Origin of the sequence: Burkholderia sp. WSM2230 (genome assembly GCF_000472445.1) — a bacterium.
In the GTDB taxonomy this organism is placed as follows: Bacteria; Pseudomonadota; Gammaproteobacteria; order Burkholderiales; family Burkholderiaceae; genus Paraburkholderia.
In genome coordinates this window covers 113,539-170,855 of record NZ_AXAJ01000013.1, presented here as the reverse complement: position 1 = coordinate 170,855, position 57,317 = coordinate 113,539, and the positions used below count along the sequence as shown (strand labels likewise).

Sequence of the window (57,317 nt, the reverse complement as noted above, 5' to 3'; positions counted from 1 at the left end):
CTGCGCGAAATTCCCTATAACTACACGTCGTTTTCCGACCGCGAAATCGTCATTCGCCTGCTGGGCAATGCTGCCTGGGACGCATTGGCCGAACTGCGTGCCGAACGCCGCACCGGCCGCTCGGCGCGCATGCTGTACGAAGTGCTCGGCGACATCTGGGTGGTGCGCCGCAATCCGTACTTGCAGGACGATCTGCTCGACAACCCGAAGCGCCGCGCGATGCTGATCGAGGCGCTGCATCACCGTCTGTCGGAGATCGAGAAGCGCCGCCGCGCCGATCTCACCGAACATGGCGACGAAGCGGGTGTCGACCGCGCGGCGCGCGTCGAAACGCTGGTGCAGGCTGCGCGGCGCGCCGTCGACGAATTCGAAAGCGAGTTCCAGAAGACCTACGATCTGCGCCGCCGCGCAACCAAAGTGCTCGGCCGTGTCACGGAAAAGGACAACATCAAGTTCGACGGTTTGTCGCGCGTCTCGCACGTGACAGACGCGACCGACTGGCGCGTTGAGTATCCGTTCGTCGTGCTGACGCCGGATACCGAAGCCGAGATCGCCGGCATGATCAAGGCGTGTTTCGAGCTCGGGCTGACCGTGATTCCGCGTGGCGGCGGCACGGGCTACACGGGCGGCGCAGTGCCGCTTACGCCGTTCTCGGCCGTCATCAACACCGAGAAGCTTGAACAGCTCGGCGCGGTTGAAATGACCGAGCTGCCGGGCGTCGACCGCAAGGTCCCGACCATTTTCTCCGGCGCGGGCGTCGTCACGCGCCGGGTAACCGAGGCGGCCGAGCAGGCGGGCTTCGTGTTCGCCGTCGATCCGACTTCGCTCGACGCGTCCTGCGTGGGCGGCAACGTCGCGATGAACGCGGGCGGCAAGAAAGCGGTGCTGTGGGGCACGGCGCTCGACAACCTCGCCTGGTGGCGCATGGTCGATCCGGAAGGCAACTGGCTCGAAGTCACGCGTCTGGCTCACAACCTCGGCAAGATTCACGACGTGGAGGTCGCGCGGTTCGAGCTGAAATGGTTCGACGGCAACTATGCGCCGGGCGAGAAGCTGTTGCGCACGGAGTCGCTCGACATCAAGGGCCGCGTGTTCCGCAAGGAAGGCCTCGGCAAGGACGTCACCGATAAATTCCTCGCCGGTCTGCCGGGCGTGCAGAAGGAGGGCTGCGACGGCCTGATCACGTCGGCGCGCTGGGTGCTGCACAAGATGCCGGCGCATACGCGCACCGTCTGCCTCGAGTTCTTCGGCCAGGCGCGCGAGGCGATTCCGAGCATCGTCGAAATCAAGGATTACCTGTTCGAAACCTCGAAGCAGGGCGGCGCGATTCTCGCCGGCCTCGAACACCTCGATGAGCGCTATCTGCGCGCGGTCGGCTATGCGACCAAGAGCAAGCGCAACGCGTTTCCGAAGATGGTGCTGATCGGCGATATCGTCGGCAATGACGCGGACGCGGTCGCGCAAGCCACGTCGGAAGTCGTGCGAATGGCCAACGGCAAGAGCGGCGAGGGCTTCGTCGCAGTCAGCGCCGAGGCGCGCAAGCGCTTCTGGCTCGACCGCAGCCGCACCGCCGCGATCGCGAAGCACACCAACGCGTTCAAGATCAACGAAGACGTGGTGATTCCGCTCGACCGCATGGGCGAATACACGGACGGCATCGAGCGGATCAACATCGAGCTGTCCATCAAGAACAAGCTGCAACTGGTCGACGCGCTGGAAGCGTTCTTCAGGGGCGGCAAGCTGCCGCTCGGCAAGAGCGACGACGCCAACGAAATTCCGAGCGCCGAGCTGTTGGAAGACCGCGTGCAACAGGCGCTGGATCTGCTCAAGCGCGTGCGTACGCGCTGGGAATTCTTGCGCGACAAGCTGGATCTGTCGTTGCGCGAGGCTCAGCACTATCTGGTTGGTCTCGGCTATGAGGCGCTCGCAGAAAAATTCGCCGACCGCGCTGACGCGCAGCCCGACGCGACCGTGTTCCATGTCACGCAGGACCGCACGATCCGCGTCTCGTGGAAGCAGGAGATTCGCGCCGAACTGCGGCAGATCTTCAACGGCGGCGAGTTCAAGCCGATCCTCGACGAAGCGCAGGCCATCCACAAGCAGGTGTTGCGCGGCCGCGTGTTCGTCGCGCTGCACATGCACGCGGGCGACGGCAACGTCCACACAAACCTGCCGGTCAACTCGGACAACTACGAGATGCTGCAGGACGCCCACACGGCGGTCGCGCGCATCATGAAGCTCGCGCGTTCGCTCGACGGCGTGATTTCCGGCGAGCACGGCATCGGCATTACGAAGCTCGAGTTCCTGACCGACGACGAAATCGGCGAGTTCCGCAAGTACAAGCAGCGCGTCGATCCGCATGGCCGCTTCAACGCGGGCAAGCTGCTCGAAGGCGCCGATCTGCGCAACGCCTACACGCCGAGCTTCGGCCTGATGGGCTACGAATCGCTAATCATGCAGCAGAGCGACATCGGCGCAATTTCCGAGTCGATCAAAGACTGCCTGCGCTGCGGCAAGTGCAAGCCGGTGTGCGCGACCCATGTGCCGCGCGCGAACCTGCTGTACAGCCCGCGCAACAAGATTCTCGCGACTTCGCTGCTGGTCGAGGCGTTCCTGTACGAAGAGCAAACGCGCCGCGGCGTGTCCATCAAGCATTGGGACGAATTCGGCGACGTCGCCGATCACTGCACCGTCTGCCATAAATGCGTGACGCCGTGCCCGGTGAAGATCGACTTCGGCGACGTGACCATGAACATGCGCAACCTGCTGCGCAAGATGGGCAAGAAGAAGTTCAATCCGGGCAACGCGGCCGGCATGTTCTTCCTCAATGCGACGAATCCGCAGACGATCAACCTCGCGCGCACCGCGATGATGGGCATTGGCTACAAGGCGCAGCGCCTCGGCAACGAAGTGCTGAAGAAGTTCGCGAAGAAGCAGACGGCGCATCCGCCGGCAACCGTCGGCAAGCCGCCGGTCACCGAGCAGGTGATCCACTTCATGAACAAGAAGATGCCCGGCAATTTGCCGAAGAAAACCGCGCGCGCGCTGCTCGATATCGAGGACAACAAGATTGTCCCGATCATCCGCAATCCGAAGACGACCACCGCCGACACGGAAGCGGTGTTCTACTTCCCCGGCTGCGGCTCCGAGCGGCTCTTTTCGCAAGTGGGGCTTGCGACGCAGGCCATGCTGTGGGAAGCGGGCGTGCAAACGGTGCTGCCGCCGGGGTATCTCTGCTGCGGCTATCCGCAGCGCGGCTCTGGACAGTACGACAAAGCCGAGCAGATCGTCACGGACAACCGCGTGCTGTTTCACCGCGTCGCGAATACGCTCAACTATCTCGACATCAAGACGGTGGTGGTGTCGTGCGGCACGTGCTACGACCAGCTCGCCGGTTATGAATTCGACAAGATTTTCCCGGGCTGCCGGATCATCGACATTCACGAATTCCTGCTTGAAAAGGGCATGAAGCTCGACGGCGTGACGGGCACGCGGTACATGTACCACGACCCCTGCCACACGCCGATCAAGACGATGGACCCGGTCAAGCTCGTCAATTCGCTGATGGGCTCGGAGAAAGACGGCTACAGGATCGAGAAGAACGATCGCTGCTGCGGCGAGTCGGGCACGCTCGCGGTCACGCGTCCTGACATTTCGACGCAGGTGCGTTTCCGCAAGGAAGAGGAAATCCGCAAGGGCGCGGCGAAGCTGCGCGGGATTCCGCTCATCGCCGAGGCCGGCGCGAACGCCATCAATCCGGCCAATGCATCGGCCGGCACGGCGGGCGCGGCGAACGGCTCGGTGTTAAAGGCCGGCGACGGTCCGCAACCGAAGGGTGCCACCGACGTCAAGATCCTCACGAGCTGCCCGTCCTGCCTGCAAGGCCTGTCGCGCTACAACGAAGATGCGGGCATCGAGGCGGATTACATCGTCGTCGAAATGGCACGTCACGTGCTCGGAGAAGACTGGATGGTCGACTACGTGCAGCGGGCGAACAATGGCGGAATCGAGCGCGTGCTGGTTTAATGGCACGACTGACGATTTTTGCCCGAGGACGACGATGGATTGCGTTTTTTGCCGTGAAGATGGCGGCGATGTGCTGTGGCAGGACGACACGTTGCGTGTCGTCCTCGCCGACGAACACGATTACCCAGGTTTTTGCCGGGTGATCTGGAACGAGCACGTGGCGGAGTTTTCGGACCTCGATGCGGCGGGCCGCGATCGCGTGATGAAGGTCGTGTATGCCGTCGAGCGCGCGATGCGGCGCGTCCTCCAGCCGGCGAAGGTGAATCTAGCCAGCCTCGGCAATCAGGTGCCGCATGTGCACTGGCACGTCATTCCGCGTTTCTCGAACGACGCTCATTTTCCGCTGCCGATCTGGGCGCCGCGGCAACGCACGGTGTCCGAAGCGATGCTGTCCTCCCGCCGCGCGCAAGCCACGCTGCTGCGCGAGGCGGTGCGGCACGAAATCGGACAGGCGCTCGCCTGAGCGACACAACCCGCCGCTGCGCGCCATGTCCCTCGCGGGGCACATTGGGTGCGGCGGCGTTTTCATATTGAGGCCATCATGAGCGGACTGACTCCCGATACTCCGGTGCCGACCGGTGTGGTCGTGCATTCAAAGTCGCGCGTGCTCGAATTGCAGTACGCGAGCGGCGAATCGTACCGGCTGCCGTTCGAGTTGCTGCGCGTGTATTCGCCGTCGGCGGAAGTGCAGGGCCACGGCCCCGGCCAGGAAACGCTGCAAACCGGCAAGCGCGACGTCACTATCACGATGATCGAGGGCGTCGGCAACTACGCGATCCAGCCGACATTTTCCGACGGACACTCCACCGGCATCTATTCGTGGGATCTGCTCTACGACCTGGCGCGGCGCCAGGACGAACTCTGGCGCGCGTATCTCGACAAACTGGCTGCGGCCGGCGTCGACCGCGACACGCCGATGGCCGAGGCCGGCGCTGCGCACGGTCACCGTCACTGATACGATTCGCCAGACCTGCCGCACGCATGCGGCGCAACATTTCAGAATACGCGGAAAGGACAAGCGCGATGAGCAAAACCCACTTCGGCTTTCAATCGGTCGACGAACAGGAAAAGGCGCAGAAGGTGGCGGGCGTGTTTCACTCGGTTGCCGCCAACTACGACTTGATGAACGACCTGATGTCGGGCGGGTTGCACCGGGCGTGGAAGATGTTCACGATCGCCCAGGCCAATGTGCGGCCCGGCTACAAGGTGCTCGATATCGCGGGCGGCACGGGCGACCTGTCCAAGGCATTCGCGAAGCAGGCGGGCGAAACGGGCGAGGTCTGGCATACCGACATCAACGAGTCCATGCTGCGCGTGGGCCGCGACCGGCTGCTCGACAAAGGCGTGATCACGCCGGCGCTGCTCTGCGACGCCGAGAAAGTCCCTTTTCCGGACAATTATTTCGACGTCGTGACCGTGGCATTCGGCTTGCGCAACATGACGCATAAGGACGTCGCGCTGGCCGAAATGCGCCGCGTGCTTAAGCCGGCGGGGCGTCTGCTGGTTCTCGAGTTCTCAAAGGTCTGGGACCCGCTGAAAAAAGCCTACGACGTCTATTCGTTCAAGGTGCTGCCGTGGCTTGGCGAGCGCTTTGCGAAAGACGCCGACAGCTACCGCTACCTGGCGGAGTCCATCCGCATGCATCCGGATCAGGAAACCTTGAAAACAATGATGGAACAAGCGGGCCTGGATGGCGTCAAATATTACAATTTGTCAGCTGGCGTGGTAGCTTTACATGTGGGGACCAAATACTAGGGTTCCTAACCCGCCGATTTTTAAAGGAAAGCACCAAAATGTCCGATTCAGTGTCGTTATCTCCCCGTAAGGTAAAGCAGTCGCTGGCGAGAAGAATCGGACTGATCGCGATGGTCGGTCTGATCGCGGCCGGCTCGCTTGCCTCGCTCGACGCCGAAGCGCGCCGCATGGGCGGTGGCCGTAGCATCGGCCGTCAGTCGAACACCGTTCAGCAGCAGCATCAGGCGACGCCTTCGCAACCCTCGCCGACCAATCCGGCCATGCAGCAGCAGCGCGCGCAACCCGCGCCCGCTCCTGCACCGGCGCCCGCCCCGCAACCCAACCGCTCGCGCTGGCTCGGGCCGATCGCCGGTCTGGCCGCCGGTCTCGGCATTGCTGCGCTGCTGTCGCACTTTGGTCTGGGCGGCGCGTTCGCCGGCGCCATGGCCAACATCATCGTGATTGCATTGCTGGCGATGATCGGCATCTGGCTGATCCGCCGCTTCATGGGCCGCAAGCGCGATACGTCGCAGCCGGCTTATGCGGGCCAATCGCCGTCGCTGAATTCCGGCGCCACGGGCTACACGCAGGAGCCTCGCTATACGGCGCCGCCTACCGGCTCGTATCTGGAACCGCAAGGCAATCCGCTGACCACGCCGTCGGTGGGCGCCACGCCGAGCGTGCCGGCCGGCTTCGATTCTGAAGCGTTCCTGCGCAACGCGAAGGTCTATTTCGTGCGCCTGCAAGCCGCGTGGGACGTCGGCAATATCGAAGACATTCGCGAATTCACCACGCCGGAAATGTTCGCCGAGGTACGCGTCGATCTGGCTTCGCGCGGCGCCGGAACCAATCAGACGGATGTCGTGCAGTTGAACGCCGATCTGCTGGGCGTGGAAGAGCGCGCGAACGAGTACTTTGCGAGCGTGCGCTTCTCGGGCCTGATTCGCGAAGCGCCGGGCGCGCCCGCCGAGCCGTTCGTCGAGGTGTGGAATCTGTCGAAGGCGAATCGTGCTGGCGAAGGCTGGTTGCTGGCCGGCATCCAGCAGGTCGCGCAGCACTGAGGCAGAGCGGCGGCGCGGGGCGCTTGCCTTCAGCCTCCGCTTGAAACGTTCGCTCAAGGTTCGCCGTGGTCGGCTCGGCGTCGGATCAGTGTTGAGCCGTTGTTGAGCGACCGTGGTGCAACAATCCCGTCACGGCTGACTCACCGTAGAGCGCGGTTAGCCGTTCGGCCGGGCAGGCCGCGAAGCGAACGGACGTTACAATAGGAACCCGCGTGAGCAGTCGCTCGCGCGGGTTTTTTCTTGCCACCTTCAATGACCCTCGCCGCCAAGCCCTTCGTCGCCGCCGTCAATCATCTGCTCGCTCGCGAATCGTGGGCTCGCGAGCGCCTCGCTCCTTACGCGGGCAAGACCGCCAGACTGTCGTCGCCGCCGCTCGTGCTGACGCTGCTGGTGCAGCCGGACGGCTATCTGGGCACCGTCGGCGAAACCGACGCGCAGCAGTTCGACGTCACGCTTTCCGTGCCGGCCGACGCATTGCCCGCATTCGTGCAGGGCGGTCAGGCCGCCGTCATGAAGCACGTGAAGATCGAGGGCGACGCGGAGTTCGCCACGGTCATCGCCAAACTCGCGGAGCATCTGCGCTGGGAGCCGGAGGAAGATCTGGCGAAGCTGATCGGCGACGGCCCCGCATGGCGGGTTGCGTCGATCGTGCGCACGGTCGGCGAACATGTGCAGCGCACTGGCCGCAACCTGCTCGACACCGCCAGCGAATATCTGCTCGACGAGAATCCGCAACTCGTGCGCCGCGCCGCACTGGCCGACTTCAACGCCGAACTCGCGCAAGCGCGCGACGCCCTTGCGCGAGTCGAAAAACGGCTTCAGCGTCTTGAACAGAAGGTCGAAGCCCGCGGCGCCGCCGCGCCGGGCAGCGCCGCCACGTCGCGCGGCACGCGCTAGTCACCGGGCATAACTATGCGTTTTCTGCGTTTTCTCAAGATTTTCTTCACGGTTATCCGCTTCGGTCTCGACGAGATGATGCTCGGCCGGGTCAACGACCGGCGCGTTCGCATGCTGCTGCGTATCACCACGGTCGGCCGGAAGTTCGACGCGCCGCCGGGCGTGCGCTTGCGCCTCGCGCTGGAAAGCCTCGGGCCGATCTTCGTCAAGTTCGGGCAAGTGCTGTCCACACGGCGCGATCTGTTGCCGGTCGATATCGCCAACGAACTTGCGAAGCTTCAGGACCAGGTGCCGCCGTTCGATTCCGCTGTGGCGATCGCGCTCGTCGAGAAGTCGCTTGGCGCGCCGGTGGACGTGCTGTTCGACGATTTCGAGCGGGTCCCGGTGGCGAGCGCGTCGATCGCGCAAGTGCACTTCGCGACGGTCAAGGCCGGGCAGCACGCGGGCAAGGCCGTCGCCGTGAAGGTGCTGCGCCCGAATATGCTGCCGGTCATCGACTCGGACCTTGCGTTGCTGCGCGACATCGCCGTGTGGGCCGAGCGCCTTTGGGCCGACGGCAAACGCCTGAAGCCGCGCGAGGTGGTGGCCGAGTTCGACAAATATCTGCACGACGAGCTCGATCTGATGCGCGAGGCGGCCAACGGCAGCCAGCTGCGCCGCAATTTTGCCGGCCTCGATCTGCTGCTCGTGCCCGAAATGTACTGGGAGTTCTGCACGCCCACCGTGCTCGTGATGGAGCGCATGGTCGGCGTGCCGATCAGCCAGGTCGACACGCTGCGAGCGGCGGGCGTGGATATTCCGAAGCTAGCGCGCGAAGGCGTCGAGATTTTCTTTACTCAGGTGTTCCGCGACGGCTTTTTCCATGCGGACATGCACCCGGGCAACATTCAGGTGAGCCTCGATCCGGCGCACTTCGGCCGCTATATCGCTTTGGATTTCGGCATTATCGGGGCGCTGTCGGACTTTGACAAAAACTACCTCGCGCAGAATTTTCTCGCGTTTTTCAAGCGCGACTACCATCGCGTCGCGACGCTGCATCTCGAGTCGGGCTGGGTGCCGCCGACCACCCGCGTCGAGGAGCTGGAAAGCGCAATTCGCGCGGTGTGCGAGCCGTATTTCGACCGCGCGCTGAAGGACATTTCGCTCGGTCAGGTGCTGATGCGTCTTTTCTCGACGTCGCGCCGCTTCAACGTCGAAATCCAGCCGCAGCTCGTGCTGCTGCAAAAAACCATGCTCAACGTCGAAGGGCTCGGTCGTTCGCTCGATCCGGAACTCGATTTGTGGAAGACGGCGAAGCCCTATCTTGAGCGCTGGATGAACGAGCAGATCGGCGTGCGCGGCTGGTACGAGCGCTTGAAGATCGAGGCGCCGCAATGGAGCAAGACCCTGCCGCAATTGCCGCGGCTGATCCATCATGTGCTGGCTGAGCGCCACGATCACGCGCGCGCCGGGAACGACGACATGATCCAGCAGATCCTGCTCGAGCAAAAGCGTACTAATCGGCTGCTGCAGGGCTTGCTGTTGTTCGGCGTTGCGGTCGGTGTCGGCGCGGCGTTGGCACGCGTGTTCCTCGCGCTGGCGTACGGCGCCTGAGCGATCAATTCAGAGGCGAGCGATGAGCGATCCGACCCAATCCCCAATGCCCGAATTCGAGAGCCGCGATCCGAACTCGCCGGCCTTCTGGGACGAGCGTTTCGAGCGGCATTTCACGCCATGGGACCAGGCGGGCGTGCCGTCGGCGTTTGAGGTTTTCGCGAGGCGGCACGCTGGCGAGGCCGTGCTGATTCCGGGCTGCGGCAGCGCGTATGAAGCCGCGTGGCTGGCCGCGCACGGCAGTCCGGTCCGCGCGATCGACTTCTCGCACGCTGCCGTCGCGGCGGCGCGCGCGCAGTTGGGCGAACAGCGCGCGCAGCTCGTTGAACAAGCCGATTTCTTCGCCTACGAGCCGCCGTTCACGCCCGCGTGGATCTATGAGCGCGCGTTTCTTTGCGCGTTGCCGCCGGCGCGCCGCGGTGACTACGCGCGGCGCATGGCCGAGCTTTTGCCGGCGGGCGCGCTGCTCGCCGGGTTCTTTTTTCTCGGCGCAACGCCGAAAGGGCCGCCGTTCGGCATGGAGCGCTCCGAACTGGAGACACTGCTCGCGCCGCATTTCGAACTGGTCGAAGACGAGCCGGTAAGCGATTCGATTCCCGTGTTTGCAGGGCGCGAGCGCTGGCTGACGTGGCGCCGCCGCGCCTGAGCGTAAGCCGTCGCGACACGCTTGCAGGGTGAAGGAGGCAGCGCGCGAGCCTCGAGCGGCGGGCTCTTGATTTTTGCCCGGAGCGCCCCCATTTGGCGCAACGGCGGTCGCGTCGGGCGCTAATCCCAAAATGGCGGGGAGCGTTTCGGTTTGCGGCTATAATTCAAGGCTTTGCAAGCGTTTACAAGATTTCAGTAGGGAAACGGTCATGCCGATCTACGCTTATCGTTGCGAGTCATGCGGCTTCGGGAAGGACGTGCTTCAGAAGATGAGCGACCCCCAGTTGACGCAATGTCCCGAATGCGGGAAAGACACTTTTCGTAAACAGGTCACGGCCGCGGGCTTCCAGTTGAAGGGCTCGGGCTGGTACGTGACCGACTTCCGCGGCGGCAACGGCAGTGCGGGCGCGCCCGCGAACGGCGCCACGAATGGTGCGGATAACGGCGCTTCGAACGGCAACGGCGCGGCCAAATCCGACACGGCCACGGCAAGCAGCTCCGCCGCCACGCCGGCCGCGCCCACTGCGGCGCCGGCTGCCGCAGCGACAAGCGGCTCAGGCGGCGCCTAGTAGCACGGCCGCCCTCGCGGGCGGCGCACACCCCGCGCGTTGCTCAGGCGGCGCGGCATTCTGGCGGTACACATGACGACGAAAAAAACGACGCTCAAATCGGTGTTCCTGACTGGCCTCCTGGTGCTGGTGCCTTTGGCCATCACGCTGTGGGTGCTCGGTCTCATCATCGGTACGATGGACCAGACGCTGTTGCTGCTGCCGAGCGCATGGCAGCCCGAGCGCGCGTTCGGCTTCCGCCTGCCTGGCCTTGGCGCGGTGCTCACACTCGCGTTCATTTTTGTCGTCGGCCTGCTGACGCAGAACTTCGTTGGGCAAAAGCTGGTGAAGTGGTGGGAGGTCGTGGTTGCGCACATTCCGGTGGTCGGGCCGATCTACACGAGCGTCAAGCAGGTGTCCGATACGCTGCTGTCGAGCAGCGGCAACGCGTTTCGCAAGGCGCTGCTGATCGAATATCCGCGCCGCGGCTGCTATACGATTGCGTTTCTGACCGGCATTCCGGGCGGCGACGTGATCAATCACCTGAAAGAAGATCACGTCAGCGTATATGTGCCGACCACCCCGAACCCCACGTCCGGCTTCTTCCTGATGGTGCCCAAGAGCGAAGTGATCGAACTCGACATGACGGTCGACGCCGCGCTCAAGTACATCGTCTCGATGGGCGTCGTGGCGCCGTCCGCGCCGCCGGCGCCGGTGCGCCGCACGACCGTCGAGCCTCCGCTGTAATGCGGGCGCGCCGCGTTTCACCGCGGCGCGCCGTTTAACCAATGCAAAACGAAAGTCAAACATCATGTCGATGAGATCTGAATACTGCGGTCTGGTGACCGAAGAACTGCTGGGCCAAACCGTCTCGCTGTGCGGCTGGGTGAGCCGCCGCCGCGACCATGGCGGCGTTATCTTCATCGACCTGCGTGACCGCGAAGGCCTCGTTCAGGTCGTCTGCGACCCGGACCGTGCGGAGATGTTCAAGGCCGCCGAAGGCGTGCGCAACGAATTCTGTCTGCAGATCAAGGGCGTGGTGCGCAGCCGTCCGGAAGGCACGACGAACGCCGCGCTGAAAAGCGGCAAGATCGAAGTGCTGTGCCACGAGCTGATCGTGCTGAACGCGTCGATCACGCCGCCGTTCCAGCTCGACGACGACAACCTGTCGGAAACCACGCGTCTCACGCATCGTGTGCTCGACCTGCGCCGTCCGCAGATGCAGCACAACCTGCGTTTGCGCTACCGCGTCGCGATCGAAGTGCGCAAGTACCTCGACACGCTCGGCTTCATCGACATCGAAACGCCGATGCTGACCAAGAGCACGCCGGAAGGTGCGCGCGACTACCTCGTGCCGTCGCGTACCAACCCGGGCCAGTTCTTCGCGCTGCCGCAATCGCCGCAGCTCTTCAAGCAGTTGCTGATGGTCGCGAACTTCGACCGTTACTACCAGATCACAAAGTGCTTCCGCGACGAAGACCTGCGCGCCGACCGTCAGCCGGAATTCACGCAGATCGACTGCGAGACCTCGTTCCTCTCGGAGCAGGAAATCCGCGATCTGTTTGAAGCGATGATCCGTCACGTGTTCAAGGAAACGATCGGCGTCGAGCTCGACGCGAAGTTCCCGGTCATGGAGTATTCGGAAGCCATGCGCCGTTTCGGTTCGGACAAGCCGGACCTGCGCGTCAAGCTCGAATTCACCGACCTGACGGACGCGGTCAAGGACGTCGAATTCAAGGTGTTCAGCACGCCGGCCAACTCGAAGGACGGCCGCGTCGCGGCCATCCGCGTGCCGAAGGGTGGCGAGCTTTCGCGCGGCGACATCGACAGCTACACGGAATTCGTGCGCATCTACGGCGCGAAGGGCCTCGCGTGGATCAAGGTAAACGAAGTGGCGAAGGGCCGTGACGGTCTGCAAAGCCCGATCGTCAAGAACCTGCACGACGAAGCGGTCAAGGCGATCATCGAGCGCACGGGCGCGCAAGACGGCGACATCATTTTCTTCGCGGCAGATCGCGCGAAGGTGGTGAACGACAGCCTGGGCGCGCTGCGCCTGAAGATCGGCCATTCGGAATTCGGCAAGGCCAATGGTCTCGTCGAGTCCGGCTGGAAGCCGCTGTGGGTGGTTGACTTCCCGATGTTCGAATACGACGAGGAAGACAACCGCTACGTGGCCGCGCACCATCCGTTCACGAGCCCGAAGGACGAGCACCTCGAATACCTGGAATCGGACCCGGCGCGCTGCCTCGCCAAGGCCTATGACATGGTGCTGAACGGCTGGGAAATCGGCGGCGGCTCGGTGCGTATTCACCGCGAAGAAGTGCAGAGCAAGGTGTTCCGCGCGCTGAAGATCAACGCGGAAGAAGCGCAAGCCAAGTTCGGCTTCCTGCTCGACGCGCTGCAATATGGTGCGCCTCCGCACGGCGGCATCGCCTTCGGCCTCGACCGCATCGTCACGATGATGGCAGGCGCCGATTCGATCCGCGACGTCATCGCGTTCCCGAAGACGCAGCGCGCGCAGGACCTGCTCACGCAGGCGCCGAGCGAAGTGGACGAGCGTCAGTTGCGCGAGTTGCATATCCGTCTGCGCACGCCGGAACCGAAAGCGTAATGGCCTGAAGGCAATGGCTTCAGGCGACTGAGTGCTGTCTGAAAACGACAGCTGACGCAAAACAGAAAGGCGCGGGAGGAAACTCCGGCGCCTTTTTCGTTTTTTGCGTTACAGTCGATGCAACAAGGTTTGACCAATCCTCGACCACACTCCGACATGTATCGCGCAAGCATTGCGCCTGCTTTTCACGCCATGCCGAAACCGCCGAAGATCCCGCAGTCCGTACTCGTTGTGATTCATACGCCCTCGCTCGACGTGCTGTTGATCGAGCGCGCCGATATGCCGGGCTTCTGGCAATCCGTGACCGGCTCAAAAGACCGGATCGACGAACCGCTCGCAGAAACGGCAAGACGGGAAGTGGCCGAAGAGACGGGCATCGTGATCGGCAGCGCGCTGGTGCCGCAAAGCGCACTCTTCGACTGGCAATACTCGATCGAGTATGAGATTTATCCGCAGTTCCTGCATCGCTACGCCGAAGGCGTGATCCACAACACCGAGCACTGGTTCAGCGTCGAAGTGCCTGAGCGGCTTGAAGTCACGCTCGCGCCGCGCGAGCACACGGCGTTTCTCTGGCTGCCGTATGAAGAGGCGGCGTCGCGCTGTTTTTCTTCGTCGAATGCGGATGCGATCCTGCAATTGCCGAAGAGGTTGAGCGGGCGTTCGGAGTCTCGCCGATGAGCGTCGGCGGCGCACGCCGTTTCGCCCGTCTGCGGCAATCGCTGCTCGGCCGCCGCTATTGGCAGCGCTACCGCTTCACAAGCGGCAACGAAGTCAAGCTGCTGCGCTCCGGCGACGAGTTCTTCAGCGCGCTCGTGCAGCGCGTGGATGCCGCCGAGCGCGACGTCGTCCTCGAAACCTATATTTTTTGCTACGACGAAGCCGGGCAATTGGTGAACGCGGCGCTGCTGCGCGCGGCGGCGCGCGGCGTGCGTGTGCGCGTGATCACCGACGGCGTAGGCACCGCGCGCCTGCCGATGTTCGACGAGTGGGCCGGCACGGGCATCGAGCATCGCATCTACAACCCGCATATCTTTGGGCGCTTCGGTTTCTCGCGCACGCATCGCAAGCTGGCCGTGATCGACGATCAGTTTGCGTACTGCGGCGGCATCAATATCGTCGACGATTACGAGAACAACGGCGAGACCCTGCCTTTTCGGCGCTGGGATTTCGCGGTCGAATTGCAGGGGCCCGTGGTCAATGACGTGCGCCAGGCATTTGAAGTGCAATGGCGGCGGATTCGCGTCGGGCATCGGCCAATCCACCAACTCGAGCCGGATCTCACGCCGAAGACCAAGGCGTCGCTCGGCAGCCTGCGCCGTCGCCGCCGGCGCCGCAACGAGGAACTGTGGGCCGGGGGTGAGCCGTGCGTCGCTTTCGTCGCGCGCGACAACCTGATCAACCGCCGCGCAATCGAAAAGGCGTATCTGACTGCAATCGGCCAGGCTCGCAGCGAGGTGCTGCTCGCGAATCCGTACTTCATGCCCGGCCGGAAGCTGCGGCGCGCGCTCGTCTATGCGGCGCGGCGTGGCGTGGTGGTGAAGCTGATCATTGGGCGCAAGGAGTTCAAGGCGCTCGACTACGCCGTGCCCTTCCTCTATCGCGCGTTGCTTAGAGCCGGCGTGCAGATCGCCGAGTACGAGAAAACCCTGCTGCACGGCAAGGTCGCGGTGGTCGACTCCAACTGGGCGACCGTGGGCTCGTCCAATCTGGACGCGCTCAGCCTGATGCTGAACAACGAAGCGAACGTGGTGCTGGTGAACGACCGGTCCATCGAAGCGCTTCGGGAAGCCATCCTCGCTGCCTTCAAGGACGCGCGGCGCATCGACGAAGCGCATTACGACGCCCGCCCGGCCGGCGAGCGCCTGCTCAACTGGCTCGCCTACACCACGTATCGGCTCGCAATGAAGCTTCTGACGGTGGGCGGTTACGACTAGATTCGACGGGCGCGGGTTCTGGATGCGTCGGCAGAGCAAGCGAAGCTTTCGTCCGAGCAAGCGGCGACTCAAGGCGAACTCCTCTAAAAAATCCGATTCGTCTGATTGCCATATGCCCCAAAATTGAAACCAGGTTAGAAACCGGTTTCTAATAAAGTCCTTGTTTCGCGGACGGCCCCACTCAATAATAGTACGGCCGTTCGATTTTTGATTCGGTCACATTAGAACGGTAAAAGCTATGCGAAAAGGCGAACAAACGCGAGCCGCAATTCTCGATGCAGCACTTGATCTTGCAAGCCGCGACGGACTCGAGGGTCTGACGATCGGCCTCCTGGCCGAGCGGATGCAAATGAGTAAAAGCGGCGTGTTTGCGCACTTCGGGTCGCGCGAGGACTTGCAGGTGGAAGTCGTGCGCGAATACCACCGTCGTTTCGAAGACGAGGTGTTTTTCCCGAGCTTGCGCGAGCCGCGCGGATTGCCGCGCCTGCGCGCGATGCTTTCCCGCTGGATCGAAAAGCGCATTCAGGAAGTCACCACCGGGTGCATCTACATCAGCGGTGCCGTCGAGTACGACGACCGTGCGGACAACCCGGTGCGCGAGCAACTGGTGTCGAGTGTGACGATGTGGCGGGCGGCGCTCACTCGCGCAATTTCGCAGGCAATGGATGAAGGGCATCTGCGCGCGGACACCGACCCGCAGTTGATGCTGTTCGAACTGTATAGCTTCACGCTCGGTCTGCATCACGACGCGCGCTTTCTGCATCTGCCGGATGCGGTGCGTCTCACGTGGGCCGCGCTGGAAAAACTGATTGTTTCGTATCAAAGCGGGAGCCGTTAGCCGAAGCCGCCGGACCTGAAAAAAACGGCGGCATGAGCGGCAAAGCGCAAAAAGCGCTCAGGCGACAGACGAGATCCGCATCAGGCACTCGCGCTAACGGCCTCGCTTATTGTTCAAACTTTGGAGAGAGTCATGGGACAGTACGCCGCGCCGCTGCGCGACATGCAATTCGTGTTGCACGAGCTGCTCAACGTCGAAGCCGAGATCAAGCAGATGCCGAAGCACGCTGATCTCGACGCGGAGACGATCAACGCCGTGCTCGAAGAGGCCGGCAAGTTCTGCTCCGAAGTGTTGTTTCCGCTGAATCACAGCGGCGACCAGGAAGGCTGCACGTACGTCGGCGACGGCGTCGTGACCACACCGAAGGGTTTCAAGGAAGCCTATCAACAGTATGTGGAAGCCGGCTGGCCCGCGCTCGGTTGCGACCCGGAGTATGGTGGCCAGGGGCTGCCCGCCTTCGTCAACAACGCGCTGTATGAGATGCTGAATTCGGCGAATCAGGCGTGGACGATGTACCCGGGCCTCTCGCACGGCGCGTATGAATGCCTGCACGCGCACGGCACGCCGGAGTTGCAGCAGCGTTATCTGCCGAAGCTGGTCTCGGGCGTGTGGACCGGCACCATGTGTCTGACCGAGCCGCATTGCGGCACCGACCTCGGCATTCTGCGCACCAAGGCCGAGCCGAACAGCGACGGTTCATACGCGATCAGCGGTACGAAGATCTTTATCTCGAGCGGCGAGCATGATCTCGCGGAGAACATCGTGCACCTCGTGCTCGCGCGTTTGCCGGATGCGCCTAAGGGCACCAAGGGAATTTCGCTTTTCATCGTGCCGAAGTTCGTTCCGAACGATGCAGGCGAGGCGGGTGAACGCAACGGCGTGAAGTGCGGTTCCATCGAGCACAAGATGGGCATTCACGGCAACGCGACCTGCGTGATCAATCTCGACAACGCGAAAGGCTGGATGGTCGGCGAGCCGAACAAAGGCTTGAACGCGATGTTCGTGATGATGAACGCCGCGCGCCTCGGCGTCGGCATGCAAAGCCTCGGCCTCACCGAAGTGGCATATCAGAACTCGCTCACGTACGCGAAAGAGCGCTTGCAGATGCGCTCGCTGACGGGCCCGAAGGCGCCCGAGAAAGCCGCCGACCCGATCATCGTGCATCCGGACGTCCGCCGCATGCTGCTCACGCAAAAGGCCTATGCCGAAGGCGCGCGCGCGTTCTCGTACTGGTCCGCGCTGCATATCGACAAGGAGCTTTCCCACGCCGACGAATCCGTGCGCAAGGAAGCTGCCGACCTCGTCGCGCTGCTCACGCCGATCCTGAAAGCGTTCCTGTCGGACAACGCGTTCGAAGGCACCAATCACGCCATGCAGATTTACGGCGGCCACGGCTTTATCGCTGAGTGGGGCATGGAGCAGTACGTGCGCGACGCGCGCATCAACATGATCTACGAAGGCACCAACGCGATCCAGGCGCTCGACCTGCTCGGCCGCAAGATTCTCGGCGACATGGGCGCAAAGATGAAGAAGTTCGGCAAGCTCGTGAGCGACTTCGTGGAAGCCGAAGGCATCAAGCCGGAGATGCAGGAGTTCATCAACCCGCTCGCCGACATCGGCGAAAAGGTGCAGAAGCTCACGATGGAAATCGGCATGAAGGCGATGCAGAACCCGGACGAAGTCGGCGCCGCCGCCGTGCCGTATCTGCGCACCGTCGGCCATCTCGTGTTCTCGTACTTCTGGGCGCGCATGGCGCGCATCGCGCTCGACAAGGAAGCGTCGGGCGATCCGTTCTACAAGGCGAAGCTCGCCACGGCGCGCTTTTACTTCGCGAAGCTGCTGCCGGAAACGGCCATGACGATCCGTCAGGCGCGCGCGGGTTCGAAGCCGCTGATGGACGTCGAAGAAGCGCTGTTCTAAGTCATCTCATGAAAAGCGCCGCGCTTGATGCAACGTGGAGCAACAGTGCATTAACGATGCGGCGCTTCTGTAAGCCAAATTCATCGCGAGTCGGTTGGAAGATTCGCGACACTGCATAACTCCCCGGAGGAACGACGTGAGCAATCTGATCATTCGCAAGGTCGCCGTGCTCGGCGCCGGCGTGATGGGCGCGCAGATCGCCGCGCACCTGATCAACGCCAAGGTGCCCGTGCTGCTGTTCGACCTGCCCGCAAAGGAAGGTCCGAAGAACGCCATCGCGCTGAAGGCGATCGAGAATCTGAAGAAGCTGTCGCCGGCGCCGTTCGGCGTGAAGGACGACGCGCAATACATTCAGCCCGCGAATTATGACGACGACATCGAAAAGCTCGCCGAATGCGACCTGGTGATCGAAGCGATTGCCGAGCGCATGGACTGGAAGCACGACCTGTACAAGAAGGTCTCGCCTCATATCGCGCCGAACGCGATCTTCGCGACGAACACGTCGGGCCTGTCGATCACCGAACTGTCGCAAGGTTTCGCGGATGAGCTCAAGGCACGCTTTTGCGGCGTGCACTTCTTCAATCCGCCGCGCTACATGCATCTGGTCGAACTGATTCCGACCACGGCGACGCGTCCGGAAATTCTCGATCAACTCGAAACGTTCCTGACGAGCGTGGTCGGCAAGGGCGTCGTGCGCGCGAAGGACACGCCGAACTTCATCGCGAATCGCGTCGGCATTTTCTCGATTCTGGCTGTCATTACCGAAGCCGCAAAGTTCGGCCTGCGTTTCGACGAAGTCGACGACCTGACCGGCGCGCGTCTTGGTCGCGCGAAGTCGGCCACGTTCCGCACGGCGGACGTCGTGGGTCTCGACACGATGGCGCACGTCATCAAGACGATGCAGGACAACCTGAAGGACGATCCGTTCTTCCCCGTCTACGAAACGCCGGCCGTGCTGGCTGAACTCGTGAAGAAGGGCGCGCTCGGCCAGAAGACCGGTGGCGGCTTCTACAGGAAGGAAGGCAAGGCGATCAAGGTACTCGACCCGAAAACGGGCGAGTACGTGGACGGCGGCGCGAAGGCGGACGAACTGGTCGGCCGCATCCTGAAGCGTCCGCCCGCCGAGCGCCTGAAGCTGCTGCGCGAATCGGAGCATCCGCAGGCGCAATTCCTGTGGGCGATTTTCCGCGACGTGTTCCATTACATCGGCGTGCATCTGGAATCCATCGCGGATAACGCACGCGATGTCGATCTCGCTATCCGCTGGGGCTTCGGCTGGAACGAAGGTCCGTTCGAAGGCTGGCAGACGGCCGGCTGGAAGCAGGTCGCGGAGTGGGTGCAGCAAGACATCGCCGCGGGCAAGGCGCTCGCGAACGTGCCGCTGCCGTCGTGGGTGCTCGAAGGCCCGGTCGCTGAAAAAGGCGGTGTGCATACGAACGAAGGCTCGTGGTCGCCGGCTTCGAAGAGCTTCGTGCCGCGCTCGTCGCTCGGCGTGTACGAGCGGCAGGTGTTCCGCGCGCCGCTCGTCGGCGAAACGGCGGCGGACCCGAAGACCTACGGCAAGACGCTGTTCGAGACCGACGCCGTGCGCGCATGGGTCGACGACCGCGCCGGTCGAGGTTCGGATGAAAGCGACGTGCTGATCGTGTCGTTCAAGAGCAAGATGAACACGATCGGACCGTCGGTGATCGACGGTCTCACGCAGGCCATCGAACTCGCGGAGAAGGACTTCAAGGGTCTCGTCGTCTGGCAGCCGACGTCGCTGAAACTCGGCACGCCGGGCGGTCCGTTCTCGGCGGGCGCGAATCTCGAAGAAGCCATGCCCGCGTTCATGATGGGCGGCGCAAAGGGCATCGAGCCGTTCGTCAAGAAGTTCCAGCAGGGCATGCTGCGCGTCAAGTACGCGAGCGTGCCGGTGGTATCGGCGGTGTCTGGCATTGCACTCGGCGGCGGCTGCGAACTGCTGCTGCATAGCGCGAAGCGCGTCGCGCACATCGAAAGCTATATCGGTCTGGTTGAAGTGGGCGTTGGCCTCGTGCCCGCGGGCGGCGGTCTGAAGGAAGCCGCACTGCGCGCAGCCGAAGCCGCGACGCAAGTCGGCGCGACCAATGATCTGCTCAAGTTCGTGCAGAAGTCGTTTGAAAACGCGGCGATGGCCAAGGTGTCGGCGTCCGCGCTCGACGCCCGCGCCATGGGTTATCTGAAGTCCTCGGACACGATCGTCTTCAACGTCTTCGAACTGCTCGACGTCGCGAAGAAGGAAGCGCGCGCGCTGGCCGGCGCGGGTTACCGCCCGCCGCTGCGCGTGACGCAGGTGCCGGTTGCCGGCCGCTCGGCAATCTCGACGATCAAGGCTTCGCTCGTGAACATGCGCGACGGCCGTTTTATCAGCGAGCACGATTTCCTGATCGCGAGCCGTATCGCCGAAGCGGTGTGCGGCGGCGACGTGGAAGCGGGCAGTCTCGTCGACGAAGAATGGCTGCTGCAACTCGAGCGCCGCGCGTTCGTGGAACTGCTCGGTACGCAGAAGACGCAGGAACGGATCATGGGCATGCTGCAAACCGGCAAGCCGGTGCGGAACTAACAGCGACGTGCGGAAATTCTGGAGAAACAAATGAGCAAGCAATTGCAAGACGCCTACATCGTCGCCGCGAGCCGTACGCCTATCGGCAAGGCGCCGCGCGGCGTGTTCAAGAACACGCGTCCCGACGAACTGCTGGTCCATGCAATCCGGTCGGCTGTGGCGCAGGTGCCCGGCCTCGACACCAAGGTGATTGAAGACGCGATCGTCGGTTGCGCGATTCCGGAGGCGGAGCAGGGCCTGAACGTCGCGCGTATGGGCGCGCTGCTGGCCGGCCTGCCGCAATCGGTGGGCGGCGTCACGGTGAACCGTTTCTGCGCGTCGGGCCTGACCGCGCTCGCAATGGCCGCGGACCGCATCCGCGTCGGTGAATCGGACGCGCTGATCGCGGGCGGCTGCGAGTCCATGAGCATGGTGCCGATGATGGGCAACAAGCCGTCGCTGTCGCCGCATATCTTCGACCGCAATGAAGACATCGGCATTGCATACGGCATGGGTCTGACCGCCGAAAAAGTCGCGGAGCGCTGGAAGATCAGCCGCGAAGCGCAAGACGCGTTCTCGGTCGAGTCGCATCGCCGCGCCATCGCCGCACAGCAAGCGGGCGAGTTCAACGACGAAATCGCTGCATACACCGTCACCGAGCGTTTTCCGGATCTGGCCACTGGCGAAGTGCGCGTCAAAACGCGCGAAGTTTCGCTCGACGAAGGCCCGCGTGCTGACACGTCGCTCGAGGGTCTCGCGAAACTGCGCACGGTGTTCGCCAACAAAGGTTCGGTGACGGCCGGCAACAGCTCGCAGACGTCGGACGGCGCGGGCGCGCTGATCGTCGTGTCGGAAAAGATGCTGAAGCAGTTCAACCTGACCCCGCTCGCGCGCTTCGTGAGCTTCGCGGTGCGCGGCGTGCCGCCGGAAATCATGGGCATCGGGCCGAAGGAAGCGATTCCGGCCGCGCTGAAGGCCGCGGGCCTCAAGCAGGACGACATCGACTGGATCGAGTTGAACGAAGCGTTCGCCGCGCAATCGCTCGCGGTGATCCAGGATCTCGGCCTCGATCCGTCGAAGATCAACCCGCTCGGCGGCGCCATCGCGCTGGGTCACCCGCTTGGCGCGACGGGCGCGATTCGCGCGTCCACGGTCGTGCACGGCCTGCGCCGCCGCAACTACAAGTACGGCATGGTGACGATGTGCGTGGGCACCGGGATGGGCGCGGCGGGCATCATCGAGCGGCTGTGACACGGCTCGCTCCGGCGTTGGCGGCGCGCCGCGCGGCGTCAACAATATGATGCGCCAGGGACGGTTCGCAGGCTCGACGCTTGCGAACCGTTTTCGCATTTTGCAGCAGCAGTTTCGAGCAGCAATTCAAGGAGACGGAAATGACGACGGATATTCTGGTCGAGCGGGCGAACGGTGTGCTGACCCTTGCCTTTAACCGGCCGGACAAGAAAAACGCGATCACGGCCGCGATGTATCAGACCATGGCCGACACGCTGGTCGAGGCGCAAGGCGACGCGTCCGTGCGCGCGATTCTGATTCGCGGCAGCGCGAACATTTTCAGCGCCGGCAACGATCTTGAAGACTTCATGAAGACGCCGCCGATGGGCGAAAACGCGCCGGTATTCCAGTTCCTGCGCGCGCTCAGTTCGGCGGAAAAGCCGGTGGTGGCGTCGGTGGCGGGCCCGGCGGTCGGCATCGGCACGACGCTGCTGCTGCATTGCGATCTCGTCTATGCCGCCGATTCCGCGAGCTTCTCGCTGCCGTTCGCGCAACTCGGGCTGTGTCCGGAAGCGGCGTCGAGTCTGCTCTTGCAACGCGTCGCCGGCTATCAGGCCGCGGCCGAAAAGCTGCTGCTCGGCGAGGCGTTCGACGCCGCCGAAGCGCAACGCATGGGCTTCGTGAACCGCGTGCTGCCGGCTGCGGAAGTCGACGCGTTCGCGGCATCGCAAGCCGCGAAGCTCGCCGCACTGCCGGCGTCGTCATTACGCGTGACCAAGAGCCTGATGAAGCGCGCAAGCCATCAGGAACTGCAAACGCAGATGTCGGAGGAAGCGGTCCACTTCGGCAAGATGCTGGTTGCGCCTGAAGCGCGCGAGGCGTTCAAAGCGTTCTTCGAAAAGCGCAAGCCGGACTTCCGGCAATTCGACTGAGCGAAGCTGCGGCTCGTCGCAAAGCGGCCGGACTGTAGGCGCGGGCGCCGTTCAAGGCTGCGCGGTGTCGTAATCGACGTAGCTGGTTTCGCGGCAGAAGCTGACAAGCCGCACGCCGGCTTTGCGGGCAATGGCAATCGCCAGCGAAGACGGCGCCGAGATCGTCGCGACCATCGGCACGTCGACGCGCGCGGCTTTGCGCACCAGTTCGTAGCTCGCGCGGCTCGACAGGAACACGAAGCCTTCCTTGGTATCCACTCGATCGAGCACGAGCTGGCCGATCAGTTTGTCGAGCGCATTGTGGCGGCCGACGTCTTCGAACGCGTAGCGGATCGCGCCCGCCGCATCGCACCACGCGGCGGCGTGCAGGCCGCCTGTCAGGCGGGTCAAGGCCTGATGCGCGGGCAATTCGCGGGCCGCGCGCGCGATCGCGTCGGGCGCGAGCCGCTGCAAAAAGCCGGTGTCGGGCACGCGTTCGGGCTTCAGATCGAGCAGATCGATGCTTTCGATGCCGCACACGCCACAGCCGGTGCGGCCGGCCAGCGCGCGGCGCTTCTCCTTCAGCGCGACGAACGCCTGCTGCACGACCTGCAAGTGCACTTCGGCGTGCGGCAATTCGCCGTTGTCATGCAACTCGACCTCGATGTCCTGAATGTCGCTGCCGCGCTCCACGATCCCTTCCGAAATCGCGAAGCCCACCGCGAACGCTTCCAGATCGCACGGCGTACACATCATCACGGCATGCGAAATGCCGTTGAAAACGAGCGCGACCGGCCACTCCTGACCGATGTGGTCGGTGACCGTTTCCACCGCCGCACCGCGATGGCGGCGCACCTCGCGCTCCACCGCGCCGGGTTGGCCTGTTTGCAGTTCGTCCAAGCTGATTCACTCCATTGATGCCGCCCGCGTGCGGCTTGCCGCGCCGCCGACGCACGAATAAGCTTCTAAAATACCTCAAGCCGGGCTTGTGCGTTTGCCCATCATTCAAGAGGACACTGTCATGGGACTGAACGAAGCACCGCTGCTGTTTAACTTCGAGGTGGAGTCGTCGGAGAATTTCACCTATATCCCGATGTCGGTTCGCTTCAATCTGGATCGTTTCGGGCTGCGCATTTCGCTTGCGCAGTGGCAGATGCTGCCGCTCGAAGACCGCAAGCTCCTCGCGCGCTTTCCGGTTGACGAAGACGCGGAGATCGAGCCCAACTTCGATCACGCGCTGTTCGAGATGCTGCGCACTCACGCGAATGTCGAGCCGGAGTGGTTCACGCCGGACGAAGCGCCTGCGTGGCGCAACACGGACAGCGTGCCCGAGAGCGTCGGGCGTCAGGCCAAGGCGGCTGGCCTCGCGGCACCGAGCGCCGCGCGCTGGGCGGAGCTCGACCCGTTCCAGCGGTACGTGCTCACCAAGCTGTCGCGCAAGCAGGAGATCAACCACGACTTCATCCCCGCGATGAAGGAATTTGGCGCGGCCGGCTAGGCGCGGCCGGCTAGGTGCGGCCGGCCAGGTGCGGCTGGCTAGGCGCGGCCGGCCAGGAGCGGCCGGCTAAGTGCGGCCGGCAAACTGCGGCCGGCTAACTGCGGCCGGCTAGGCGCGGCCAGCCCGCCGCCCCAGCCAGGCAGACGAACGGCCTGCTTCGCCGGCGCACGCCCGGCCTCTCGCGCCCGCCCCACAATTTTTCCTCTCCCCACCCTAAACCCATCCCGAACGCTGCCGTTATCCATGGGTTGGCGCGTAAAAGACTTGCATCGATGCGGCCGGACGAATCGCATGCGGCCTCGCGCTCCCGCCCGAAGAACGATCGACGTTCGGAACCCATGACTCCTTTCATCTCGAAGCGGCTGCTGATCAACATAGCGGTCGTGGCTGTCGCGCTTGGCGCAAACGCGTTCGTTGCGTGCTTGCAGATCGCCGGCCAGCACGAGGCCGACGCGCGCATGCTGCATTCGACGCGCGTTCGCCAGAGCCTCGACGCCTATCAGTCGGCGCTGGACGGCGGCACCGCTGCGCTCGCCCGCTTCGAGGCTTCCGGCAAAGCGGCACCCATCGACGCCGCCACGACGATGAGCACGACGCTCGCCAGTCTGGAAAGCGTGTTGCGCGGCCAACTGGCCGCCGAGCCGGCCATGCTCGCCACGCTGGCGCAGGTCGCCGCTGACCGCGACGCTCTGCAACGCGACATCGACGATGCGCTGCTCGCGCGCGACGCACAGGACCCGGCTGCCTCGCGCGAGCGGGGTGCCGCGTCCTACATGCATGTGGGGCTCCGGTTGCAACGCGTCGAGGCGGGCCTCGACGCCCTCCGGGCCGCTGAGAACCGCGCGCTGGATCTGTCGCTTGCCGCGTCGTCGAAGGAGCGGCGGCGCGTGACCCTGCTGCTGATCTTGACCATGCTCGCTGGCAGCGCGCTTCTGATCTTCACCTTCGGGGCACGCGAGAGCAGCGCGCGCAAGAAGCTGCACAGCGTGCGTGCGCTGGGCCGTAATGACGAGCGCTTTCGCAGCCTGTTCGACGATCATCCCGTGCCGATGTATATCTTCGATCGCGAAACGCTGCGCTTTCTCGCCGTCAATTCGGCTGCGATCCAGCAGTACGGCTATTCGGAGAGCGAGTTTCTCGACATGACGATTCGCGACATCCGGCCAAACGACGAGATCGGGCGGCTCGAGTCGCATCTGCTGCGCACCGATAGCGGGCAGCGTGGCCGCACGATGGCGGGCATCTGGCATCACCGGCGCAAGGACGGCTCCGTGATCAGCGCGGACATTTCGTATCACGCGCTGAACTTCATGGGCCGCGCGGCGTTTTTTGTTCTCGCCGACGACGTCACCGAGCAGATCAATGCCGAAGCCGAGGCGCAGCGCTCCAATCAGATGCTCGAAGCGGTGATCGACAACATCCCGCAGCGTATTTTCTGGAAGGACCTGGAGTCGCGCTATCTCGGCTGCAACATGGCGTTCGCGCGCGACGCGGGGCTGTCGTATCCCGAGCAGGTGGTCGGCAAGAGCGACGCGGACATGCCGTGGCGCGCGTTCGCCGAGTTGCTCAACGCGCACGACAAGGAAGTGGTCGACACCGGCGTACCGAAGATGAATTTCGAAGTTGACGTGGTGATCGACGGCGTGCACCGCACGACGGTTACTAGCAAACTGCCGTTCACCGACGGCGACGGCCGCGTGATCGGCGTGCTCGGCTCTTACACCGACATCACTGAACGCAAGCGTGCGGATCTCGCGCTGCGCCTGCAAAGCCGCGCGCTCGATGCGAGCGTCAACGCGATTCTGATCACTGCGCCTTCGCCGGCGGGCAATCTGATCGAATATGTGAATCCGGCCTTCATGCGCATCACAGGCTACGATCCCGCCGAAGTGATCGGCCACGATTGCCGCGTGCTGCAACGCGACGATCGCGAGCAGGAAGGCGTCGCGCTGATTCGCGAGGCGCTCGCCGCCAATCGCGAAGTGAGCGCGGTGGTGCGCAACTATCGCAAGGACGGTGCGCTGTTCTGGAATCAGCTCTTCATTGCGCCGGTGCCGAATGCGGAGGGCGTGATCACGCATCACATCGGCGTGATCAACGACGTGACCGACCTGATGCGCTATCAGGAGCAGCTCGAATATCAGGCGAACTATGACAGCCTCACGCGCCTGCCCAACCGCAACCTGCTGCGCGACCGTCTGCAGCACGCGCTGATCGTCGCGCAGCGGCAGCACAAGGGGGTCGCCGTGGTGTTCATGGACCTCGACGGTTTCAAGAACGTGAACGACAGCTTGGGCCACAGCGTCGGCGACCGGTTGCTCGGTGTCGTGGCGGAGCGGCTCGCGCGCTGCACGCGAACCAGCGATACGGTCGCGCGCCACGGTGGCGACGAGTTTGTGATCGTGATGACCGATACGGTCGACGAACAATCGCTGATTGCGTGGATGGAGCGCGTGCGCACGTCGATTTCAGAGCCGGTGTGGCTCGACGGCACTGAGCTGTACGTCGGCTGCAGCATGGGCGCGAGCCTTTTCCCGCAAGACGGCGACGACGCAGAAACGCTGATGAAAAAGGCCGACCTCGCGATGTATCGCGCGAAGGACATGGGCCGCAACACGTTCCAGTTCTATCAGCCGGAGATGAACGCGAGCGCGGGCGCGCGACTGAATCTCGAGCGGCGTTTGCGGCGCGCGCTGCGCGACAATCAGTTCCTGCTGCACTATCAGCCGCAAGTGGATATTCACACGGGACAGATTGTCGGCACCGAGGCGCTGGTGCGCTGGCGCGATCCCGAAGTCGGGCTCGTGCCGCCGTCGTCGTTCATCCCGGTGGCCGAGGAGAGCGGGCTGATCGGTCCGCTGTCCGAATGGGTGCTGCGCGAAGCGTGTCGTCAGAACAAGGAGTGGCAAGACCTGGGCTTGCCGCCGGCGCGCGTCTCCGTGAATCTGTCGGCGCGCGTGTTCCAGCAGCGCGATATCGCCAAGCTCGTGATGCAGGTGCTCGACGAAACCGGGCTCGAGCCGCAGTACCTGGAACTGGAGCTGACCGAAAGCGCGATCATGCGCAACGCGGAAGAAGCCGTGTCCATGCTCAACGAACTGAGTGCGCTCGGCATCGGCCTTGCGATCGACGACTTCGGCACCGGCTATTCGAGCCTCAGCTATCTGAAACGTTTTCCGGTGGACCGGCTGAAGATCGACCGCTCGTTCGTGTCCGACATCGGCATTTCAGGCGACGACGAGACCATTACCTCGGCGATCATCGCGCTCGCGCATTCGCTGAAGCTGCAGGTGATTGCGGAAGGCGTGGAGACTTCGGCGCAGCTGGACTTTCTGAAGGAGCGCGCCTGTGACGAGATGCAAGGCTTCTACTTCGCGAAGCCTTTGTCGACGGACGCCATTTCTGAACTGATGAAGGGCGGCACGGCGCGCGAACCGGCGATGGTGTAAAGCCGCGGCAGACGGCGCGGCGATGACGAGGCCGCGCGTTGCTGGTGCGTGGCCGCGTGCCGCTGCGCTGCCTCACACCGCCGGCGTGCTCACGAAAACCGGCAACTGTTCCGCCGCCGCCGAAAACGCCTGCAAATGCGGATGCGCGTTCGCGCTGACAATCTGCGGCAGCATCATCTGCGTGAAATTCCAGGCGACCGCGAGCGTGACCTCGGCCGCGCCAAACTGCTCGATGCGGGTCGGCAACGGCGCCGCCGCCGCTTCCCGTTCGAGCTCGGCATACGCGGCGAGCACTTGCCCGCGCACACGGTCCATCCACGGTTCATGCTGCTTGTCGAGAGGCCGCAGATTGCGTTCGTAGACGATCTGCACGGTCTTGTCGCACGCGGCGAGCGCGAGCCCGGTCAGGCGGGCGGCGCGCAGGCAGTCGTCGGGACGCGATGGAAATAGCCGCTGCTCGGGGCCCGCAAGCGACGCGAGGTACTGCAATATCACCGTCGAGTCCATCACCGTCTTGCCATTGTCAGCGACGAGCGTCGGCGCCTTCACGACCGGGTTGATGGCCGCGAACTGGTCGTAGGTGCTGAACACCGAAATCGGCGCGTGTTCGAAGTCCAGATTGAGCATCTTCATGCAGATAGCCACCCGGCGCACGTAAGGCGAGTCGAGCATTCCGATCAGTTTCATGTCTTTTCCGTTAGAGGTTCTTTCATGATGCGCCGACACTTGCCGCCGCTTCTATGGCGTGTTGTCGATGCAATACGGTGAGGCGCAGCACACCTCAACGCAATAGATTAAGCGTCTCCGCGCGCCAGAAAAAGCGAAAATAATCGACGGTTTACGTCAGAATCTCTTACATGAAACCCATTCCGCCCGTGACCGCTCTGCGCTGCTTCGAGGCCGTCGCGCGCCTTGGCGGCGTGACGCAGGCCGCCCGCGAACTGCACGTCACCCATTCGGCGGTGAGCCAGCAGATCAGGGCGCTCGAAGAGGCGCTGGGCGTGGCGCTCTTCGTGCGCGAGGCGCGCGGTCTGCGTCCGACCGAAGAAGGACGCCTCTACGCGCTCGAGATTCGCACGGCGCTGCGCGACATCACGCAGGCCACGCGCCGCGTGCTCGCGCGTCCGCACGACAGCGAACTGGTGATCGCGACCTTGCCGTCGTTCGCGCAGCATTGGCTCGTGCCGCGTTTGCCGGGCTTTCGCGATGCGCATCCGTATTACCGGGTTCGTCTTGTCACGAGTTTGCAGCTCGAAGACTTGCGCCACGGCGCGAGCGATATCGGCATTCGCATGGGGCAGGGCCATTGGCCCGACGTCGCCCAGCAAAAACTATTCGACGATGAAATGATCGTGGTCGCCGCGCCGCATTTCGCGCTCGCGCCAAATGGCCGCTTTCCGGCGACGGCCGAAGAGGTGATTGCGTGTCCGCTGATTTCGAGTCCCGACGCGCCGTGGGCGGACTGGTGTGTCGCGGCTCGAGTGGCGCAACCGGCTGCCGCGCGCGTGGTGTTGTCCGCGAACGACTCTAACGTGGTGATCGGCGCGGTGTTGCTCGGCCAGGGCGTTGCGCTCGAGCGGCGCAGCCTGGTGGCGCATGCGCTCGCTCGCGGCGAACTGGTGCAGATCACGCCGGTTCGCGTGCCTTATCGCTATCCGTACTGGCTCGTGTGGCAGCAGCGCGAAACGCTCACCGCGCAGCAGGCGCATTTCGCGCAGTGGATCGAAGGGCAGGTCGACGCGTATTTGCGAGGTAACGCGGCGCCGGCGGATCAATAGTGCCGCGATGAGGCGCGCGGCGCAGTCGGCGTTGGCGGTCTGCGTTGCCCGTCGGCGCTACTCAATCTAGCGCGGGCAGCGCGCGCGGGCGGCGGTCGCTGTCGGTGGCGACGTAGGTCAGCGTGGCCTCGGTCACCTTCACGATGTCTTGCGCGAGGCTCATGCGTTGCGCGTAGACCTCGACGGAAACGGTGATGGACGTATTGCCCGTCTTCACGATGTCCGCATAAAAACTCAGCAGATCGCCGACGAATACCGGCTGCTTGAACAGGAACGAATTAACCGCGATGGTCGCGACTCGTCCATTCGCGCGGCGGCTTGCCGGAATCGAGCCGGCAATGTCCACTTGCGCCATGATCCAGCCGCCGAACACGTCGCCGTGAATATTGGCGTCCGCCGGTTGCGGCATGACGCGCAGCGCGCAAGGCTTTTGCGGGAGTTGGAGAAGGTCGGTCATCGGGGTACCCTGGAAATGCTGGATAGCTGGCGAAAGCGGCGCCAGCCGGCTTCTGCGACAATACAAAGATCAGGAATTGTACGGGAAAGCGCCCAGCGAGGTTGCGCGACCAGCCGTGTGCGGGCAAGTGCGCCCACGCGCGCGCTGCGCTCGGCGGCCGCTGCGAACTCCGGCATTTCCACCTCCTCCCCAGCCGAACCCATGCGCCGCTCGCTTCCGTCCGAACCTTCGCCAATTTCCACCCAGCCGCGCAACGACTGGCAGACGATCCTGTCGCTGCTGCCGTATCTCGCCACGTACAAATGGCGCGTCGTGTTCGCGTTGAGCTGCCTGATCGGCGCCAAGGTCGCCAACCTGGGCGTGCCGATCGTGATGAAGCGGATCGTCGACAGCCTCGCGTCTGTGCAGCATCTCACTGCGCTCGGCCGCGCGCACGATTCGCCCGGGATCGTTTTGCTCGGTGGCGTCGGGCTGCTGGTGGTCGCGTATGCGGTGGTGCGGCTCTCCACGTCGCTCTTCACCGAGTTGCGCGAGATGCTTTTTTCCAAAGTCACCGAGAGCGCCGTGCGCCAACTCGCGCTCAAGGTGTTCCGGCATCTGCATGGCCTGTCGTTGCGTTTTCATCTTGAGCGGCAAACGGGCGGCATGTCGCGCGACATCGAACGCGGCACGCGCGGCATCACCCAGCTCATTTCTTATTCGCTGTACAGCATTCTGCCGACGCTTGTGGAAGTCGGCCTCGTGCTGGGCTTTTTCGTCGTCAAATACGAGGCGTATTACGCGGTGGTCACGTTTGTGGCGCTGGCCGTGTACATCGTGTTCACGGTGAAGGTGACCGAGTGGCGCACGCATTTTCGCCGCACGATGAACGATCTCGACTCGAAGGCGAACTCACGCGCAATCGACTCGCTGCTCAACTACGAGACCGTCAAGTACTTCGGCAATGAGGAGTGGGAAGCGAGCCGCTACGACGAAAACCTGAAGCGCTATCGCACGGCGGCGATCAAGTCGCAGCGCTCTCTGTCGGCGCTGAACTTCGGGCAGCAGGCGATTATCGGCACGGGGCTCGTGTTCATTCTGTGGCGCGCAACCGAAGGCGTGATGGCCGGGCGCCTCACGCTCGGCGATCTCGTGCTGATCAACACATTCATGTTGCAGCTTTATATTCCGCTGAATTTCCTCGGCGTCGTGTATCGCGAGCTGAAGCAAAGCCTCACCGACATGGACCGCATGTTCACACTTCTCGGCGCCGCGCAGGAAGTGCCCGACGTGCCGGACGCGCCCGCGTTGCAGGTGAGCGGTGCGCAAGTTCGCTTCGAACACGTGAACTTCTCATATGAGCCGGCACGGCAGATTCTCCACGACGTGAGTTTTACCATTCCGGCCGGCACCACGACTGCGGTGGTCGGGCACAGCGGCTCGGGCAAGTCGACGCTCGCGCGGTTGATGTTCCGCTTCTACGATCTGGATCGCGCGACCGGCGGCGCGATTACCATCGACGGTCAGGATATTCGCAACGTCGCGCAGGCCTCGCTGCGCGCGTCGATTGGAATCGTGCCGCAGGACACGGTGCTGTTCAACGATTCGATCTACTACAACATCGCCTATGGAAGGCCTTCGGCGACGCGCGACGAAGTGATAGCGGCGGCGCGCGCCGCGCATATTCACGAGTTCATCGAAGGACTGCCGAAGGGCTACGACACGCCGGTCGGCGAGCGGGGCCTTAAGCTATCTGGCGGCGAAAAGCAGCGCGTCGCGATTGCGCGGACCATCCTGAAGAATCCGCCCATTCTGCTGTTCGACGAGGCCACCTCGGCGCTCGATTCGCGTTCGGAGCGCGCCATCCAGCACGAACTCGATCAGATCGCGCGCGAACGCACGACGCTTATCATCGCGCACCGGCTTTCCACTGTCGTGCACGCTCAGCAGATCATCGTGATGGACAAGGGGCGCATCGTGGAACGCGGCACGCACGCCGAGCTGTTGCGCGCGAATGGCCTGTTCGCGCAGATGTGGGCGCTGCAGCAGCAACGCGCGGCCGAGGCTTCAGAAGCTGCGGAGAATGCCGGCGCTGCAGCGGTGCCTGACAACGCGGACCTGTCGGCGCGCTGAACGCGCCGTATCGACAGATTGCGGCGCTCAGCGCGCGCGCAAACGCCGATCGAGTTGCTCGAGCTGCGCGGGCGTACCGACGTTTTCCCACAAGCCCTCGTATAGCTCGCCGGTCGCGAGGCCGCGTGCGATTGTTTCGCGGTAGTACGGCCTGAGCGCGCGCCGTGTGCCGCGCGGCAGGTCGCGGAACATGCGCGTGTCGTAGAGCCCGATATTGCCGAACGTGAAGCGCGGCCCGGCGTCGAGCGAGAGAACACTGTCCGTGAGCGCAAAGTCACCTTCCGGATGAAACGGCGGATTCGGCACCATCACGAGGTGCATGCCGGGTTCCGGCAAAGCCTTCAATGCGGCGGCGCGCGCGTTCAATGCGCTGTAATCGAAATCTGCGTACACGTCGCCGCTCACTGCGACGAACACCTCGCTCGCGCCGTGATCTTCCAGCAGCGGCAGCGCTTGCACGATGCCGCCCGCGGTTTCCAGCGCTTCATGCTCGGGCGAATAGCGCAACTCGACGTGCCAGCGCGAACCGTCGCCGAGCGCGGCTTCGATCTGCTCGCCGAGCCATGCGTGATTGATCACGATGGTCCGAAAGCCAGCGCGCGCGAGCCGTTCGACCTGCCAGACGACGAGCGGCTTGCCGCCGACTTCGAGCAAGGGCTTCGGACACGTGTCGGTCAGCGGACGCATGCGCTCGCCGCGGCCCGCGGCGAAAATCATCGCTTTTTTCAGGGACATTGTGGTTATTCAGAACGTGTAGCCGACTTCGTTCGCACGGCCTTCCAGATCGTCGAGCAGCCTGGCGAACGGACGCAGCGGCGCATAGCGTTCGGCCACCTTGCGCGCATAGCCGATGAAGCGCGGCAAGTCGTTCATGTAATGCGGCTTGCTGTCGCGATAGTTGATGCGGCAGAAAAGACCGAGCACCTTGATGTGCCGCTGCAGACCCATCCATTCGATCTGACGGTAGAACTCGCCGAAGTCGGGGTCGACGGGCAGGCCGGCCTTTTTCGCGCGCTCCCAGTAGTACACGAAGCAGTCGAGCTCGAACTCCTCGTCCCAACTGAGGAAGGCGTCGCGCAGCAGCGACGCGACATCGTAAGTGATCGGGCCGTACACCGCGTCCTGGAAGTCGAGCACGCCCGGGTTGGCCTTGTGGCTTGCGTCGCTCGCCGCGTTCGGGTCGGCGCAGACCATCAGATTGCGCGGCATGAAATCGCGCAGCATGAACACTTGCGGCTGCGCCCGCGCGCTTGCAATCAGCAGCGCGAACGTGCGGTCGAGCACGCCGCGCGTGTTGTCGTCGACTTCGCGCCCAAGGTGCCTGCCGATAAACCACTCGGGCATCAACTCCATCTCGCGGCGCAGGAATGCTTCGTCAAACGGCGGCAGCACGTCTTCACGTGAGGCAAGCTGCCAGCGGAGCAGCGCGTCGAGCGCGTCGCGCATCAGCGTGCGCGCGCGGCGCGGGTCGTTGTCCTGTTGCGCGGCGCTCAGCGCGCCGAGGTACGACGCGGTGCCGAGGTCCGTGACGAGCATCAGGCCCGCGTCGACATCCACTTCCAGAATGCGCGGCACATGCACGCCGGCAGCGTCGAGTAACTGCGCGACCTGCGTGAACTCGCGGCATTTTTCGGGCGGCGGGGCGTCGACGGCGATCAGTGTGCCCGTGTTTTCGCCTTCCGCCGCCTTACCGGCGAGCCGGAAATAGCGGCGAAAGCTGGCGTCGGACGAAGCCGGCGCGAGTGTGCTGAGATCGAGCGCATAGTGGGCCGCATGGCCTTGCAGCCAGGCCTTGAGCAGTTCGAGGCGGCTGTCGCCGGAATGTTGTGTGAAGTCTTGGGAAGGGGGCAGCGTCATGAAAACCGGCGGCAAATTCAGAGGGGCAACGTCTTGCCATATAATACCCCACGACTTTTTTGACGCGACTCACGCCAGCTTTCGCGTATTCCGCTTTACCGCCCGCCTCACCGTTCGGAGATTGTAAATATTGATGTGCAGCCGACTGTCACGGTCGTGGTGTGCAGGCGGTGGATCGTGACTGCAGAAGCTGACGGACGGGCCGATTCGCCAAATGATACATGCCGCCTAGACAGCTTTCCCAAACGAATCCCTCTTGTGCCGCGATGCCGCGCAAAAGGCGGCTCGTCGCGGCGTTGATCGCCGTTCCGGGCCTCGTGCCCGCGCTCGCTCACGCCCAACTGGTCGGCGAGGCAGCACAGCCGCAGCCAATCGACCCACCGTGGGGCATGCGGCTCGCTCCGCAACTCGAAGACCATGTGCTGCAGGCCGGGCAGAAGCCGGCCACCTTCGTGCTCGGCGATTCAACCAACGGCACGACGGACCAGGACATGGCCGTCAAGGGCGCAGCGGAAGTGCGTCGCAGTACGGTCGTCATCAAGGCCGACGCGCTGCATTACGATCAGGACACGGACATGGCCGACGCATACGGCCAGGTCCGCCTGAACAACAACGGCACGACCTTCGCCGGACCGGAAGCGCATATGCGCGTGGATTCGAGCGAAGGCTTCATGACGGCGCCCAAGTATCACTTCAACGTGACGGGCGGCTCGGGCAGCGCGGAGCGCGTCGACCTGCTCGACAACGAGCGCTCGGTGTTCACGAAGGGCACATACACGGCCTGCGCGTGCGCGGACAATCCGGCGTGGTACATCAAAGGTAGCGAGTTCGATTTCGACACAGGCGCCGACGAAGGCGTGGCCTACAACAGCGTGCTGTTCTTCCAGGGCCTGCCGGTGTTCGCGTCGCCGTGGCTGTCGTTTCCGCTGTCGGGCGAGCGGCGCAGCGGTATTTTGCCGCCCACGTTCTCGCTCAGTTCGACGAACGGCTTCGAACTTTCGGTGCCGTATTACTTCAACATCGCGCCGAATCGCGATCTGACGCTCACGCCGCGTCTGATCTCCAAGCGTGGTGTGCAGTTGCAGACCGCGTTCCGCTATCTGTCGCCCACGTATTCCGGCTCGATTACCGGCGAATTCCTGCCGAACGACCGGCTGACGAAGACCAACCGCTACGCGCTGTATATCCAGCACAACCAGAACTTCGGCAACGGGTTCGGCGGCTACATCTACTACAACAAGGTTTCGGACAACACGTATCCGGAAGACCTGTCGTCGTCGGCCAATCAGTTCATGAACGGCACCCAGCTCCTGTATCAGCAGGAAGCGGGGTTGACCTACAACAACGGTCCGTGGTCGGTGCTCGCGCGCGAGCAGCACTGGCAGACGCTCACGCCGTCGGTCGCGCCGTATGGCCGCGAGCCGCAGTTGAACGTGAAGTACGCGAAGTACAACGTGGGCGGCTTCGACTTCGGCGCCGAAGCGGACTACACGAACTTCCGCATCACCACCGCGGACATGACCCAGGGTCAGCGGGTGATGTTCAACCCGTACATTTCGTACTCGGTGGTGGGGCCGGGCTATTTCGTCACGCCCAAGGTGCAGTGGCACTTCGCGTCGTATAACCTGAACAACATCAGCGGCGACGTGCCGGTCGGTACGCCGAAGAATTTCACGGAATCCATTCCGACGCTGACTTTCGACACCGGCCTGATTTTCGATCGCTCGGTCCGGCTCTTCGGCGAGGATTACATCCAGACGCTGGAACCGCGCCTGTACTACGTGTACACGCCGTATCGCAATCAGGCGTCGGCGCCGCTCTTCGATACGGCCGAATCCGATTTCGGGCTTGCGGAAATCTTCACGCCGAACACGTTCGTCGGCAACGACCGTATCGCGGACGCCAACCGGCTGACCGCAGCTATCACCACGCGCTTCATCAACCCGGCAACGGGCGACGAACGCGCGCGCTTCGTGATCGCGCAGCAGTACTACTTCCAGGATCAGCGCGTCACGCTGCTGCCGAATCAGACCAGCACGCAGGCCACGCATTCGGACCTGATCGTGGGCGCGTCGCTGAAGCTCGGGGCCGGTTTCGCGTCGGAAACTGCGTTCCAATATAATGCGGACAACAACCAGCTGGTCAAGACGAGCGTGGGTTTCGGGTTCAGCCCGGCAACCGGCAAGGTGCTCAATGTCGCGTATCGTTACACGCGCGCGAACACCACGCTCGACAACCAGCCTATCAACCAGGTGCTGGTTTCGGGGCAATGGCCGCTCACGCATCGGGTGTTCGGGGTTGGGCGGTTCAACTACGACCTCGGCGGGCATCGGATCGTCGACGGACTCGTCGGTCTGCAGTACGACGCCGACTGCTGGACGCTCGGCGCCGGCATTCAGCGCTACGCAAACGGGCTGAATACGTCGGGTCAGCATCAGTCGAGCACGCGCTTTCTCGCGCAGTTGACGTTCAAGGGTCTGTCGAGCGTCGACAACGGGCTGATTGCCGCGTTCCGCAGCAGCGTGGCGGGCTATACGCCGCTGCCGCCACCGCCGCCGCCGGAATCGCGGTTCATCAATTACGAATGACGCTCGCCCGGTCGTTCATCGAATGCGAAAAGACGGGCCAGGCGTGCCCGACATCATTGGAGTATCTGTGGCAATCATGAAAAAGCTTCGCTTGGCAACGCTCGCGGCAGGTCTTGCCGCCGTGGCGTCTTTCGTGTCGGTTGCGCCGGTACAGGCGCAGGCGCTCGCCGGCAACCGCGGCCAGACGGTCGACACGATTGCCGCAGTGGTCAACAACGGTGTCATCACGCGGCGCGAGCTCGACGAGCGCGCGGGCCTGATCGCCCGGCGTCTGCAGCAGCAGAACGCGCCGGTTCCGCCGGCCGACCAGTTGCGTCAGCAGGTGCTCAACCAGATGGTGCTGGAGCGCATCCAGTTGCAGAAGGCGAAGGAAGTCGGCATCAATATCGACGACGCGGCGGTGCAGAAAACGCTCGAGCGCCTCGCTCAGGCGAACAATCTGACGCTCGACGTCTACCGCGCGCGTATCGAGGCGCAAGGCGTGCCCTGGACCACGTTCACGAGCGACGCGCGCACGGAGCTCACGCTTTCGCGTTTGCGTGAAAAGGAAGTGGACAGCAAGGTCACGGTGTCAGACGCGGAAGTCGCGAACTACATCGCGAGTCAGCGCGGTCCGAATGCCGGTGCGACGAGCGACCTGCACATGGAACATATTCTCCTGAAAGCGCCGCTGAACGCGCCGCAAACGGACATTGAAGCGGCTCAGAAGAAGGCCGAGGCACTGCTCGCCGAAGCCAAGGGCGGCGCCAACTTCGAAAAGCTCGCGAAGTCGAATTCGCAGGCGCCGGATGCGGGCAAGGGCGGCGACATGGGCTACGCGTCGCCGTCGAAGCTGCCGCCGGAGTTCGTCAAGGCCGCCTCGGCGCTGCGTCCGGGCCAGGTCAATCCGGAGCTCATCCGCACCAGCGACGGCTTTGAAATCGTGCGTCTCGTCGACCGCCGCACCGGTCAGGGCACGAGTTCGGACGCCCCCAAGCTCATGCAAACGCACGTGCGCCACATTCTGCTGCGCGTCGGCGACGGCATGTCCGAACCGCAAGCGCGTCAGAAGCTGCTCGAAATCAAGCGGGAAATCGCCGCGGGCGGCGACTTCGCGAAGTTCGCTCACACCTATTCGCAAGACGGTTCTTCGTCGCAGGGCGGCGACCTCGGCTGGATCAGCCCGGGCGAAACGGTGCCGGAATTCGAGCGCGCGATGAACACGCTGCAGGACGGCCAGATCAGCGACCCAGTGCGCAGCGAATACGGTTATCACCTGATTCAGGTGCTGGAGCGCCGCGAGGCGCAAGGCTCCATCGCCCAGCAAATGGACCTCGCGCGCCAGGCCATCGGTCAGCGCAAGGCGGAGCAGGCTTACGCAGACTGGCTGCGCGAACTGCGCGACACCGCTTATGTCGAAGTGAAACCTGATCTGTCGAGCATTCAGTAACCATCATGAGCACCGCCGCCCAGTCCGCCAGCTTGCCGTTGCAGATCGCGATCACCACCGGCGAGCCGGCCGGCGTCGGTCCCGAACTCACGGTTCAAGCGCTGGCCGGCGCGGCAACGCACTGGCCCGGCGCGCAGTTCACGGTGCTGGGCGATGCCGCGCTTCTCGCGGAACGCGCACGCGCAGTGGGCGTGGACTGGAGTGCGCTGCAGGCGGACGCCTCGCGCATCCGCATGCAGCATCGGCCGCTCGGCGTGCCGGCGGTCGCCGGCAAGCTGAGCGCGGGCAATGGGCGCTACGTGCTCGACCTTCTGGACAGCGCAATCGACGGCGCCATGGCCGGCACTTTCGACGCGATCGTCACCGCGCCGCTGCAAAAGAGCACCATCAACGACGCGGGCGTGCCTTTTACAGGCCACACCGAATATCTCGCGGAACGCACCCACACGCCGCGCGTGGTAATGATGCTGGCGGGCACCGGCAAGCGTCCGCTGCGCGTGGCGCTCGCCACCACGCATCTGCCGCTCAAGGACGTGTCGGCGGCGCTTTCAATCGAGGGTCTCGTCGAAACGCTGCGCATTGTCGATCACGACTTGCGGCATCACTTCGGCCTGCCCGCGCCGCGCATCCTCGTCACGGGGCTCAACCCGCACGCGGGCGAAAACGGCTATCTGGGCCGCGAGGAAATCGACGTCATTTCGCCGGCGCTCAAGCTCGCGAATAGTGAGGGCATCGACGCGCGCGGTCCCTATCCGGCCGACACGCTGTTTCAGCCGCGTTATCTGGACGAAGCCGACTGCGTGCTCGCCATGTTTCACGATCAGGGCTTGCCGGTGCTGAAGTACGCGACGTTCGGCGAAGGCATCAACGTGACGCTCGGCTTGCCGATCATCCGCACGTCGGTCGATCACGGAACCGCGCTCGATCTCGCCGGCACTGGCCGCGCCGACGCGGGCAGTTTGATCGCGGCGATCGACACCGCGGTTTCCATGGCGCAACATCGCCGCGCGGGCTGATTCAACGCTGCATATTTAGCGTGGCTCATTGAGCGTCGTATCCGCGGCTTCGCGCGTGGTCTTTTTTCAAGCAGTTCTCACTCTTTAGCGTTTCTTCGATGTCCACCAGCAGACAGCAGCAAGGCCGGCACCAAGGTCATATCGCGCGCAAGCGTTTCGGGCAGAATTTTCTGGTCGACATGGGCGTGATCGATTCGATCGTCGACGTGATCCGGCCACAGCGCGGCGAGCGCATGGTCGAAATCGGACCAGGGCTCGGCGCGCTGACCGAGCCGTTGATCGAGCGTCTTGCCACGCCCGAGGCGCCGCTGCACGCTGTCGAACTGGACCGCGATCTGATCGGGCGTCTGAAGAACAAGTTCGGCGATCTGCTCGAGCTGCATGCGGGCGACGCGCTCGCGTTCGACTTCGGCTCGCTGGCCGCGCCTGGCGATGCGCCGTCGCTGCGCATTGTCGGCAACCTGCCGTACAACATTTCGAGCCCGCTGCTGTTTCACCTGACGTCGTTCGCGCGTCGCGTGATCGATCAGCACTTCATGCTGCAGAACGAAGTGGTCGAGCGGATGGTGGCCGAGCCCGGCACGAAGGCGTTCAGCCGTCTTTCGGTGATGCTGCAGTACCGCTATGTGATCGACAAGCAGCTCGACGTGCCGCCCGAGGCATTCCAGCCGCCGCCAAAAGTGGATTCGGCAATCGTGCGCATGATCCCGTATGCGCCGCACGAGCTGACGCCGGTGGACGAGCGCGTGCTCGGCGAGGTGGTCACCGCCGCCTTCTCGCAGCGGCGCAAGATGCTGCGCAACACGCTGGCCGCATTGCGCGACACGGTGGATTTCGACGCCATCGGCTTCGACTTGCAGCGCCGCGCCGAAGACGTGCCGGTGGCCGAATACGTCCGCGTGGCGCAGCTCGTGGCGGCCAAGGCCTGAGGGCGAGCCGCGAGGCGTTACTGCGTTCGTGCTAGCTCGCCGCGCGCTTGGCCGGCGCATTGACCAGCGCGATGCCGGTCAGCACGAGTGCCGCTGCCATCAGAAAGCGCAGGCTGAACGACTCGCCGAGCAGCAACACACCGAAGGTCACGCCAAAGAGCGGCGTGAGAAACGAGAACACCGAGAGTCGCGACGCGACATAGCGCGTGAGCAGCCAGAACCACACCAGATAGCTGACGAACGCCACCACCACCGCCTGATACGCAAGGCTCGCGACGACGAGCGGCGTGAGCGTCTCGACGCGCGCCTCGCCGAGTGCGAGCGCCAGCGCGAGCAGAACCACGGCGGATACCGCGAGCTGATAGAAGAGCGTCTTGCTCGCGCTCGAGTGTGCAAGCCGCGTCGCGCGCACCACGACGGTCGTCGCGGCCCATGCGACGCCCGCCAGCACGCCGAGCGCGTCGCCCGCCACGCCGGCCAGTGACGAGCCGCTTGCCGCAGTGCCATGCAGGAAGCCGTCCGCGAAAGCCAGCGACATGCCGGCGAACGCCACGACAATGCCGAGCCATTGAAGCGGCCGCATCCGTTCGCCTTCGACGAACCAGTGCAGGCCAAGGGCCGTGAAGCACGGCGCGGTGTAGAGAAAGACCGCCATGCGCGACGCACTGGTCAACGTGAGTCCAAGGAAGATGCACACGAATTCAGCCGCGAACAGCATGCCCGCCAGCAGGCCGGCGGCGAGCGTGCCGTCGTCGCGGAACAGCGGCGTGCCGCGCGAGCGAGCCCAGCCCCACACGAGCAGCGCCGCGATGGTCGAGCGCAGGCCCGCCTGAAAGAGCGGCGGCAGCGCTGCATTGGTGGTCTTGATCGCCACTTGCTGGAATCCCCAGATCGCGCACAAGCCGACCATCAGCAGAACGGCGAAACCATCAGGGGCGCGACGCGTGGGCAGGGCAGTGGTGCTCATCGGGGCAGGTGTGTGTGGTTGAAGGCGAGACAGGTTGAACGGCGCAGCCCGTACGATAGCAAACCCGCCCTCCCGATCCAGCCGATGTCCCCTTCGCCTACGCGTGCTTCTTGCAAGTCGCAAGTGATTTGCGGATTTCGCGGATCCGGCGCAACGCTCGCGCAACACACTATTTCTTACCATCACGGTTTCGCGATAAGGTTCGACGAAACTTCTGTCGGTACATTCATGCGCGTGACGCCGACGGCTCCGAGCTTTCGTAGGAAGTCGAGCCGGTCGGCAATGCCCGCGTCAGCAGCCAGACTCGATCCGCGCGAGGCGGAACCGCTACGAGGAGACGACATGATGACCTTGAGCAGAAGCGCGGCCGCGGTGGCGTTGCTATCGCTCGGTTGTCCGGCCGCGCAGGCCCAGTCCAGCGTGACGCTGTACGGCGTGGTGGACGAGAGCGTGCGCTATCTGACCCACGCCAACAGGGCCGGCGATTCGTCGCTCGGGCTCGGCGCGGGCGGCATGACGCAAAGCCGCTGGGGCCTGAAAGGCGTCGAGGACCTGGGCGGCGGCTGGTCCACCTTCTTCAAGCTCGAGAATCGCATCTACATCAACAGTGGGCAGAGCGATCCGACCTTGCCGTTCTTCAACGAAGCGCAGATCGGTGTGCGGTCGAATTCCTACGGGCAGGTGATTCTCGGCCGTCAGTACAACGTGATGATCGAAGGGATCACGGTAGGCGGTTACGGCAGCAATCCGTGGATTCCGTACGACTTCAGCTTCCAACCCGAAGTGACGATGACAGGCGGCATCTGGACCAGCAACCAGGTGCAGTATCAGGCGAAGTACAACGGCTTTAGCTTCGCGGCCGGCTATGCGTTCGGCGGCAACGCGGGCAATTCATACGGCAGCCAGATCGGCGCGGCAGCGGCTTATGCGCCGGCCGGCGGACCGTTCACCATCGGCGGCGCCTATGAGGAGTCGAAGGATTCGGTCAACGGCGCGTCGGCAAAAGCGTGGACCTTCGGCGGCTCGTACACGTGGGACAAGACGCGCTTTTCGCTTGGCTATATCGTCAATCGCGCCGACGCCGGCTTCTCCAGTTTTGCCAACGGACCATTCACGGCACCCGCGCTGATCGCGCTGAAGTACACGGATTTCTCGCGGCGGCGCATGTTCATGGGCGGCATCACGCAGCAGGTCGGTAACGCGTGGCACTTCGCGGCGAACGTTTGGCGGACATTGCAGGACGGCAAGACCGCCGCGAAAGACGGCTCGGCATGGCAATATCAGCTTGTCGCGGACTATGCGCTGTCAAAGCGCACGGACGTCTACGTCGAAGGCGACTATTCGCTGTATCGCGGCGATCTGATCGGCGCGCAACTGCAGGGCGTGAATGGCGTCGGCCTCGCGCAGAAAGGCTCGCAAATCGGCTTGATGGCGGGCCTGCGGCATCAATTCTGAAGCGCGGCGGCGCGCGCTTCACGCGAGCGTCGCGAGCGCTCCGCTCACTGCAGCGGCGGTCGAATCCGGGTACATTTACGCTCTCGACATCAAGCAACAGGGAGTACACGATGCGCCTGCTTCACACCATGCTCCGGGTCGGCGACCTGGACCGTTCGATCGCGTTTTACACCGAACTGCTCGGCATGAAGTTACTGCGCCGCCAGGATTATCCGGAAGGGAAGTTCACGCTGGCGTTCGTCGGCTACACGGACGAGCGCGACGGCACCGTCATCGAATTGACGCATAACTGGGACACGCCGTCGTATGACCTCGGCAACGGCTTCGGACACCTGGCCGTCGAGGTGGAAGATGCGTATGCCGCCTGCGACAAGATCAAGGCGCAAGGCGGCACGGTCGTGCGCGAAGCCGGGCCCATGAAACACGGCACGACGGTGATCGCATTCGTCACCGATCCTGACGGCTACAAGATCGAGTTCATCCAGAAGAAAAAGTAACGCCGCGTGGGTGCGCCGAGCGCCGCGCCATGTAGATATCGCAGCATGGCGCGGCGGTGAAGCCGTCCGGCGGTCCACCAGCGGCTAAGCCGCTCACGGACGCTATAACGTCGGCAACAGCTCCGGCGGATGCGACTTCAGCGTCTGCCGCGCCTCGCGGAATTCCGGAAAGATCGACTCGACTGTTTGCCAGAACCGCGGGCTGTGGTTCATCTCGCGCAGATGCGCAAGCTCGTGCGCGACTACGTAGTCGATAATGGAAAGCGGAAAGTGAATCAGCCGCCAGTTGAGGCGAATTTTGCCGTCGCTCGAACAACTGCCCCAGCGCGTGGCCGCTGACGAAAGCGCATAGGCGCGATAGTTGACGCCCAGTTTCTCGGCGTAAATCGCCAGGCGCTCGCCGAACAGACGCTTAGCCTCGCCCTGCAACCAGCCTTGCACGCGGTCCTTGATCTGCTGCGGGTCCGCTTGTAAAGGCAGCGGCAGTTGCAGCGCGCTTTGTTCCGCGCTGAATGCGAGCGTGCCTTGCGGCGAGCCGAGCGTCACGCGCACCGGCTGGCCCAGATAGGGCACTTGTGCGCCGTCTTTCCAGTCCACCTTCGGCAACGCGCGCTGTTCGACGCGCGTTTGCCATTCGATCAGCTTCGTGAAAATCCAGCGCTGCTTTTCCGTGATTGCGGTTTCTATATCCGCGAGCGTGACCCAGCGCGGCGCGGTGATGGTGAGCCCGGTGCTGTCGATGGCAAAGCCAATCGAGCGACGCGCAGAACGCTTGAGCGCGTAATGCAGCGTGCGCGCGCCGATCGTCAGACTGCGCAGCTTGCTGCCGTCCGGTGCGAGCGGTACGGCGGGCTGCTGGCCATTAGTTGAGGCGCTCGGCGCAGAGGGGGAAGGGGACGACGAAGTCGACCCCGGCTCGGCAAAGAGCGGGAGATCGAGTTGCCGGTTATCGAGCGCCGCAGCGGGCTGCGGCGTAGGAGACTTCTGCATCGGATTCGGCTTCGCGCAAGTACGCCTTCGAGGGCGTGGGCGCGTCAGATTGGTGCGGCGGCGGAATCGCTTTCCGCCGCGCGATACGCAGTGGGATCGATGCGACGCATTTCAGCTTCGATCCACTGTTCGACGCGCGTGTTCACTTCATCGGGCGTGAGCCCCGTCGTCTCAATCGGCTTGCCGATCGACACTGTGACTATACCCGCATATTTGAGAAACGAGTTGCGAGGCCACACGCGTCCGGCGTTGTGCGCGATCGGCACGACCGGCGCGCCGGTAGCAATCGCAAAGCGCGCGCCGCCCGTTTTGTACTTGCCCTGCTTGCCGGTGGGCGTGCGCGTGCCTTCCGGAAACATGATCACCCAGGCGCCTTCGGCCATGCGCGCCTTGCCTTGCCTGATGACCGACTCGAACGCGTACTTGCCTTCCTTGCGGTCGATATGAACCATCTTCAGAAGTCCGAGCGCCCAGCCGAAAAACGGCACGTATAGTAGTTCGCGCTTGAACACATAGCACAGCGGCTTCGGCATCAATGCGGGAAACGCGAGCGTTTCCCATGCCGATTGGTGCTTCGACAACAGCACGGCCGGACCGTCGGGCAGATTCTCCATGCCTTGAATCGTATAGCGTATGCCGTTGAGCCAACGCGCCACTGTGACCGTGACGCGGCACCAGCCGGCCGCCATCCAGTAGCGTCTGTCGGCGCGCATGAATGGAAACGCGATGAAGCACGCAATCGCGTACGGCACCGTGAACAGCACGAAGTAAATCAGCAGCAGCAAGGAACGGATGAAGCGCATCGGCGTGGTCTGTATGGGTTAAGGACGCGCGCGGTGCGCGTCACTCCTGAGCGTCGGCGAGAAAGTCGAGCACGAACGCGCGCAGATCGTCATGCACGACCGTGCCTTCCGGCAGGCCGCCCGCCGCGAGCGTCTTGCGGCCTTTGCCGGTCAATACCAGATGAACCGGATGGCCGAGCGCCGCGCCCGCTTGCAGATCGCGCATTGCGTCGCCGACCACCGGCGTGTTTTCGGGGTCGACCTCGAAGCGCTCGTTGATCATCTTCAGCATGCCGGGTTTTGGCTTGCGGCATTCGCAATGATCTTCAGCCGTGTGCGGGCAAAAGAACACCGCGTCGATGCGTCCGCCGACGGCCGCTGCCATGCGATGCATCTTCAGATGCATTGCGTTTAGCGCATTCATGTCGAACAGACCCCGGCCGATGCCCGACTGATTTGTGGCGACCGCGACGCGATAGCCCGCCTGGCTCAGACGCGCGATTGCTTCGAGCGAGCCCGGCAACGCGACCCATTCGTCCGGCGACTTGATGAACGCGTCGGAGTCGACGTTGATCACGCCGTCGCGATCGAGGATCACTACTTTTTTCGTCGGCATGGCGTGCGGCTCAGGCGGCGAGTCGCGAAATGTCCGCGACGCAATTCATCTGCTGATGCAGCGCGCCGAGCAAGGCCAGACGGTTCGCGCGCAACGCCGGATCTTCCGCGTTGACCATCACGTCGTTGAAAAACGTGTCGACCGGTTCGCGCAGCGCAGCCAGCGCGGTCAGCGCGCCCGTGTAGTCGCGCGCGGCAAGCTGCGACTGTACGCGCGGCGCGACCTGTTCGAGCTGTGCATGCAAGGCCTTCTCCGCCGCTTCGACCAGCAGCGCGGGCTGCACGCCGCCGTTCCCGGCGACGCTTTCCGACTTCTTCAGAATGTTCGAGATGCGCTTGTTGGCTGCCGCGAGCGACGCCGCTTCCGGCAACGCTGCAAACTCGCGCACGGCATCGAGACGCGCGACGATGTCGTCAAGACGCGAGGGCTCGAGCGCCAGCACCGCGTCGATCTCGCCCAGTGCGTGACCGCGTTCGCGCAGCAGACCGCGCAGACGATCCATGCTGAATTCGTAGATGGCTTGTGTCGAATCGGCCACGTTCGGCAGCGCGGCGAATTGCGCGTGAGTCGTGCGCAACAGTTCGACGAAGTCCACCGCCAGTTGCTTCTCGACCAGAATGCGCAGCACGCCGAGCGCGTGACGGCGCAGCGCGAACGGGTCCTTCTCGCCGGTTGGCTGCAGACCGATGCCCCAGATGCCGACCAGCGTTTCGAGCTTGTCAGCGAGCGCGACGACCGTGCCGGTTGCGGTAGCCGGCAACGCGTCGCCGGAGAAGCGCGGCTGATAATGTTCCGAGCACGCGAGCGCGACTTCTTCCGGCTCGCCGTCGTGGCGCGCGTAGTACGTGCCCATGGTGCCTTGCAACTCGGGGAATTCGCCCACCATGTCGGTGATCAGATCGGCCTTGGCCAGACGCGCGGCGCGCTTTGCGAGCGCCACATCCGCGCCGATCAGAGCGGCGATCGCGCCCGCCAGCCCTTCGAGCCGCTCCACGCGTTGCAGCGCTGAGCCAAGCTTGTTGTGATACACGACGTTCGCGAGCAGCGGCACGCGCTCGGCGAGCGGCTTTTTCTTGTCCTGCTCGAAGAAGAACTTCGCGTCCGCCAGACGCGGGCGCACCACACGCTCATTGCCTTCGATAATGTCGCCGGGCGTCGACGTCTCGATATTCGACACGATCAGGAATCGCGAGCGCAGCTTGCCGTTGGCATCGGTCAGCGCGAAGTACTTCTGATTCGTCTGCATGGTAAGGATCAGACATTCCTGCGGCACTTGCAGGAATTCGTCCTCGAAGCGGCAGGAATAAACCACAGGCCATTCGACCAGCGACGTCACTTCGTCGAGCAGCGATTCCGGCATCACGACCTGGTCGCCGTCCGCGTGTGCGAGCAGATGTGTGCGGATGGTTTCCTTGCGATCCGCGAAGTTGGGCACGACGCGGCCTTTGTGCATCAGCGTGTCCACGTAGGCATCGGCGTGCTGGATCTGCACGAAGCCTTCGGACAGGAAGCGGTGACCGAGCGTGGTGTCATCGGCGTCGATGCCGAGCGCGCTGACAGGCACGACCTGCTCGCCGTGCAGCGCGGTCAGGCGATGCGCCGGGCGCACGAACTGCACGCTGGAGCCGTCCGGACGCTGATAGGTCATCACCTTCGGAATGGGCAGCTTCGCGAGCGTTTCGTCGAGCGCGGCTTGCAGGCCTTCCGCGAGCGTGGCGCCTGGCGCGGCATAGCGCAGGAAGAAGGCTTCGGCCTTGCCGTCCTGCGCGCGCTCCAGGTCACTCACCGAAAAATCGGGGAAGCCGAGCGCGGCGAGTTTCTTTGCGAGCGGCGCCGTGGGCTGACCGTCTTTATCCAGCGCGACGGAAACCGGCAGCACTTTTTCGCGCACCTGTTTTTCCGGCGCGACCGCGCGCACGTTCTTCACCATGACGGCGAGGCGGCGTGGCGTTGCATAACGCTCGAAGGACAGTTCGCCTTCAATCAGGTCGCGCGCCGCGAGGCGTTCTGCGATACCTTCGGCGAAAGCGTCGCCGAGACGGGCGAGCGCTTTCGGCGGCAGTTCCTCGGTCAGCAGTTCGACCAGCAGGGTGGCTTGATGGGGTTGAGTCATTTCTTGATGTTCTCGTCAGTCCTGGTCGATCTTGCGTTCGACTTTCAGCGGCGGCGCCCACGCGGGCATGGCGGCGTCCTGCTCGTCGGTGGTGAGCCCGGGCACGCCGTGCACCGGATTGCCGAGCATCGGGAAGCCGAGCTTTTCGCGTGAGTCGTAGTAAGCCTGTGCGACGAGACGCGATAGCGCGCGAATCCGGCCGATGTACGCCGCCCGCTCGGTGACCGAAATCGCGCCGCGCGCGTCCAGCAGATTGAACGTATGGCCGGCCTTCAGCACGAGTTCATAGGCGGGCAGGGCGATCTGCGCCTCGATCATGCGTTTGGCTTCCGCTTCGTAGCTGTTGAAGAACGTGAACAGCAGATCGACGTTCGCGTGCTCGAAGTTATAGGTGGACTGTTCGACTTCGTTCTGGTGATACACGTCGCCATAAGTGAGGCGGCGCGTTTCCGGGCCGTTCGGGCCTTGTTCTTCCCACTCGGTCCAGACGAGGTCGTAGACGTTCTCGACCTTCTGCAGATACATCGCGAGGCGTTCGAGACCGTACGTGATTTCGCCGAGCACCGGCTTGCAGTCCAGACCGCCGACCTGCTGGAAGTAAGTGAACTGGGTCACTTCCATGCCGTTCAGCCACACTTCCCAGCCGAGGCCCCACGCACCGAGCGTGGGATTTTCCCAGTCGTCTTCGACGAAACGCACGTCGTTCTGCTTCAGGTCGAAGCCGAGCGCCTCAAGCGAGCCGAGATACAGATCGAGGATGTTCTCCGGCGCGGGCTTGAGCACCACCTGGTACTGGTAGTAGTGCTGCAGACGGTTCGGGTTCTCGCCGTAGCGGCCGTCTTTCGGACGGCGTGACGGCTGCACGTACGCGGCGCGCCACGGTTCAGGGCCGATCGCGCGCAGGAAAGTGTGGACGTGCGACGTGCCCGCGCCGACTTCCATGTCGATCGGCTGGAGCAACGCGCAACCCTGCTTGTCCCAGTAGGACTGCAGAGTCAGGATGATTTGCTGAAACGTGAGCATGAAGTGCCTTTCGGGCATGAGGCCGCGCCGCGGGCGCATAGGCACGCGGGGCGACCGTGGAGCGAAGTGCTAAACCCGAGATTTTAACGGAAAGGCGGGGGGGTGTCCGTTTTGGGGGAGGGTGGCATCACAAACGCCTTTGCGCCCTGGTCCGGCTGCCGATGGCGACTTCAGCCTTTCGATGCGGCCAGGCGGTGAGTCGCGCCAAATGGTCCGAACTATGAATTCGCTGACGCCTTGGATCTACATACATTGAGAGCTGCCACACTTGAGTCGCTGACGCCGAACCGGTACCTGCAATAATCGGCAAAGCGCACGCGGTCGGGCGGCGATAACTGATCGATTGCGAGATCGTCGCCCTCCGTCGCAAACGGATCATAGAACTCTATCTGTAGCGTCGGATAGCGCTTCATAAACAACGTGGTTTGTGTTTCGTGGTCCCGATACGAGCGGACATAGCCTGTGTATTCGACCGCCAACAAGGCAAACGCGGCAACGGCTATCACTGCGGCTAGTCGTAATTTTCCGAGTGCATTCACCGTGCATTGAGCCCGGTCGATCTGCGCATTTCATCCACAAGCGCGAGACCAGCATTGCCCGGGCAGATTTTGCGCTCGCCCAATTGACCTGGATATTCCCGGTGACCGCCGAGGGTCGTGATATTGAAGAATTCCTGCAGAACGCCAATGAGTGCCGTGAGCGATGACTTCTGCTGTTCAGACACTTTCGGCTTCTGCTTCAGTCCCATCAGGCTAAGAAGTTTTGTTACTTTAGCGACTCCGTCATGGCCCTCGCCAGGCATTGCCAGGTTTTCCAGTAACACGATACCGATTACTCCCTTGTTGTAATTGTGCACGTGTTCACCCTTAAATCGAATGTCCCGCCCCTCGAACACATTCCCGAAACAGTCGAGCGCGTAGTGGTAGCCGATGTCGTCGCTTGCGGCGATAGCGCGGCCCATTTGCATGTCCTGAATGTCCTGCAACTGCAGCGCCGCTGGTCCACATGCGAAACTGCGTCCTGCATGATGGACTGCGATTTTTGTATAGTCCCAGTCGTCGTGCATTGCTGGCGCGCGGTTCTTGTGTGCCGCCCAATTTGACCTTTCGACGAAATTCATGCGCAGTTGGCGTACGCGATTAATGAGCGCCTGGCGTGTCGCGGCGCGGTCGTTGACTGGAATAGAGATGACTTCGCCAGTGTCGCTTCGGGGTGTCGTTTGTGAGTGCGTCCAGTGATTAACGCTGTAGTCGGTCATGTCAGGCTCCGGGGCCCGGCACCAGCTCTCGCCTCGGTGACGAAAAAACTATATGGATGCGAAATTCCGCGGAGCCGTCAGTCTCCAGGTGGGCGTACCCGTTTGCGTTCGTTTTTCCAGAGCGTTGCTCGCCTTCCACGCTTGCAATGAAGCGCCGATTCTTTAGCGGCTCGCCAGTCACACTGTCGTATACGAAGATGCTTTGCGAATACCGGTTAGGCGACGGCGTCGCAGATGCGGAGTATGGCGAGACTGATTGATCCGCTCGAGGCGTAAGCCTTATTTCGTCACGATTCAGTTCCTGATAGGAGTCGTTTTGAGACGCGGTCATAACCGGAGACGGCTTGCAATTGCACACGCAAATGTCGCCGTCCAGCGCCGCTTCTCTGCTCATCATGGCATAGGGCAGACGCGGCCCTTGTCCAACAATCACGCCGGTCGTCTTGCAGGTCGGGCAGTAGACCTTCGCGCCGAGATATGTCATTGCTATCCCTTGGTGCGTGTAGGTCTCCTCGCCTTCAAGTACAACCCCGCCAGCCGACGACTGATCTCCCTTTTTCAAATAATACCGACGCATGCGCTTCCTTCGATGGATCAAATAGATCGCGGTCGCGCGACGCTTTCAGTGAATCAAGTTGTTTGCCGCGCGGCTCGCGCCAATTTACGTTCTGTCGCAGCGCTTGTATATAAGAGCATTTCTAGAACATTCCTAATTGCCGCGGGTTGGTCAGAGACTTACGAAAGGCGGCTCTCCCGCGGAGCGCTTTACGCCACCGCCAACTCCACCTTCGGCGAAAACGAATCGCTGCGCGCAACGGGCCACCACTTCTCATACAACGAGTAACGATAGTTGCCCTTGAGAAGATCGTCCGGCTCCAGATACTTCAACAGCTCGGACATCAACTGCACTTCATGCGACGACACGCGCCTCACGATGTGATGCGCCCTCAGTTCCGCCGGATGCTTGAGCCCCGCGGCCTGAATGATTTCCTTCAGCGCATGCAGCGTGTTGTGGTGAAAGCTGAACACGCGGTCGGCCTTGTCCGGCACCACCAGCGCACGCTGGCGCACCGGGTCTTGCGTCGCGACGCCGGTCGGGCAGCGCCCGGTGTGGCAGGTTTGCGCCTGGATGCAGCCCACGGCGAACATGAAGCCGCGCGCGGCGTTGACCCAATCCGCGCCGATCGCAAGCGTCTTCGTGATGTCGAACGCCGTGATCATCTTGCCGCTCGCGCCGATGCGAATACGCTGCCGCAAGCCGATGCCGATCAGCGTGTTGTGCACGAGCAGCAAGCCTTCCTGCAAGGGCACGCCGACGTGATCGGTGAACTCCAGCGGCGCCGCGCCGGTGCCGCCCTCCGCGCCGTCCACGACGATGAAGTCCGGCAGAATGCCCGTCTCCAGCATCGCCTTGGCAATGCCGAAGAATTCCCACGGATGCCCGATGCACAGCTTGAACCCCGTCGGCTTGCCGCCCGACAGCGTGCGCAGGCGCTCGACGAATTCGAGCAGGCCGCGCGGCGTCGAAAACTCCGAATGCGTGGCCGGCGAAATGCAGTCGCGGCCCATCGGCACGCCGCGCGTTTCGGCAATCTCCGGCGTGATTTTCGCGGCCGGCAATACGCCGCCATGACCGGGCTTCGCGCCTTGCGAGAGCTTAACCTCGATCATTTTCACCTGCGGCTCGGCGGCCTGCCTCGCGAATTTCTCGGCGCTGAACGTGCCGTCGTCGTTACGGCATCCGAAATAGCCGGAGGCGATTTCCCAGATGATGTCGCCGCCATGCTCGCGGTGATACTTCGACATCGAACCTTCGCCCGTGTCGTGTGCAAAGTTGCCTTTCTTCGCGCCGAGGTTCAGCGCCATGATCGCGTTCGCCGAGAGCGAGCCGAAGCTCATCGCCGAGACATTGAAGATCGACATCGAATAGGGTTGCGCGCGTTCTGCACCCACGACGATGCGAAAGTCGTGGCTGTCGAGCGTGGTCGGCGCGAGCGAGTGACTGATCCATTCGTGCGCGACGGCCTTGACGTCGACTTCGGTGCCGTACGGTCGGCTGTCGACGTCGTTCTTCGCGCGCTGATAGACGATGCTGCGTTGAGCGCGCGAGAACGGCTTTTCGTCGGTATCGCCTTCCACGAAATATTGGCGGATTTCCGGGCGGATGAATTCGAACAGAAACCGCAGATGCCCCCACAGCGGATAGTTGCGCAAGATCGCGTGGCGCGCTTGTGTCAGGTCAAACAGGCCGAGCGCGACGAGCGCGAGCGGCGCGACGATCCACAACCACGAAACATGATGCGTCGCGGCTAGCGCCGCGCAGACGGCGAGGAGCGCGACGGCGCTCCACATGGCCAGATAACGTCGAGAAAACATGGAGACTCCGGGTGCAGTGAATCGTCACGGAGGGATTGCACGCGCGCGAAGCGCGGGCGGATCCACCGTGGGGAAAACCAGCGACTGCAAGACTTCAAGCCGCGAGCCGGTCGATGGCGGGGATCGAACGCAGTGGCTTGAATCCGCGGCTCAAACGCAGCGGCTTAAACCCAGCGGCTTAAACGCAGCGGCTTGGAAAGCGAGCAGCCTCAAAAGACAGGCCTCGAAAAACCGCCCTAGCACCCACCCAGCAATGCCGCCTTCTGCGGCGCGCGCGCAGCCGGCTGCCCGGTCGCCGCATGTTCGATGATGCCGCCGCCCAGGCACACGTCGCCATCGTAGAGCACGGCGGATTGCCCCGGTGTGACGGCCCATTGAGCGTCGTCGAAGGTAAGCTCGAAAAGGCCTTCGCCATTATTTGCCGCGTCGCTGCCGGTTCTGAACGTGCAGCGCGCGTCGGCCTGCCGGTAGCGGGTTTTCGCGCCGCAGGCGAAGCCTTCCGGCGGCGGCTCGCCCGCGACCCAGCTCGTGTTGCCCGCGCTCAGCGTATGACTCAGCAGCCACGGGTGGTCGTGGCCTTGCGCGACATACAGTGTGTTCGACGGTATGTCCTTACCCGCCACGAACCACGGCTCGCCGCTGCCGTCCTTGCTGCCGCCAAGGCCAATGCCCTTGCGCTGCCCGAACGTGTAGAACGCGAGGCCGATGTGCTCGCCGACCACTTTGCCGTCGGTGGTCTTCATCGGGCCGGGCTTCGTCGGTAAATAGCGGTTCAGAAAGTCGCGAAACGGCCGTTCTCCGATAAAGCAGATGCCGGTCGAATCCTTCTTCTTCGCATTGGGCAACGCGATCTGCTCGGCGATCTCGCGCACTTTGGTTTTGGGAATCTCGCCCAGCGGAAACAGCGTCTTCGACAACTGCGCCTGATTCAAGCGATGCAGAAAGTAGGATTGATCCTTCGTATGGTCGAACGCTTTCAGCAGTTCGAAGCGGCCATTGTTCTCGCGCACGCGCGCATAGTGGCCGGTTGCGATGGTTTCGGCGCCGAGCGACATCGCGTGGTCGAGGAAAGCCTTGAACTTGATCTCGGCGTTGCACAGCACGTCCGGGTTCGGCGTGCGGCCCGCCGAATATTCGCGCAGGAATTCAGCGAACACGCGGTCCTTGTATTCGGACGCGAAGTTGACCGCTTCCACGTCGATTCCGATCAGGTCCGCCACCGACACCACGTCGATCCAGTCCTGGCGCGTCGAGCAGTATTCGCTGTCGTCGTCGTCTTCCCAGTTTTTCATGAACAGGCCGACCACGTCGTAGCCCTGTTCCTTGAGCAGCCACGCGGTGACCGACGAATCGACGCCGCCCGACATGCCTACTACGACTTTCTGCTTGCTCATAAGATGCTCACTGGGTACTGCATGACTTCATGGATCGTGGGTCGCGGTCGCCGCGACGCTTATCTTTTCGGCCCGACCGAATGCGTGTGCACGAAGTCGAGCGGGAAACGCCGGCCCGCGAGGTAGTCGTCGATACATTGCATGACGAGCGGCGTGCGGTGCCGTTCCGGGCAGGCGCGCAGCTCGTTTGCGCTCATCCACAAGGTCCGGACGATATCCGGGTCGAGCGCGCGTGCCGCCTCGGGTTCGCCGCCGGCGCCGCAATAGGTGAACCGCAAATAGGTGACGCCCGCGCTTTTCGGCCGCTCGAAATGCGTCATGTACATGCCGACCAGCGACTCGGGCGTGAACGGATGGGCGGTTTCCTCGAGCGTTTCGCGGATCACCGCTTCCAGCAGCGTTTCGCCGGCTTCCAGATGGCCGGCCGGCTGGTTCAGGCGCAGCCCGGCGGCCGTATGCTCCTCGACCATGAGAAAGCGCCCGTCACGCTCGACGATGGCCGCGACGGTCACGTGCGGCAGCCAGGTTTCCGGTTTCATGGGTGCGCATTTTACCGTTTATGTCCGCGAACTGCCGGGAAGCGGGCGACCGGCTGCGGGCGTCCGGGCTGCGGGCGTCCGGCTGCGGGCGACCCGGCTGCAGGCCAAAGGCTGCGGCAACCGGCAGCAGCGACCCGACTGCGCGCGGCCAACTTCGTATGGCCGCCTCGGGGCCGCATGCTCCGTCGGCAACCCCGGATTGTCCCCGATTTCTGCCGACCCCCAGGTTTCGGGTAAAGTGAGGCGTTAGCCGTTGCACTTGCAAGCCGGCGTGCCTCGTCGGCCGATCTGTCGTCAAACAGTAAGTCGAGGAGGAACAACGATGCACATCGGAGTGCCAGCCGAGACGCGCGCGCACGAAACCCGCGTCGCCGCGACGCCCGAGACCGTCAAGAAGTACGTGGCTTCTGGCCATCGGGTCACCATCCAGAGCGGCGCCGGCGCCGGCGCGAGCTTTCCTGACGACGCCCTTGCCGCAGCCGGCGCGGAAATCGTCGATGCGGCCACCGCTTTCGGCGCTGACCTCGTCCTCAAAGTCCAGTCTCCAACCGAAGCCGAACTGCCGCTCTTAAAACGCGGCGCAGTGCTGATCGGCATGCTCGATCCGTTTAACGCCGAGAATGCGCAGAAGCTGGCGGCGGCCGGTGTCACCGCCTTCGCACTCGAAGCCGCGCCGCGCACCACGCGAGCGCAAAGCCTCGACGTGCTGTCTTCCCAGGCCAACATCGCCGGATATAAGGCCGTGCTGCTTGCCGCGACGCTTTACCCGCGCTTCATGCCGATGCTGATGACTGCCGCGGGCACGGTGAAAGCCGCGCGCGTGCTGATTCTCGGCGCCGGCGTGGCGGGCCTGCAGGCAATCGCGACCGCCAAGCGCCTTGGCGCCGTGATCGAGGCATCCGACGTGCGTCCGGCCGTGAAAGAGCAGATCGAATCGCTCGGCGCGAAGTTTCTCGATGTCCCCTACGAAACCGATGAAGAGCGCGAAGCCGCGCAAGGCGTGGGCGGCTATGCGCGGCCCATGCCGCCGTCGTGGCTGACGCGGCAGTCGGCGCTCGTGCACGAACGCGCGAAGCAGGCCGACGTGGTGATCTCCACGGCGCTGATTCCGGGCCGCGCGGCGCCCACGCTGCTTTCGGTCGAAACCGTGCAGGCCATGAAACCCGGCTCCGTGCTGGTCGACCTCGCGGCCGGCCGCGGCGCGGAATACGAAGGCCGGCGCGGCGGCAACTGTCCGCTCACCGAAGCGGACAAGGTGGTCGTCAGGCACGGCGTGACGATAGTCGGCTACACGAATCTCGCCTCGATGGTGCCCGCGGACGCGTCCTCGCTCTACGCGCGCAACCTGCTCGACTTCCTGAAGCTGATCGTCACGAAGGAAGGCGCGCTCAACATCGACCTCGCCGACGACATTGTCGCGGCCACGCTGCTCACCCGCGACGGCGAAGTCGCGCGCAAGGCATAAAAGCGAATTCACCTGGAGAAACGGCGATGGAAGTGCTCAACCACACCGTCATCAACCTGATTATTTTCGTGCTGGCGATTTATGTCGGCTATCACGTGGTCTGGAACGTCACGCCCGCGCTGCATACGCCGCTCATGGCCGTGACCAACGCGATCTCGGCGATTGTGATTGTCGGCGCGATGCTCGCCACCGGTCTCACGCTCGGCACGCCCGGCAAGTTCTTCGGCACGCTCGCCGTCGCGCTGGCGGCGGTGAACGTGTTCGGCGGCTTTCTCGTCACGCGGCGAATGCTCGAAATGTTCCGCAAGAAAGAGCCGAAAAAATTGATTGCCGACAAGAGCAAGGAGAACGCGTAATGAGCCTGAACGTCGTCACGCTGCTTTATCTGGTCGCGTCGGTCTGCTTCATTCAGGCGCTCAAAGGGCTGTCGAATCCGAAGACCGCGCGCATCGGCAACACGTTCGGCATGGTCGGGATGGCGATTGCGATTCTCACGACCATCGCGCTGATCGCGAAACAGGCGAACACGCTCGGTTCGAATCTCGCGCTCGGGCTCGGTCTGCTGCTGGTCGCGCTGATTGTCGGCGGGGCGATCGGCGCGTTTGTCGCCGCGCGCGTCGAGATGACGAAGATGCCGGAGCTTGTTGCGGCCATGCACTCGCTGATCGGTCTTGCTGCCGTCTGCATCGCGTACGCGGTGGTGTCGGAGCCGGCGGCATTTGGCCTGATCGATCCGGAGAATCCGGTGCCGGGCTTTTTGCCTTACGGCAATCGCGTGGAGCTCTTTATCGGCACGTTCGTCGGCGCAATTACTTTTAGCGGTTCGGTGATCGCGTTCGGCAAGCTCTCGGGCAAGTACAAGTTCCGGCTTTTCCAGGGCGCGCCGGTTGTCTACGCAGGCCAGCATCTGATCAACCTGATGCTTGCCGTCGCGATGCTATGCTTCGGCGTCATCTTCTTTTTCACGCAGTCGTGGCTGCCGTTCATCATCATGACGGCAATCGCGTTCGTGCTTGGCGTGCTGATCATCATTCCGATTGGCGGCGCGGACATGCCGGTGGTCGTCTCCATGCTCAATTCGTACTCGGGCTGGGCGGCGGCGGGCATCGGCTTCTCGCTGAACAATCCGATGCTGATCATCGCGGGGTCGCTTGTGGGTTCGTCGGGCGCGATTCTGTCGTACATCATGTGCCGGGCGATGAACCGCTCTTTCTTCAACGTGATTCTCGGCGGCTTCGGCAACGAGCCGGGCGCGGCGGCCGCGGGCGGCGCGGCCGAGCAGCGTCCGGTGAAATCCGGTTCGGCGGACGACGCTTCGTTCATGCTCGGCAACGCTGAGACGGTCGTGATCGTGCCGGGCTACGGCCTTGCCGTGGCGCGCGCGCAGCATGCGCTGAAGGAGCTGACCGACAAGCTCGTCGAGAAGGGTATCGAGGTGAAGTACGCGATTCACCCGGTGGCCGGACGCATGCCGGGCCACATGAACGTGTTGCTCGCCGAGGCCGAGGTGCCGTACGACATGGTGTTCGAGATGGAGGACATCAACGGCGAATTCGGTCAGGTCGATGTAGTGCTGGTGCTCGGCGCGAACGACGTGGTCAATCCGGCCGCGAAGAACGATCCGAAGTCGCCGATTGCCGGCATGCCGATCATCGAGGCGTACAAGGCGCGCACGGTGATCGTCAACAAGCGCTCAATGGCGGCGGGCTACGCGGGTCTGGACAACGATCTCTTCTACATGGACAAGACGATGATGGTGTTCGGCGACGCGAAGAAGGTGATCGAGGACATGGTGAAGTCGGTCGAATAAGGCAAATGACATCGCGTGGCGCGCGAGCGCGCCGCGCGGTCTTCACTTGGGCTTGGCGTTCACGTGCCGCAACAGGTCCGCGAGCCGCCGGCCTTCCTGATCCGGATACTGCTCGCGCACTTCCAGCTGCTGAATTTTTTCGAGTCCGAAATTGCGGAAGTCGCTGCGCAGTTCACACCACGCGCCGAGCGTCCAACGCGCGCCCCAATAAGCGAGTGCCAGCGGCCACACGCGCCGCTCGGTCGCCGCGCCGTTGGCATCCGTGTACGCAAAGCTCACTACATGCCGCGTGTCGATCGCGCGATGCAGCGTGTCGAGCTGCGTCGAAAAATCGCTTCTGATGTGAAACGACGGCGCGAAGATCGCGAGCCTTTCGAGCGATGCGCGTTTGTCCGCGGGCATCGCCGA

General features: G+C 63.4%; 48 protein-coding genes (2 of these 48 only partly in view). 31 read left to right on the top strand and 17 right to left on the bottom strand.

From position 1 onward, the window contains the following. The 18 genes from A3AC_RS0122895 to A3AC_RS0122810 form a co-directional block, all read left to right on the top strand. Positions 1-4,026, top strand: partial view of a DUF3683 domain-containing protein gene (locus A3AC_RS0122895; RefSeq protein WP_025601704.1) — the 3' portion only. It extends 69 nt beyond the left edge of the window; 4,026 of the gene's 4,095 nt are visible here — the last part of the coding sequence; its start codon lies off the left edge, out of view; it ends in the stop codon at positions 4,024-4,026. A gap of 34 nt (positions 4,027-4,060) precedes the next feature. Beyond that, positions 4,061-4,489, top strand: a complete 429-nt coding sequence (locus tag A3AC_RS0122890; protein ID WP_025601702.1) for an HIT family protein — start codon at positions 4,061-4,063, stop codon at positions 4,487-4,489. 78 nt (positions 4,490-4,567) lie between these two features. Further along, positions 4,568-4,981 carry a gamma-butyrobetaine hydroxylase-like domain-containing protein gene (locus A3AC_RS0122885; RefSeq protein ID WP_025601700.1) on the top strand — a complete coding sequence of 138 codons (414 nt, stop codon included), beginning with the start codon at positions 4,568-4,570 and terminating at the stop codon, positions 4,979-4,981. A 68-nt stretch (positions 4,982-5,049) separates the two neighbouring features. Continuing rightward, a complete protein-coding gene (gene ubiE, locus A3AC_RS0122880; protein WP_025601699.1) occupies positions 5,050-5,781 on the top strand; it encodes a bifunctional demethylmenaquinone methyltransferase/2-methoxy-6-polyprenyl-1,4-benzoquinol methylase UbiE in 732 nt (243 codons plus the stop codon). Between the two features lie 38 nt (positions 5,782-5,819). Next, positions 5,820-6,821 carry a Tim44 domain-containing protein gene (locus A3AC_RS0122875; RefSeq protein ID WP_025601697.1) on the top strand — a complete coding sequence of 334 codons (1,002 nt, stop codon included), beginning with the start codon at positions 5,820-5,822 and terminating at the stop codon, positions 6,819-6,821. A gap of 252 nt (positions 6,822-7,073) precedes the next feature. Beyond that, positions 7,074-7,718, top strand: coding sequence for a ubiquinone biosynthesis accessory factor UbiJ (locus A3AC_RS0122870; protein WP_025601695.1), 645 nt, complete (start codon positions 7,074-7,076; stop codon positions 7,716-7,718). Between the two features lie 15 nt (positions 7,719-7,733). Next, complete coding sequence (gene ubiB, locus A3AC_RS0122865) at positions 7,734-9,311, top strand: ubiquinone biosynthesis regulatory protein kinase UbiB (RefSeq protein ID WP_025601694.1); 1,578 nt, start codon at positions 7,734-7,736, stop codon at positions 9,309-9,311. A 22-nt stretch (positions 9,312-9,333) separates the two neighbouring features. After that, positions 9,334-9,957 carry a methyltransferase domain-containing protein gene (locus tag A3AC_RS0122860; protein WP_025601692.1) on the top strand — a complete coding sequence of 208 codons (624 nt, stop codon included), beginning with the start codon at positions 9,334-9,336 and terminating at the stop codon, positions 9,955-9,957. A gap of 208 nt (positions 9,958-10,165) precedes the next feature. Continuing rightward, complete coding sequence (locus tag A3AC_RS0122855) at positions 10,166-10,525, top strand: FmdB family zinc ribbon protein (RefSeq protein WP_025601690.1); 360 nt, start codon at positions 10,166-10,168, stop codon at positions 10,523-10,525. Positions 10,526-10,597: 72 nt separating this feature from the next. Next, the gene (locus A3AC_RS0122850) at positions 10,598-11,251 is read left to right on the top strand and encodes a DUF502 domain-containing protein (protein WP_025601689.1); all 654 of its coding nucleotides are present in this window, start codon (positions 10,598-10,600) and stop codon (positions 11,249-11,251) included. A gap of 64 nt (positions 11,252-11,315) precedes the next feature. Next, positions 11,316-13,115 (top strand): aspartate--tRNA ligase, encoded by a 1,800-nt coding sequence (aspS, locus tag A3AC_RS0122845; protein ID WP_025601687.1) that lies wholly within the window; start codon positions 11,316-11,318, stop codon positions 13,113-13,115. 192 nt (positions 13,116-13,307) lie between these two features. Beyond that, complete coding sequence (gene nudB, locus A3AC_RS0122840; RefSeq protein ID WP_025601686.1) at positions 13,308-13,793, top strand: dihydroneopterin triphosphate diphosphatase; 486 nt, start codon at positions 13,308-13,310, stop codon at positions 13,791-13,793. After that, entirely contained in the window at positions 13,790-15,049 is a 1,260-nt protein-coding gene (gene clsB / locus A3AC_RS0122835; protein ID WP_025601683.1) for a cardiolipin synthase ClsB, read from the top strand. Before nudB ends, clsB begins: the two co-directional genes overlap by 4 nt. A gap of 238 nt (positions 15,050-15,287) precedes the next feature. Next, a complete protein-coding gene (locus A3AC_RS0122830; protein ID WP_025601681.1) occupies positions 15,288-15,887 on the top strand; it encodes a TetR/AcrR family transcriptional regulator in 600 nt (199 codons plus the stop codon). 132 nt (positions 15,888-16,019) lie between these two features. Then, positions 16,020-17,807, top strand: coding sequence for an acyl-CoA dehydrogenase C-terminal domain-containing protein (locus A3AC_RS0122825; RefSeq protein WP_025601679.1), 1,788 nt, complete (start codon positions 16,020-16,022; stop codon positions 17,805-17,807). A 136-nt stretch (positions 17,808-17,943) separates the two neighbouring features. Further along, positions 17,944-20,391, top strand: a complete 2,448-nt coding sequence (locus A3AC_RS0122820; protein ID WP_025601677.1) for a 3-hydroxyacyl-CoA dehydrogenase/enoyl-CoA hydratase family protein — start codon at positions 17,944-17,946, stop codon at positions 20,389-20,391. A 30-nt stretch (positions 20,392-20,421) separates the two neighbouring features. Beyond that, on the top strand, positions 20,422-21,621 hold the full coding sequence (locus A3AC_RS0122815) for an acetyl-CoA C-acyltransferase (protein WP_025601675.1): 1,200 nt from the start codon (positions 20,422-20,424) through the stop codon (positions 21,619-21,621). Positions 21,622-21,761: 140 nt separating this feature from the next. Beyond that, complete coding sequence (locus A3AC_RS0122810; RefSeq protein WP_025601673.1) at positions 21,762-22,532, top strand: enoyl-CoA hydratase; 771 nt, start codon at positions 21,762-21,764, stop codon at positions 22,530-22,532. Positions 22,533-22,583: 51 nt separating this feature from the next. Here the strand turns inward: A3AC_RS0122810 and fdhD are convergent, their stop codons facing one another. After that, positions 22,584-23,411, bottom strand: coding sequence for a formate dehydrogenase accessory sulfurtransferase FdhD (gene fdhD, locus A3AC_RS0122805; protein WP_025601672.1), 828 nt, complete (start codon positions 23,409-23,411; stop codon positions 22,584-22,586). A gap of 121 nt (positions 23,412-23,532) precedes the next feature. On the opposite strand from fdhD, the gene A3AC_RS0122800 reads away from it, so the two are divergent. Together A3AC_RS0122800 and A3AC_RS0122795 are read left to right on the top strand one after the other, a co-directional pair. Continuing rightward, the gene (locus tag A3AC_RS0122800) at positions 23,533-24,009 is read left to right on the top strand and encodes a nitrate reductase associated protein (protein ID WP_025601670.1); all 477 of its coding nucleotides are present in this window, start codon (positions 23,533-23,535) and stop codon (positions 24,007-24,009) included. A gap of 338 nt (positions 24,010-24,347) precedes the next feature. After that, positions 24,348-27,458 carry a sensor domain-containing protein gene (locus tag A3AC_RS0122795; protein WP_025601669.1) on the top strand — a complete coding sequence of 1,037 codons (3,111 nt, stop codon included), beginning with the start codon at positions 24,348-24,350 and terminating at the stop codon, positions 27,456-27,458. Between the two features lie 72 nt (positions 27,459-27,530). On the opposite strand, the gene A3AC_RS0122790 is transcribed toward A3AC_RS0122795, so the two are convergent. Further along, on the bottom strand, positions 27,531-28,145 hold the full coding sequence (locus A3AC_RS0122790) for a glutathione S-transferase (protein ID WP_025601667.1): 615 nt from the start codon (positions 28,143-28,145) through the stop codon (positions 27,531-27,533). A 170-nt stretch (positions 28,146-28,315) separates the two neighbouring features. Here A3AC_RS0122790 and A3AC_RS0122785 point away from each other — a divergent pair, with 170 nt between their 5' ends. After that, entirely contained in the window at positions 28,316-29,236 is a 921-nt protein-coding gene (locus A3AC_RS0122785) for a LysR substrate-binding domain-containing protein (protein ID WP_025601665.1), read from the top strand. A 61-nt stretch (positions 29,237-29,297) separates the two neighbouring features. Here A3AC_RS0122785 and A3AC_RS0122780 read toward each other — a convergent pair whose 3' ends face one another. Further along, entirely contained in the window at positions 29,298-29,693 is a 396-nt protein-coding gene (locus A3AC_RS0122780; RefSeq protein WP_013338031.1) for an acyl-CoA thioesterase, read from the bottom strand. A gap of 201 nt (positions 29,694-29,894) precedes the next feature. Between A3AC_RS0122780 and A3AC_RS0122775 the strand changes: the two genes are divergently transcribed. Beyond that, positions 29,895-31,805 carry an ABCB family ABC transporter ATP-binding protein/permease gene (locus A3AC_RS0122775; protein WP_025601663.1) on the top strand — a complete coding sequence of 637 codons (1,911 nt, stop codon included), beginning with the start codon at positions 29,895-29,897 and terminating at the stop codon, positions 31,803-31,805. A 27-nt stretch (positions 31,806-31,832) separates the two neighbouring features. Here the strand turns inward: A3AC_RS0122775 and murU are convergent, their stop codons facing one another. Beyond that, on the bottom strand, positions 31,833-32,540 hold the full coding sequence (gene murU, locus A3AC_RS0122770) for an N-acetylmuramate alpha-1-phosphate uridylyltransferase MurU (protein WP_025601662.1): 708 nt from the start codon (positions 32,538-32,540) through the stop codon (positions 31,833-31,835). Between the two features lie 9 nt (positions 32,541-32,549). Further along, the gene (locus A3AC_RS0122765; RefSeq protein WP_025601661.1) at positions 32,550-33,662 is read right to left on the bottom strand and encodes an aminoglycoside phosphotransferase family protein; all 1,113 of its coding nucleotides are present in this window, start codon (positions 33,660-33,662) and stop codon (positions 32,550-32,552) included. Positions 33,663-33,883: 221 nt separating this feature from the next. Between A3AC_RS0122765 and A3AC_RS0122760 the strand changes: the two genes are divergently transcribed. The 4 genes from A3AC_RS0122760 to rsmA all read left to right on the top strand — a co-directional run bounded on the left by A3AC_RS0122760 (position 33,884) and on the right by rsmA (position 39,624). Next, complete coding sequence (locus A3AC_RS0122760) at positions 33,884-36,250, top strand: LPS-assembly protein LptD (protein ID WP_025601659.1); 2,367 nt, start codon at positions 33,884-33,886, stop codon at positions 36,248-36,250. Between the two features lie 67 nt (positions 36,251-36,317). After that, positions 36,318-37,679, top strand: coding sequence for a peptidylprolyl isomerase (locus A3AC_RS0122755; protein ID WP_025601658.1), 1,362 nt, complete (start codon positions 36,318-36,320; stop codon positions 37,677-37,679). A gap of 5 nt (positions 37,680-37,684) precedes the next feature. After that, positions 37,685-38,695, top strand: coding sequence for a 4-hydroxythreonine-4-phosphate dehydrogenase PdxA (pdxA, locus tag A3AC_RS0122750; RefSeq protein ID WP_025601657.1), 1,011 nt, complete (start codon positions 37,685-37,687; stop codon positions 38,693-38,695). 98 nt (positions 38,696-38,793) lie between these two features. Next, positions 38,794-39,624, top strand: a complete 831-nt coding sequence (gene rsmA, locus A3AC_RS0122745; RefSeq protein WP_025601656.1) for a 16S rRNA (adenine(1518)-N(6)/adenine(1519)-N(6))-dimethyltransferase RsmA — start codon at positions 38,794-38,796, stop codon at positions 39,622-39,624. A gap of 31 nt (positions 39,625-39,655) precedes the next feature. Here rsmA and A3AC_RS0122740 read toward each other — a convergent pair whose 3' ends face one another. Then, a complete protein-coding gene (locus tag A3AC_RS0122740) occupies positions 39,656-40,591 on the bottom strand; it encodes a DMT family transporter (protein WP_025601654.1) in 936 nt (311 codons plus the stop codon). Positions 40,592-40,933: 342 nt separating this feature from the next. Between A3AC_RS0122740 and A3AC_RS0122735 the strand changes: the two genes are divergently transcribed. After that, entirely contained in the window at positions 40,934-42,046 is a 1,113-nt protein-coding gene (locus A3AC_RS0122735) for a porin (RefSeq protein WP_025601652.1), read from the top strand. Positions 42,047-42,156: 110 nt separating this feature from the next. Further along, positions 42,157-42,543, top strand: coding sequence for a lactoylglutathione lyase (gene gloA, locus A3AC_RS0122730; RefSeq protein WP_025601651.1), 387 nt, complete (start codon positions 42,157-42,159; stop codon positions 42,541-42,543). Between the two features lie 102 nt (positions 42,544-42,645). On the opposite strand, the gene A3AC_RS0122725 is transcribed toward gloA, so the two are convergent. From A3AC_RS0122725 to A3AC_RS0122675, 10 genes are all read right to left on the bottom strand, one after another. Next, complete coding sequence (locus A3AC_RS0122725) at positions 42,646-43,533, bottom strand: M48 family metallopeptidase (protein WP_025601650.1); 888 nt, start codon at positions 43,531-43,533, stop codon at positions 42,646-42,648. A gap of 44 nt (positions 43,534-43,577) precedes the next feature. Next, a complete protein-coding gene (locus tag A3AC_RS0122720) occupies positions 43,578-44,336 on the bottom strand; it encodes a lysophospholipid acyltransferase family protein (RefSeq protein ID WP_025601649.1) in 759 nt (252 codons plus the stop codon). A 40-nt stretch (positions 44,337-44,376) separates the two neighbouring features. Then, positions 44,377-44,931 (bottom strand): D-glycero-beta-D-manno-heptose 1,7-bisphosphate 7-phosphatase, encoded by a 555-nt coding sequence (gmhB, locus tag A3AC_RS0122715; protein WP_025601648.1) that lies wholly within the window; start codon positions 44,929-44,931, stop codon positions 44,377-44,379. A 10-nt stretch (positions 44,932-44,941) separates the two neighbouring features. Beyond that, positions 44,942-47,044: a glycine--tRNA ligase subunit beta gene (glyS, locus tag A3AC_RS0122710; RefSeq protein WP_025601647.1), complete on the bottom strand. Its 2,103-nt coding sequence runs from the start codon at positions 47,042-47,044 to the stop codon at positions 44,942-44,944. Positions 47,045-47,059: 15 nt separating this feature from the next. Beyond that, positions 47,060-48,067 (bottom strand): glycine--tRNA ligase subunit alpha, encoded by a 1,008-nt coding sequence (gene glyQ, locus A3AC_RS0122705; protein ID WP_025601645.1) that lies wholly within the window; start codon positions 48,065-48,067, stop codon positions 47,060-47,062. 535 nt (positions 48,068-48,602) lie between these two features. Then, on the bottom strand, positions 48,603-49,325 hold the full coding sequence (locus tag A3AC_RS0122695; RefSeq protein WP_025601642.1) for a peptidoglycan recognition protein family protein: 723 nt from the start codon (positions 49,323-49,325) through the stop codon (positions 48,603-48,605). 1 nt (position 49,326) lies between these two features. Next, positions 49,327-49,902, bottom strand: coding sequence for a PAAR domain-containing protein (locus tag A3AC_RS0122690; protein WP_025601640.1), 576 nt, complete (start codon positions 49,900-49,902; stop codon positions 49,327-49,329). A 188-nt stretch (positions 49,903-50,090) separates the two neighbouring features. Next, a complete protein-coding gene (locus tag A3AC_RS0122685; RefSeq protein ID WP_025601638.1) occupies positions 50,091-51,701 on the bottom strand; it encodes an FMN-binding glutamate synthase family protein in 1,611 nt (536 codons plus the stop codon). Between the two features lie 236 nt (positions 51,702-51,937). Next, on the bottom strand, positions 51,938-53,095 hold the full coding sequence (gene mnmA / locus A3AC_RS0122680) for a tRNA 2-thiouridine(34) synthase MnmA (protein ID WP_025601636.1): 1,158 nt from the start codon (positions 53,093-53,095) through the stop codon (positions 51,938-51,940). A 59-nt stretch (positions 53,096-53,154) separates the two neighbouring features. After that, a complete protein-coding gene (locus tag A3AC_RS0122675; protein WP_025601634.1) occupies positions 53,155-53,634 on the bottom strand; it encodes an NUDIX hydrolase in 480 nt (159 codons plus the stop codon). Positions 53,635-53,956: 322 nt separating this feature from the next. Here A3AC_RS0122675 and A3AC_RS0122670 point away from each other — a divergent pair, with 322 nt between their 5' ends. From A3AC_RS0122670 to A3AC_RS0122660, 3 genes are read left to right on the top strand one after another with little or no spacing between them, the layout of a single operon-like run. Further along, positions 53,957-55,099, top strand: a complete 1,143-nt coding sequence (locus tag A3AC_RS0122670; RefSeq protein WP_025601632.1) for a Re/Si-specific NAD(P)(+) transhydrogenase subunit alpha — start codon at positions 53,957-53,959, stop codon at positions 55,097-55,099. Between the two features lie 26 nt (positions 55,100-55,125). Further along, positions 55,126-55,455: an NAD(P) transhydrogenase subunit alpha gene (locus tag A3AC_RS0122665; protein WP_006047931.1), complete on the top strand. Its 330-nt coding sequence runs from the start codon at positions 55,126-55,128 to the stop codon at positions 55,453-55,455. Further along, positions 55,455-56,909, top strand: a complete 1,455-nt coding sequence (locus A3AC_RS0122660; RefSeq protein ID WP_025601630.1) for an NAD(P)(+) transhydrogenase (Re/Si-specific) subunit beta — start codon at positions 55,455-55,457, stop codon at positions 56,907-56,909. Before A3AC_RS0122665 ends, A3AC_RS0122660 begins: the two co-directional genes overlap by 1 nt. A gap of 42 nt (positions 56,910-56,951) precedes the next feature. On the opposite strand, the gene A3AC_RS0122655 is transcribed toward A3AC_RS0122660, so the two are convergent. Next, positions 56,952-57,317, bottom strand: the end of a protein-coding gene (locus A3AC_RS0122655; protein WP_025601628.1) for a helix-turn-helix transcriptional regulator. It continues 375 nt past the right edge of the window; the window shows 366 of its 741 coding nt (coding positions 376-741); the start codon falls outside the window, past its right edge — the gene reads right to left on this strand; its stop codon occupies positions 56,952-56,954.

What these genes read in the sequence shown, in the direction of transcription:
- A3AC_RS0122890 (WP_025601702.1), top strand. Translation starts at nt 4,061, where the DNA reads ATGGATTGCGTTTTTTGCCGTGAAGATGGCGGCGATGTGCTGTGGCAG.
- A3AC_RS0122885 (WP_025601700.1), top strand. Translation starts at nt 4,568, where the DNA reads ATGAGCGGACTGACTCCCGATACTCCGGTGCCGACCGGTGTGGTCGTG.
- ubiE (WP_025601699.1), top strand. Translation starts at nt 5,050, where the DNA reads ATGAGCAAAACCCACTTCGGCTTTCAATCGGTCGACGAACAGGAAAAG.
- A3AC_RS0122875 (WP_025601697.1), top strand. Translation starts at nt 5,820, where the DNA reads ATGTCCGATTCAGTGTCGTTATCTCCCCGTAAGGTAAAGCAGTCGCTG.
- A3AC_RS0122870 (WP_025601695.1), top strand. Translation starts at nt 7,074, where the DNA reads ATGACCCTCGCCGCCAAGCCCTTCGTCGCCGCCGTCAATCATCTGCTC.
- ubiB (WP_025601694.1), top strand. Translation starts at nt 7,734, where the DNA reads ATGCGTTTTCTGCGTTTTCTCAAGATTTTCTTCACGGTTATCCGCTTC.
- A3AC_RS0122860 (WP_025601692.1), top strand. Translation starts at nt 9,334, where the DNA reads ATGAGCGATCCGACCCAATCCCCAATGCCCGAATTCGAGAGCCGCGAT.
- A3AC_RS0122855 (WP_025601690.1), top strand. Translation starts at nt 10,166, where the DNA reads ATGCCGATCTACGCTTATCGTTGCGAGTCATGCGGCTTCGGGAAGGAC.
- A3AC_RS0122850 (WP_025601689.1), top strand. Translation starts at nt 10,598, where the DNA reads ATGACGACGAAAAAAACGACGCTCAAATCGGTGTTCCTGACTGGCCTC.
- aspS (WP_025601687.1), top strand. Translation starts at nt 11,316, where the DNA reads ATGTCGATGAGATCTGAATACTGCGGTCTGGTGACCGAAGAACTGCTG.
- nudB (WP_025601686.1), top strand. Translation starts at nt 13,308, where the DNA reads ATGCCGAAACCGCCGAAGATCCCGCAGTCCGTACTCGTTGTGATTCAT.
- clsB (WP_025601683.1), top strand. Translation starts at nt 13,790, where the DNA reads ATGAGCGTCGGCGGCGCACGCCGTTTCGCCCGTCTGCGGCAATCGCTG.
- A3AC_RS0122830 (WP_025601681.1), top strand. Translation starts at nt 15,288, where the DNA reads ATGCGAAAAGGCGAACAAACGCGAGCCGCAATTCTCGATGCAGCACTT.
- A3AC_RS0122825 (WP_025601679.1), top strand. Translation starts at nt 16,020, where the DNA reads ATGGGACAGTACGCCGCGCCGCTGCGCGACATGCAATTCGTGTTGCAC.
- A3AC_RS0122815 (WP_025601675.1), top strand. Translation starts at nt 20,422, where the DNA reads ATGAGCAAGCAATTGCAAGACGCCTACATCGTCGCCGCGAGCCGTACG.
- A3AC_RS0122810 (WP_025601673.1), top strand. Translation starts at nt 21,762, where the DNA reads ATGACGACGGATATTCTGGTCGAGCGGGCGAACGGTGTGCTGACCCTT.
- A3AC_RS0122800 (WP_025601670.1), top strand. Translation starts at nt 23,533, where the DNA reads ATGGGACTGAACGAAGCACCGCTGCTGTTTAACTTCGAGGTGGAGTCG.
- A3AC_RS0122795 (WP_025601669.1), top strand. Translation starts at nt 24,348, where the DNA reads ATGACTCCTTTCATCTCGAAGCGGCTGCTGATCAACATAGCGGTCGTG.
- A3AC_RS0122790 (WP_025601667.1), bottom strand. Translation starts at nt 28,145, where the DNA reads ATGAAACTGATCGGAATGCTCGACTCGCCTTACGTGCGCCGGGTGGCT.
- A3AC_RS0122785 (WP_025601665.1), top strand. Translation starts at nt 28,316, where the DNA reads ATGAAACCCATTCCGCCCGTGACCGCTCTGCGCTGCTTCGAGGCCGTC.
- A3AC_RS0122780 (WP_013338031.1), bottom strand. Translation starts at nt 29,693, where the DNA reads ATGACCGACCTTCTCCAACTCCCGCAAAAGCCTTGCGCGCTGCGCGTC.
- A3AC_RS0122775 (WP_025601663.1), top strand. Translation starts at nt 29,895, where the DNA reads ATGCGCCGCTCGCTTCCGTCCGAACCTTCGCCAATTTCCACCCAGCCG.
- murU (WP_025601662.1), bottom strand. Translation starts at nt 32,540, where the DNA reads ATGTCCCTGAAAAAAGCGATGATTTTCGCCGCGGGCCGCGGCGAGCGC.
- A3AC_RS0122765 (WP_025601661.1), bottom strand. Translation starts at nt 33,662, where the DNA reads ATGACGCTGCCCCCTTCCCAAGACTTCACACAACATTCCGGCGACAGC.
- A3AC_RS0122760 (WP_025601659.1), top strand. Translation starts at nt 33,884, where the DNA reads ATGCCGCCTAGACAGCTTTCCCAAACGAATCCCTCTTGTGCCGCGATG.
- pdxA (WP_025601657.1), top strand. Translation starts at nt 37,685, where the DNA reads ATGAGCACCGCCGCCCAGTCCGCCAGCTTGCCGTTGCAGATCGCGATC.
- rsmA (WP_025601656.1), top strand. Translation starts at nt 38,794, where the DNA reads ATGTCCACCAGCAGACAGCAGCAAGGCCGGCACCAAGGTCATATCGCG.
- A3AC_RS0122740 (WP_025601654.1), bottom strand. Translation starts at nt 40,591, where the DNA reads ATGAGCACCACTGCCCTGCCCACGCGTCGCGCCCCTGATGGTTTCGCC.
- A3AC_RS0122735 (WP_025601652.1), top strand. Translation starts at nt 40,934, where the DNA reads ATGATGACCTTGAGCAGAAGCGCGGCCGCGGTGGCGTTGCTATCGCTC.
- gloA (WP_025601651.1), top strand. Translation starts at nt 42,157, where the DNA reads ATGCGCCTGCTTCACACCATGCTCCGGGTCGGCGACCTGGACCGTTCG.
- A3AC_RS0122725 (WP_025601650.1), bottom strand. Translation starts at nt 43,533, where the DNA reads ATGCAGAAGTCTCCTACGCCGCAGCCCGCTGCGGCGCTCGATAACCGG.
- A3AC_RS0122720 (WP_025601649.1), bottom strand. Translation starts at nt 44,336, where the DNA reads ATGCGCTTCATCCGTTCCTTGCTGCTGCTGATTTACTTCGTGCTGTTC.
- gmhB (WP_025601648.1), bottom strand. Translation starts at nt 44,931, where the DNA reads ATGCCGACGAAAAAAGTAGTGATCCTCGATCGCGACGGCGTGATCAAC.
- glyS (WP_025601647.1), bottom strand. Translation starts at nt 47,044, where the DNA reads ATGACTCAACCCCATCAAGCCACCCTGCTGGTCGAACTGCTGACCGAG.
- glyQ (WP_025601645.1), bottom strand. Translation starts at nt 48,067, where the DNA reads ATGCTCACGTTTCAGCAAATCATCCTGACTCTGCAGTCCTACTGGGAC.
- A3AC_RS0122695 (WP_025601642.1), bottom strand. Translation starts at nt 49,325, where the DNA reads ATGACCGACTACAGCGTTAATCACTGGACGCACTCACAAACGACACCC.
- A3AC_RS0122690 (WP_025601640.1), bottom strand. Translation starts at nt 49,902, where the DNA reads ATGCGTCGGTATTATTTGAAAAAGGGAGATCAGTCGTCGGCTGGCGGG.
- A3AC_RS0122685 (WP_025601638.1), bottom strand. Translation starts at nt 51,701, where the DNA reads ATGTTTTCTCGACGTTATCTGGCCATGTGGAGCGCCGTCGCGCTCCTC.
- mnmA (WP_025601636.1), bottom strand. Translation starts at nt 53,095, where the DNA reads ATGAGCAAGCAGAAAGTCGTAGTAGGCATGTCGGGCGGCGTCGATTCG.
- A3AC_RS0122675 (WP_025601634.1), bottom strand. Translation starts at nt 53,634, where the DNA reads ATGAAACCGGAAACCTGGCTGCCGCACGTGACCGTCGCGGCCATCGTC.
- A3AC_RS0122670 (WP_025601632.1), top strand. Translation starts at nt 53,957, where the DNA reads ATGCACATCGGAGTGCCAGCCGAGACGCGCGCGCACGAAACCCGCGTC.
- A3AC_RS0122665 (WP_006047931.1), top strand. Translation starts at nt 55,126, where the DNA reads ATGGAAGTGCTCAACCACACCGTCATCAACCTGATTATTTTCGTGCTG.
- A3AC_RS0122660 (WP_025601630.1), top strand. Translation starts at nt 55,455, where the DNA reads ATGAGCCTGAACGTCGTCACGCTGCTTTATCTGGTCGCGTCGGTCTGC.